Raw genomic sequence first — 57,264 nt, 5'->3', positions numbered from 1 at the left:
CTTACATTCGCCGCTATCCGTTCATGCTCGCCAAGCTGCAGCCGGATTCGGAAGAGCTGTCGCTCTGCTTCGACCCGACCACGGACTCGCTCGGCGAATTCTCCGAAGGCGAAGCCCTGTTCGACGGTGAGGGTCAGCCGGCCGACGCGACCAAGCGCGCGCTCGAGTTCTGCCAGCACTTCGAGGAAGCCGGTCAGCGGACCAAGGCTTTCATCGAGGAACTGAAGAAGCACGACCTGCTGATGGATGGCGAGATCGCGATCTCCCTGCAGGACAATCCCGATCGTCCGTACGTCTATCGTGGTTTCCAGATGATCAATCAGGAAAAGCTGCGCGAAGTGCGCGGCGACGTGCTGCGCACGTGGTGCCAGAACGGATTGCTCGCGCTGATTTACGCGCACATGTTCTCGCTGGACCTGATGCGCGCGATCTTCGCCCGCCAGCAACAGCAGGGCAAAGGCCCCGAGTTGGCACCCGCCGCAACGAACTGAGGCGACAACACGAGATCGTCTCGCGATAGCCGGGGTTGAAACATCCCGGCCTGCAACCTATTTCATCGGTATCGGAACGGCGCTCCCCTCATAGCCTGTTCCGATCGGTGCACTGCGGTGCACCTCCTCCCTGAACCTTGGCCACCTCGTGCATTTAGCACGAGGTGGTTTTTTATTCGGCAGCGAGTGGAAGGGCCCCGTTCCTTCCGAGCGCGGCAACCGCATCGCCAAGTTCCCGGACGAGTCCGATCAGCAGGCGCGCGACCGCAGGCATGCGCGCAGAGGTCTCCGCCAGCCGCGCATCGAGATAGCTCGACCGGCAGATTTCGAGCTGCAAGGCATGGATGGCACGCGCCGGCGCGCCGTGCCGGTCGAGAATATAACCGCCCGCATAGGGTCGGTTGTGCGCCGTGCGCCGCTCCAACCGCGCGAAGTATCCAAGCCCTTGCGCCGCCAGTGCGGGCTCGCATGAGGCGCCGAACCGGTCGCCGAGCACGAACTCCGCGGTGCGGTCGCCGGGAAAGCGGGGCCTGAGCGGCGGCATCGAATGGAGATCGATCAGCAGCGCAGCGCCCCAGCGATCGCGCAGGGTCTCCAGCGCGCCGGCCAGCTGTGCGTGGTAGGGGCGATGAATTCCCTCGATGCGCGCATCGAGCTCGTCCCGGTCGATCGGCCCCTTCCAGATCTCCCCCAGCCCGCCGAGTCGGCGCGGCACGAGGCCCAGTCCGCTGCGCGACCGGCGGTTGAGCGCCGAATGGCGCGTCTTCCTGGGAGCGCCGCCGGAGACCATCGACCAGTCCATGTCGTCGCAAGCGCGATTGAGGTCCAGCATGGCCCGCGGCGCATGCGCGACGAGCAGCGCGGCACCCGTGGCGGCAGCGATGTCGCGCGCGAGCAGATCGGTGTAGCGGTCTTCCAGCCGCAGCGCGCTGTATTCGGGATCGCGCATGCGTTCCCTCAGGGTTTCGGGGTAGCAGCGACCGGCGTGCGGCGCTGCGATCAGCACCGGGATCGGCGTCTGACGGGGCATCTCCAGCGTGAACGACGGCTCGACGGTACCGGGGATCGCCCCGCCCGAGACCCGCTCGCCGCACCCGCTGGAATCGCGCTCGTCCATTCGCATCCTTGCTGGACCGTTAGCAACGATGTGTCAAAGCAGGGCAGTGTCGACAAGGCGAAAGATTTCTTAAGCGGCGGGCGCTAAGCGAACTCCCATGAGCGAACGCAACGGCCTCCGAATACTCCTCGCCGAAGACGAGGAGGCGATGCGCGGCTATCTCGCCCGCGCGCTGGAAAATGCCGGCTACGACGTGACGGCGGTCGATCGCGGAACGCGGGCCGTTCCGCTGCTCGAATCGCAGCACTTCGACCTCCTGCTGTCGGACATCGTCATGCCGGAGATGGACGGGATCGAACTCGCGCAGCGCTGCAACGAAGTCAGTCCGCGGACCAAGGTGATGTTCATCACCGGATTCGCCGCGGTCACGCTGCGAGTCAGCCGCGAGCAGCCGCAGGCGAAGATCCTCTCAAAACCGTTCCATCTGCGCGACCTCGTGCTCGAGATCGAGCGCGTGTTCGAGGACTGTCTGCACGCGACGGTCTGACCGTGAGAATGAGGGCTTGCGCGGCATTGACCCAATCGCTAGATGGCGCGCCTGCCGCTCGCCGCGGCACAATCGATGGCTTGGGCGTATAGCTCAGTGGTAGAGCACTGTGTTGACATCGCAGGGGTCGGAAGTTCAATCCTTCCTACGCCCACCATCGGCTGACTAAGCTACGAAAGGCGCCGCGATTGCGGCGCCTTTTCTGCATCTGCGATGATCTCGGCGCGTTCGCCTCCGCCGCGTCCGGTAGCTTCCCTTGCGCCCTCCCCCGCCTCTGCTAAAGCCCGCGCAAACCATCCAGACAGATAGGGCACACATGCAGAAGATTCAGGTCAAGAACCCCATCGTCGAACTCGACGGCGACGAGATGACGCGCATCATCTGGGAATGGATCCGCGAGCGGCTAATCCTCCCTTACCTGGATGTCGACCTGAAGTACTACGACCTGTCGATCCAGAAGCGCGACGAGACGGACGACCAGATCACCGTCGATGCGGCCAATGCGATCAAGGAACACGGCGTCGGCGTGAAGTGCGCGACCATCACGCCGGACGAGGCGCGGGTCGAGGAATTCAGCCTCAAGAAGATGTGGCGCAGCCCTAACGGCACGATCCGCAACATCCTGGGCGGCGTCGTCTTCCGCGAGCCGATCGTGATCGACAACGTGCCGCGGCTGGTGCCGGGCTGGACCGATCCGATCGTCGTCGGCCGTCACGCGTTCGGCGACCAGTATCGTGCGACCGACACGCTCATCCCCGGCGCGGGCAAGCTGCGCCTGGTATTCGAAGGCGAGAACGGCGAGAAGATCGACCTCGACGTGTTCGAATTCCAGTCGAGCGGCGTCGCGATGGCGATGTACAATCTCGACGATTCGATCCGCGACTTCGCGCGCGCCAGCTTCAACTACGGTCTCGACCGCGGCTGGCCGGTCTATCTCTCGACCAAGAACACGATCCTCAAGGCCTACGATGGCCGCTTCAAGGACCTGTTCCAGGAAGTGTTCGACGCGGAGTTCAAGGACAAGTTCGACAAGGCCGGCATCACCTACGAGCACCGCCTGATCGACGACATGGTCGCCTCCGCGCTCAAGTGGAACGGCAAGTTCGTCTGGGCCTGCAAGAACTACGACGGCGACGTACAGTCCGACACCGTGGCCCAGGGCTTCGGTTCGCTCGGCCTGATGACCAGCGTCCTGATGTCGCCCGATGGCAAGACCGTCGAGGCCGAAGCGGCGCACGGCACCGTCACCCGCCACTATCGCCAGCACGAGCAGGGCAAGGCGACCAGCACCAACCCGATCGCCAGCATCTTCGCCTGGACCCGGGGCTTGATGTACCGCGGCAAGTTCGACGGCACGCCCGACGTGGTGAAGTTCGCCGAAACCCTCGAGCGCGTCTGCATCCAGACCGTCGAGCGCGGCCAGATGACCAAGGACCTCGCGCTGCTGATCGGCCCCGACCAGAGCTGGCTCACCACCGAGCAGTTCTTCGAGGCGATCGTGAACAACCTCGAAGCGGAGATGGCCAACTGGGCCTGATGAAACGTTTGCCCCCTTCCGTCATTGACTACAGACAGTGACGGAAGGGGGAACGACATCAGTGGCCAGGGCACCGAAGAAGAAGCAGCCGGCACGCCGCAAGGCATCCGAGAAATTCGGCAAGCGGCGGCTGGAGATACGTAACGCCCGGCCCAAGGACGTGCGCGGGATCGCCGCGCTCGTCCGCCGAGTCTACGAGGACATGCCCGCCTATACGCACGGCGAGATCCGCGGGCAGATCAACAATTTTCCCGAAGGCTGCTTCGTCGCCCTGCTCGACGACGAGGTCGTCGGCTACTGCGCGACGATGCAGATCGCCGAGACACTGGCGTTCCAGGATCACGACTGGGACGAGATCACCGGCAATGGCTTCGGCAGCCGGCACGATCCGACCGGCGACTGGCTCTACGGCTACGAGATGTGCGTCGACCCCAAAGTGCGCGGCGTGCGCATCGGCCGGCGGCTCTACGAGGAACGCCGCGCGCTGGCGGAGGAGCGCGACCTGACCGGCATCGTCTTCGCCGGCCGCATGCCGAACTACCGACGCAACAAGCGCAAGGTGGACGGACCGGACGACTATCTCGAGCAAGTCGTCGCGGCAAAGATCCATGACCCGGTCCTGCGCTTCCAGCTCGCCAACGGCTTCGAGCCCGCACGGATCATGCATGGCTACCTGCCCGAGGACAAGAAATCGGAGGCGAATGCCGTTCTGATGGTATGGCGCAATCCCTACGTGGAGCGCGATCAGCCGGTGAAGAAGCGCCTCCCACGCGGCGTCGAGGCGGTGCGCGTGGCGACCTGTCAGCTTCAGGCGCGCGCAGTGGCGGACTATGCGGAGTTCCACCGCGCCGTCGAGTATTTCGTCGATGTTGCAAGCGATTACGAGTCGGACTTCATCGTCTTTCCCGAGCTCTTCACTCTTCAGTTATTGAGCTTCGAGGAGAAGCAGCTCTCGCCGGTCGAAGCGATCGAGCGGCTTTCGGAGTATACCCCCCGTATCAAGGCGGACATCTCCGACATGGCGATGCGCTACAACATCAACATCGTCGCCGGATCGCATCCGACGCGCATGGAAGACGGCGACATCCACAACGTCGCCTATGTGTGCCTGCGCGATGGATCGGTGCACGAGCAGGAGAAGATCCATCCAACGCCGAACGAGCGTTATTGGTGGAACATCCGCGGCGGCGACAGCATCGACGTGATCCCTACGGACGTGGGGCCGATCGGCGTCCTGATATGCTACGACAGCGAGTTTCCCGAACTGGCCCGGCGTCTCGCGGACGAAGGCGCGCGGATCATTTTCGTGCCCTTCTGTACCGACAGTCGGCAGGGGTACTTGCGCGTACGCTATTGCGCGCAGGCACGTGCGATCGAGAACCAGTGCTTCGTCGTCCTTTCCGGCAATGTCGGCAACCTGCCCAACGTCGGTAACGTGGACATCCAGTACGCGCAGAGCTGCATTCTCACGCCCTGCGACTTCCCCTTCGCGCGCGACGGCGTGGCGGCCGAGGCGAGCGAGAATGTCGAGACGCTGACGATCAGCGACATCAACCTGGCCGACCTGTCGTGGGCGCGCGCCGAGGGCACGGTGCGCAATCTCGCCGACCGCCGCTTCGACCTCTACCGCATCGAGTGGGACGAGGCCGGCGAACACCCCGGCAAGCCCCGGCCCCGCCGCGAGCCGCTCGGCCCCTCCACCGTCGGCGGAGGCTGACGACAAATTCCCGGCGCGCGATTGCCGTGACAACGGCTGCGGCCGCCGTTAGGTGAAATTCAATGGCCGGAGAGATCGCACCTTCCCCCGCACTCACGGATGCTCTGGTCATCCTCGGCGCGGCGGGCATCGTGATCCCGGTCTTCACCCGCTTCCGGATCACCCCGGTCATCGGCTTCATTCTGATCGGCATCGCGGTCGGGCCGTTCGGGCTCGGCAAGCTGATCTACGAGTACCCCTTGCTCGGCCATATAACGATCAGCGACCCCGAGGTCCTGGCGCCATTCGCCGAGTTCGGGATCATCCTGCTGCTCTTCACAATCGGTCTCGAACTGTCATTCAACCGATTGTGGCAGATGCGAAAACTCGTCTTCGGGCTGGGTGCGCTGGAGCTCGCCATCATCGGATCGTGCATCGCCATCGCCCTCTCCATGATGGGGCAATACTGGACCGGTGCGATCGGGCTCGGCCTTGCCCTGGCACTGTCCTCGACCGCGATCGTGCTACCGATCTCGGGCACGCACACCCCCGTCGGGCGGGCCGCGCTGTCGATGCTGCTGTTCGAGGATATCGCGATCGTTCCGATCATCTTCCTGCTGGGCGCCATGGCGCCCAATGCGCAGGCAGAGGGATGGGAAGGGCTCGTCGGCACCCTGTGGCAAGGCGGGCTGGTGATCGTCGCGCTGCTCGTCGTGGGCCGCATCGCCCTGCCCCGACTGTTCGCGCAAGCCGCCCGGACCAAGAGCCCCGAACTGTTCCTGGCGGCCAGCCTGCTCGTCGTGATCGGCGCCAGCCTTGCGACCGCGGTCGTCGGCCTTTCGCCGATCGTCGGCGCGCTCATAGCGGGCCTGCTAATCGCCGAGACCGAGTATTACGGCGAAGTCGAAGCGATCATCGAACCGTTCAAGGGCCTCGCGCTCGGCATCTTCCTCATCACCGTTGGCATGAGCATCGACCTGACCACGATCTGGGAGAACATCGGCGCGATCGCGCTCGCGGTGGTGCTGGTGCTGGGCTTCAAGACGCTGGTCACCGGCCTGCTCCTGCGCCTCATGGGGGCACGCCGGAGCACGGCTGCGGAAACGGGCATGATGATGGCCAGCCCCTCGGAGACGACGCTGATCGTGCTCGCCGCCGCGACCTCCGCGCTGCTGATCCAGCCCGGCACGGCGCAGTTCTGGCAGATCGTGACCGCCATCGGCCTCACTATCACCCCGATACTCGCCAAGATCGGGCGCGCGGTCGCCCGGCGCATCGACAGCGTGCCGGAACTGCCGCCCGAATACAGCGAGGATCCGCGCGTGATCGTGGTCGGGTCGGGGCGTGTCGGCCGCCTGGTGGCGGACATGCTGACGGTCCACGATCAGCCGTACATAGCGCTCGATTCCGATGTGGATATCGCCGATCGCGCCAAGCGCGACGGCTACCGTGTGCTCTATGGCGACGCCTCGCGCCGCGATGCGCTCGAAAGGGTAGGGCTCGGCAATGCGCTGGCCGTGGTTCTGACGATGGACGAGCCGGTTCTCGTCCAGCGGCTCGTTCAGAAGATCCGCCGGCAGTATCCAGACCTCCTCATCGTCGCCCGCGCCCGCGATTCGAGGGACGCCGCCGGACTCTATCGTGCAGGCGCCACCCATGCGGTCCCGGAAACGCTCGAAAGCTCACTCCAGCTATCCGAAGCGGTGCTGGCGGATATCGGCGTCCCGATGGGTCCCGTGATCGCCTCCATTCACGAGAAGCGCGACCAGTTTCGCGAACAGATCCGCGAGGAAGGCGCGCTCCAGTACAAGCCCAAGTTGCGTACGACGACAGCCGAGGCCGGCTGAACGAGGAATCGTGAACTCTCCCGCGCTCCATGCGTTGAGCGATGGAAGGAGAATTCAGATGGCCGACCGCAACCCGGCGAAACCGGAACCCAACGAAGAGAAGTTCAAGCCCCAGAATGTGGCCGAGGAGCAGAAGCGCGGCGCGGACCAGCCGGCCGATGCCCGCGGGCGCGACCTGCCGCGCGGAAGCGAGCCCGAGACCCGCGGGTCCAGTAGCGTCAGGCGGTAGCGGGCCTCAGGCGGAGACGGTCTCGGCAAGAGCGGCCTTTACGGCGGCGATGGCGTCCTCCGCTTTCGCACCATCGGGCCCGCCACCCTGCGCCATGTCCGCGCGGCCGCCGCCGCCTTTGCCGCCCAGCGCTTCCACGCCTTTGCGCACGAGCGCGATGGCGTCGAAGCGGCCGGCGAGGTCGTCCGTCACGCCCACCGCAATTGCCGCGCGTCCGTCATTCACCGCAACCGCGGCTGCGACGCCCGAGCCTAGGCGCTTTTTCGCCTCGTCGAGCAGGCCGCGCAGGTCCTTGGGGTTGAGGCCGCTCAGCACCTGGCCGGAGAACTTCACGCCGCCCACGTCCTCGTCTGCGACTCCTGGGCCAGCAGCAGCACCGCCGCCGCCGAGCGCAAGCTGCTTCTTCGCCTCCGCGAGTTCGCGTTCGAGCCGCTTGCGTTCCTCGACCAGGGCGGCGACGCGCGCCTCGACCTCTTCGGGGGCGGCCTTGATCGTGCCGGCGATGGCCTTCAGCGCCTCTTCGCGGCCGACCAGCCACTGGCGCGCGGCTTCGCCGGTCAGGGCCTCGATCCGGCGCACGCCGGAGGAAACCGCGCTTTCCGAAACGATGCGGAACAGGCCGATGTCTCCGGTCGCCCGCACGTGGGTGCCGCCGCACAGCTCGACCGAGTAATGGCGTGTGCCGTCGGCCTTGCGGCCCATCGAGAGGACGCGCACTTCGTCGCCGTATTTCTCCCCGAACAGCGCGAGCGCTCCGGCCGCGACCGCATCGTCGGGGCTCATCAGGCGTGTCGCGACTTCCTCGTTGGCGCGGATCTCGGCATTCACCTCGGCCTCGATCGCGGCGATGTCCTCATCGGTCAGCGGCTTGGGGTGCGAGAAATCGAAGCGGAAGCGGTCGGCTGCGACCAGTGAGCCCTTCTGCGTCACATGATCGCCGAGCCGATTGCGCAGCGCCGCGTGAACGAGGTGGGTCGCCGAGTGGTTCGCGCGGATTCGGTCGCGCCGCTCGGCATCGACGGTCAGATGCACGTTGTCGCCGACCGCGACTTTCCCGCTCTCGATCCGGCCGTGGTGCGCGTGCAGACGGCCCAGCGGCTTGGAAGTATCGGTGACCGCGATCCGCAGCCCTTCCGGCGTGGAGATCGTGCCGGCATCCCCGCTCTGCCCGCCGCTCTCGCCATAGAACGGGGTCTGGTTGGTCAAGACCAGGACTTCGTCGCCGGTGCCGGCTGAATCGACTTCGGCACCGTCGCGGACGATCGCGATAACGGAGCCTTCGCCTTCGGTGGCGGAATAGCCGGTGAATTCGGTGCTGCCCTCGCGCTCGGCAATGTCGAACCACAGCTCGCTGTCGGCGGCCTGACCCGAGCCCTTCCATGCGGCGCGGGCGGCCTGCTTCTGGCGCTCCATCGCCGCTTCGAACCCGGCGCGGTCGACCCCGATGCCCCGCGCGCGCAGAGCATCTTCGGTGAGATCGTAGGGAAAGCCGTAGGTGTCGTAGAGCTTGAACGCCGTCTCGCCTTCGAGTTCGCCGCCCTCACCCAGTCCGGCGGTTTCTTCGTCGAGCAGCCGCAGGCCCTTGTCGAGCGTGCGGCGGAACTGCGTCTCCTCGCGCTCGAGCACTTCCTCGATCAGCGCCTGGCCGCGCTGAAGCTCGGGATAGGCCTGGCCCATCTCGGTGACGAGCGTCGGCACGAGCCGGTGCATCAGCGGCTGCTCGGCCCCGAGCAGGTGCGCATGGCGCATCGCGCGGCGCATGATGCGGCGCAGGACATAGCCGCGGCCTTCGTTCGACGGCAGCACACCGTCGGCGAGCAGGAAGCCGCTGGAACGCAGGTGATCCGCGATGACGCGGTGGCTGGCGCGGCGCTCACCCTCGGCAGGAACGCCGGTCAGGCTTTCGCTTGCGGCGATCAGCACCTTGAAGGTGTCGATGTCGTAATTGTCGTGCACGCCCTGCATGACAGCGGCGATGCGCTCGAGGCCCATGCCGGTGTCGATGCTGGGTTTGGGCAGCTCGGTGCGCGGGCCGCCGGCCGACTGCTCGAACTGCATGAACACGAGGTTCCAGATCTCGATGAAGCGATCGCCATCCTCGTCGGGAGAGCCCGGCGGGCCGCCCGGAATGTGCTCGCCGTGATCGTAGAAGATCTCGCTGCACGGGCCGCAGGGGCCGGTGTCGCCCATCGACCAGAAGTTGTCGCTCGTCGCGATGCGGATGATCCGCTCCTCCGGCAGGCCCGAGATCTTGCGCCACAGGTCGAACGCCTCGTCATCGGTGTGATAGACGGTGGCGGTGAGCTTCTCGGGCGCGAGGCCCCATTCCTTCGTCAGCAGAGTCCAGGCGTGTTCGATCGCCTGTTCCTTGAAGTAGTCGCCGAACGAGAAGTTGCCGAGCATCTCGAAGAACGTGTGATGCCGGGCGGTGTAGCCGACGTTGTCGAGATCGTTGTGCTTGCCGCCGGCGCGCACGCATTTCTGGCTCGACACGGCGGTCGAGGCGGGCGGTGCTTCGAGCCCGGTGAACACGTTCTTGAACGGCACCATGCCCGCATTGACGAACATCAGCGTGGGATCGTTGTACGGCACCAGCGGCGCGCTCGGCACCGGCGCGTGGCCCGCACGCGCGAAATAGTCGATGAAGGACCGGCGAACGTCGTTGGTCGAAATCATGCAGCGCAGTTAGTTGCTGGAGCGCGGTGCGACAAGCGGATTAAGGTGCATTCCCCCAGGCCAGACGGACGATCAGCGCACTGACGCGCGCGCCGTGACCAGCCAGGCGCCCGCTTGCAGCGCGACGCGGCCGTTCTCGAGATGATCGCGCAGGAACCCACGTAGCCGCTCGGCGAAGGCGGCACGTTCGTGCTCCTCCATCTGCGCCGCAGCGCGTGCAGCGGGGCCGATGACGAGGAAGTATGAAAGCGCGTCCTCGACCGGATCATCGCCCGCCCCTGCGACATACGGAAAATCGACCGCTTCGAACGTCACGTCGCGCCAGCCAGCTTCGGTGAGAATGCGCTCGACGTACGCTTTGTCGGCGAAAGCAAAAGGGCCGGGCTCACCAGGTGGCGGCGGCGCGCCCAACCCCGGAGGCAGCAGCGCTGCAAGCCCGCTCGCCCAAGCATTCTCCGACGGGTCGCGGAAGCAGGTGAAAGCGAGCCGCGCATCCGCTGCTGCGACGTCGGCGAAATGGGCGAAGGCCGCGACCGGCTCGGGAAAGAACATCACGCCGTGCCGCGATACGAGAAGATCGGGGGCGACGCCGGCACGCGTCCAGCCCGCGGCGTCGCCCAGCTCGAAAGCGAGGTTCGGCAGATCCGCGCCCCGCACCCGCGCCGCGGCGAGGAGTTCGTCGCTGACGTCGACTCCGATCACCTGTGCGCTGGGGTTGGCGCGGGCGAGTGCAAGCGAGACTTCGCCCGCCCCGCAGCCGATATCGAGCGCCTGCGCAAAGGCAGCATCCGTCGCGGCGCCTAGCAGGCGTTCGGTCAAAGCCGCAAAGCTGCGGTCGGTGCGCTGCCACTCAGCCGCCCAGGTGCGCCCGACGCGCCCTTCCCATTCCGCCCGGTCCGTCATGGATGCTCGCTCCTCGTTCGCGGCCCGACTCGGCGTGGCGCAGCCCGAGCGCGGACGGTGCACTTGGTCGGGATGAAGCATCTCCTATCGCAGCAGGCCTTCAGACCAAAAGAGAAACCGGCGCGGCCTCCGTATGGATGCGCGCGCCGGTTTCCCGTTTTCCCGGGCGCCCTGCGGCACCCGCTTGAGGCGATGATGTCAGTCGTCCGCGTCCGGACCCGTCATCATTTCCTCGGCGACCTCGTCGGTCCGGCCGCGGATGGCGGCTTCCAACCTGTCGCAAACTTCTGGGTTTTCCTTGAGGTACTGCTTGGCGTTCTCGCGGCCCTGGCCGATGCGGATCGAGTCGTAGCTGAACCAACTGCCCGACTTCTCCACGATGCCCGCCTTGACGCCAAGATCGAGAATCTCGCCGATCTTCGAGATACCTTCGCCGTACATGATGTCGAACTCGACCTGCTTGAACGGCGGGGCGACCTTGTTCTTGACCACTTTCACCCGGGTCGAGTTGCCGACGATTTCGTCGCGATCCTTGATCTGCCCGGTGCGGCGGATGTCGAGCCGCACGCTGGCGTAGAACTTGAGCGCATTGCCGCCGGTGGTCGTTTCCGGATTGCCGTACATAACGCCGATCTTCATCCGAAGCTGGTTGATGAAGATCACCATGGTCTTCGAACGGCTGATCGATCCGGTGAGCTTGCGCAGCGACTGCGACATCAGGCGGGCCTGAAGGCCGACGTGACTGTCGCCCATCTCGCCCTCGATCTCGGCGCGCGGAACCAGCGCGGCAACCGAGTCGACCACCAGCACGTCGATCGCGTTCGAACGCACCAGGGTATCGGTGATCTCGAGCGCCTGCTCGCCCGTGTCGGGCTGCGAGACGATCAGTTCGTCGATGTCGACGCCCAGTTTCCTGGCATAGACGGGATCCAGCGCATGTTCGGCATCGACGAAAGCGGCGGTGCCGCCGTTCTTCTGCGCCTCGGCAATCACGTGCAACGCAAGCGTCGTCTTGCCCGAGCTTTCCGGCCCATAGACCTCGATCACCCGGCCCTTGGGCAGGCCGCCCACGCCAAGCGCGATATCGAGGCCGAGCGAGCCCGTCGAAATCGCTTCGACCTGCATCGCTTCCTTCTGGCCCAGCTTCATCGCCGAACCCTTGCCGAATGCGCGATCGATCTGTGCCAGTGCGGCGTCGAGCGCCTTTTGACGGTCCACGTTGCTTTCCTTCTCAACCAGCTTCAGTTCGGCCGCCATCGCATGGGCTCCTTCGCTTGCCTAGGGCTTCGTTCCCGTTATCGACTGATGCGCTATGTATCCTCTTTGTTCCAACAGAACAAGAGTGGAACAGAAATTTTTTCGTAGAGCCGCAGGATGGCGGAATTCCGCCGGTTCTGGCCGATCAGCGGTGCGCCGAACGGACTCGCCAGCGAATTTTCCGATCCGAATTGGCGGGAATCGTCGTCTCGATCACCCGCTCGCCATCCTTGATCCGGAGCCCGCGGCCGCGGACTTCCCAATCCGCCGCCGAGCCCAGCCGGATGCGCAAGCGCGCCGGATGACCGAGCGCGTTGGCGAGCTCCGCCTCCATCCGCACCCACTTCTCCGGTTTGCTCGCCGGATCGTGCTTGCTCGTGCGCGTGCAGGCTATCTGCACCCGGCTGCTGGTGCCGAGCGCGATCTCTACGTCCTGCCCACTTGCATGGTCACGCAGGCGCTCTTCCCCGACCAGCAGCGGACCACGCGACGATGGTTCGAACACCGCGACCCCGCCCGACGGCAGCGCGACGCCGAGACCGTGGGCTTCGTCGTTGACCGTCGCCAGCAGCCGCTGGGCCGCGCGAAACTCCTCCTCGCTCTCGCGATTCGCCGCGCATCCGATCTCGTAGATCAGCTCGCCCTCGATCTCGTCCTTCTGCAGGAAGGCGACTTGCTTCAGGCCCTTCGCCGCAACAGTGACCGGCTCCGGCACCCGGTAGAGCTTGAGATCGCCGAGTTCCTCCTCGGCCGCCATGATCGCGGGGGCCGCTTCCATGCTCTGCACGCGCGATCCGGTGACGACGATCGCGTCGGCGGTTGGCGGCGGAGGTGGCGCGGGCGGAGGGGGCGGAGGGGGCGGAAGCAGATAACCGACCGGCGAGCCTCTCGCCGTGCTGCCGATCGGATAGCAGGTCAGCCGCAGCGGCTCCGCACGAGGCGGTTCAGCCAAGCTCTCGTAGTCGCTCTCGACGTTGAGCCGGCCCGCCACTGCCATCAGCTCGGCATCGGAAAACGATTGGGCATTGTCGTTGAGCAGCGTGAGCCACGAGGTCAGCCCGAGTTCCACCCCGCCCCTGCCGTCGCCCTTGCCCAGCGTCGCGACGTAGTTCGCCTGCCAGTCGAAACCCCAGGCAAGATAGGTCAGCACGACCTGGTAGGTGCCGCCGCTCGTGTCGCGGGTGTCGATCGAGAACACGGGCTGCGCCGAGAGCCTAGCGGGAACGCGGTCGAAGGTCAGTTTCTCGGGCAGGCCGGCGCAGCGCACCGCCTCGAAGCCCTCGCCCGTCTGCAGCACCAGTCCGCCGTCGGCACGGGTGCGGACGATCGCTTCCTCGCTTTTCGCCTCACCCGTGGCCGGATTGGTGCGCGTGATCGTCACCCGGTTGCCGAGCATGCCGTTCACCAGCGCCGCGGGGGAGAGCAGCTCCGCATTGCGGTTCTTCTCGACGGTCCCGCCCGGGAGGCCGGTGACGATCGCGGAGACCGCCACCATCCCTTCCGCCACGCCTTCGAAGCGCACCGTGCTCTCGCCCGGCGGCAGGGTGACGGTGCGCGTCTCGCTGATCATCGCGAATCCGCGCGGGAAGGTGCGGTTCATCGCCTCGTCCGGTCCGCGCTCGGGATCGCGATAGATGGTAACCGCCAGCGCGCCCGGCGCCGAGGCATCGACCGTCTCACGTGCCTGCGCCGCGGCCGAGGCGGCGATCAGCGCAAGGAGGAATGCGGCATGCCGCATCGCCCGCCGCCGCTCAGTACCGCGTTTCGTAAGTCACGCGGACCACGCGCTCGCCCTCGGCCGGCACGGGGACGACCCACTTGCGCCGATCGGCATTGAGCTGCTCGCCCGGAATATCCTCGCTGACGACGCGGAAGTCGTTGCCCCACCAGCCGCGGTCGAGCCCTGCCTGCACCAGATCCACCTCGACCGGCGCGGCCTTGGCGTTGGTCAGCGTGTAGCGCATCGTCGTGCGGTAGAAGTCCTTCGGCCGCTCGACCTCGAGCTGCTCGACCACCTGACCGTCACGGATCACGCGATAGCGGGCGCTGCGCTCCCATTCGGCCGCGGTGATCCGCTCGCGGCTCTCGACCTCGGCCTGCACGAAAATATCGAACGCGTCGCCGGTGCGCAGCGAAAGCTCGCTGCCCATCGGCGTGTGGCCGATCGCGCTCTCGCCGATGAACTGCGGCGTGCCCTGGCTGTCGCGCTGGTAGAAGCGCACGGTCCCCGCCGGCAGCGCATCGCCGAGCCCGCCCTGCCGCAAGGACGAAAATGCAATCTCGCTCGAGACGTTCACCGGCGCATCGTCGTTTGCGAGCCAGCCGACGGTACGCGCATAGACCTTGCGCGCGGGCACGCCCTGCACGTCGAGGAAGCTGACCTGCTTGGTCTGGTTGTTGGCGATCGTGGTGCGGCCCTCGATCGGATAGAGATAGAACTCGCCGACCTGCTCGCGGCCTGAGCTCTCCGTGCCCGGCCGAACCATGCCCGGCCGCGGCGGAGGCGCCGGCGGATAGCGCCGATTACCGGGCGCCGCCGATCCCGGGCTTCCGGCGACCAGCAGCGTGTCGGCCCGATGGAAAGTCGTACCGGTCTGATTGGTCAGCGTCACCCAGCCCTGCATGTCGATCGCGCCGGTCGCTTCGTCGTAGAGCGAGACGTAGTCGGCCGACCAGCCGAGCCCGGGGGTGAGGTAACGGATCGAGGCCGGGCGCCTGCCGCCGCGGTCGCTCTCGACCGTGACCGAGAGCGTCGGGCGGGCGCGCAGATTGGGCGGCACCCGGTCGAACACGGCGCGCACCGGCAATCCGTCGTCGCGCAGCACCTCGATGCGGTCGCCGATCTTCACCACCACGCCGCCGGCCGTCGAAAGCACAGTCGCGCGCTCGCGCGTCTCGACGCCGGTCGCCGGATTGGTTCGCACCAGCGTCACCGTCTGCCCGATCGCCTTCTCCATCAGCTTGGTCGGGGTCAGGAGGTCGAAGTCGAAATTCTGCTCGACGATCGCCGCACCATCGGCGGCGAAGCTGAGCGTCTCCGGCCGGATCTGCGCCGAGACGTCGGGGAATTCGATCCGGCTGCGCCCTTGCGCGATCGGCAGTTGCCGCACGTCCTGCACCAGCGCCTGGCCGTTGTTGTAGATCGTGACGGAAACGTCGCCCTGCGCGGTCTCGTCGGGATCGGTCTGCGCCGGCGCAGCGGTGGCGAGAAGCGCAAGCGGCAGGGCCGCTCCGAATGCGGCCAACAAGCGATACGTCTTCATGCGAACCCTCCCCTACCAAGTCCGTGGACGTTGCCGAGGAGGGGTTTACGGCGCGTGAACCAGGCGGTCCACCGCCAATCGCCCCCTAGCGGTGCACGGCGCCGAGGACTTGCGCGACTTTGTCGCCGATTTCCTGCACGCTGAACGGCTTGGCAATGAAATGCATGTCGGCAAGGTCGATCTCGCTGCGGAGCTGCTCCTCAGCGTAGCCCGACATGAACAGTACCGGCAGGTTCGGCCGCACCTTGCGGATCGCGCGGACCATTGCCGGGCCGTCCATCCCGGGCATGACGACATCGCTCAGCACGAGATCGAACTCGCCGCCCTCGGCGATCGCGGCGAGGCCCTCTTCTCCGTCGACCGCGGTCGTCACGCTGTAGCCCGCCCGCGACAGCGCCCGCTCGGCGACCGCGCGGACCATGTCCTCGTCCTCGACCAGCAGCACACGGCCGCCGCCCGACCATTCGCTGGTCGCCTGCGGCTCGTCGGGTGCCGGCCGCGGCTCGTGCGGCGCGCCGCCTCCGTGGACCGGCAGATAGATCGTGAACCGCGCACCCTGCGGACGGCCGTCGACCCCGACCAGGTTGTCGCAGAAGATGAACCCGCCCGACTGCTTGACGATGCCGTAGACGGTCGAAAGCCCCAGCCCGGTCCCCTTGCCCTGTTCCTTGGTGGTGAAGAACGGCTCGAAGATCTTGCCCATCAGCTCGGCCGGGATACCGCCGCCGGTGTCCTGGACCACCAGCACGGTATAATCGGCGACCGGGATGATGTCCGACCCCATCTTGCGCACGTCCGCCGCCGTGACCCGCCGCGTCGCCAGCGTCAGCCTGCCGGTCCCGTCGCCGCGCGCCTGCATGGCATCGCGCGCATTGACCGCGAGATTGACGATCACCTGCTCGAGCTGCTGCGGATCGGCGCGCACCGGGCCCAGATCGCGGTCGTGGTGGACCTTGAACGCGATCTTCTCGCCCAGCAGCCGCTTCAGGAGCTGGCTGACCTCGCTCACCACGTCGGGCAGTTGCAGGACCTCGGGCCGGAGCGTCTGCTGACGGCTGAAGGCGAGGAGCTGGCGCGTCAGGCTCGCCGCGCGGTTCGAGTTGGCGCGGATCTGCTGGATATCGTCGTAATCGCTGTCGCCCGGCGTGTGGCGCAGCAGCATGAGATCGCAGTAGCCGATGATCGCGGTCAGCACGTTGTTGAAATCGTGCGCCACGCCGCCGGCGAGCTGGCCGACCGCCTGCATCTTGGTCGCCTGCGCGACCTGGCGCTTGAGGCGCGTTTCCTCGGTCGTGTCGACCAGGCTCAGCAAGACCGCGGCCTCGCCCAGTCCGCGCACGCCGGCGAGGCCGAGCGAGACCGGCTCGTCGGGCTGATGCCGCAGCCGAACCGCCATGTCCGCGCTGGCGATCGACCCCCGGGCGAAGCGCCGCACCGCATCGGCCAGCGCGCTCTTGTCTTCCCGGACCACGAGGTCGGACGGAAACGAGGGCAGCCCTTCCCGCTCGATCTCCGCCGCGCGGAGGAAAGCCTCGTTGGCGAACAGGAAACGTCCGTCGCGGTCGGTCATCGCCAGACCCAGCGGCAGCGCGCCGAGCAGCGCCTCGAGCTGCGGCGTGGCCGCCTGGCCGACGCCTTCCCAGCCGCCGCCGATGCCGATGCCGCTTTCCACCAGCATCATGAGTGAGGGCGCCTCGTCGGCCCGCGCGGGGCGCGCCGCGTCGGGATCGGCGAGCGAGACCTGGATCAGCATCTGCGGCGTGCCGCGCTGCCCCTCGCGCGCGAAATAGATCCGCTCGCGGCTGTCGGAGCGGAGCTGCGCCACGAATTCCTGCCCTGCCAGCGTCGCCGCTGCATCCCCGGTCGCGCGCGCGGCGAAGCCGGCACTGGCGGCGCGGATCGTGCCGTCGGTCCCGACGATCGCCGTCTCGATCCCGGCGTTCGAGAGCACGGCACCGAACGGGCCGGTGATCCACTCCGCGAACCGCGCCACCGGATCTTCCAGCGTCAGCGCGGTGAAACGCCAGACCAGATAGTCGTCGCCGCGCCCCGCGCGTTCGGTCTCCGCCCGCCACGAGCCGCTGCCATCCTCGCGCTCCAGCAGATCCACGGACGACGTGCCGTCGCGCCATGCCTCCCGCGCGGCGCGCACCAGCCGCTCGAGCGAGGGACGGTCGAGATCGAGGTTCGGCGGCGCGTGCGCGATGCCGAACCAGTCGCCGTAGAGACGGTTGGCGCAGACCAGCCGGTTGGCGCGGTCGGTCAGCGCGACGGCCATGTCCGATTGCTCGATCGCGGCGACGGTCACCGACCAGTCGGGCGGGGCAAAAGCCGCCTCGCCCGGACCCGTGCGCATCCGCGAGAACGCATATCCTGCGGCCATGAGCGCGGCGAGGCCGACCGCATAGCCGAGCGTGAGCATGCCATCGCCGGTCGCGAGCCAGATCAGCAGCGCGCTCACCACCAGGGCGGCGGCGATCCACGTGGCAAGCGACAGTCGCCCCTGCCCCTGCCCGATCGGCCCGGCCATCAGCCTTCCTGCGCCCCCAGGCGCCGGTCGAGCCGCGCTTCCATCTGCCGCAGCCGCCGCTTGCGCTTGCGGGCGACGACAAAGCGCCAGACCACGCTGGATATGAGATAGCCGGCTGCCGCCGAGCAGAGCGCCAGTACGATGAAGCCGAAGGCGGTCACTCCCGCGACCTCGACCGCACCGAGCGCCCATCCCTCCCAGCGTCCGCTGGCAAGCTCGTCGTTGGCGACGCCCACGGTCGCCGCGTCCACCTTGAGCACGAAGGCGCCGACCTTGTTCGCGACGACCAGCCAGAACGCGAGCGTGAACGGGTTGGTGACGAAAGTGACGACCGCGGAAAGCGGCACATTCGCACGGGCCGGGAGCGCGAGAAACGCCGCCAGGAAAATCTGCCCGACAGGCACGATGAAGGCCGCGAACAGCCCCAGCGCGACACCGCGCGGCACGGAGCGCCGCGTGAACCGCCATAGCTCCGGGCTGAGAAACCGGTGCGCGATTGGCGCGAGGTACTTGTTCTGCGCCATGTCCTCTCGCGTGGGCATGTTCTTGCGCAGCCAGTCGGCGAGGAAAGTCTTGGAAGGTTTGCGCATCATGATCTCGCCGCCGCAATGCTCGCGCAGGAGGCCGAGGGCAAGTGGGGCGGCGCGGAATCTGGTGAAGCGGTCATTGCGGGCGATATGGGTAGCAGGCCGCGAATAGCCAGCGGGTGAACACAACACGATCTCGTCATCCCAGCGAAAGCTGCGATCGCTATCCGACAGGTCGTACGGTGCGGCACGCGATCCCAGCTTTCGCCGGGATGACGGAGGTCCGTCAGCGGTTCTCGCGCAGCAGGCGGGCCTTGTCGCGCTTCCAGTCGCGGTCCTTGATCGTCTGGCGCTTGTCCTGCGCCTGCTTGCCCTTGGCGAGTGCGAGTTCGACTTTCGCGCGGCCGGTCGCGTTGAAATAGACGCTCAGCGGAACCAGCGTCATGCCCTTGCGCTCGACAGCGCCGAACAGCTTCTCGATCTCGCGTGTGTGGAGCAGCAGCTTGCGCGGCCGGCGCGGCTCGTGGTTGAAGCGGTTGCCGTGACTGAATTCGGGGATGTTGGCGTTGACCAGCCACACCTGCCCGTCGCGGACCTCGGCATAGCTTTCCGCGATCGAGGCCTCGCCGGCCCGCAGCGACTTCACCTCGGTGCCCTGCAGCGCGATTCCGGCCTCGAACTTGTCCTCGATAAAATAATCGAACCGCGCGCGCCGGTTCTCGGCGACGGTCTTCTGCTTGTCGAACGTGGCGGGTTTGGGACGGGCCATAAGGCCGCGCCATGTAGGCGTTCGCGCGCGCCGGGGAAAGCCCCCGCGGCGCCGGACGCTATTCCGCCTGCTGCGCCATCGCCACGAGGTCCGCCGGCAGTGTCGGTTCGCGGAGCAGATGCTCCATCCGCTCCCATCGCACGTCCTCGCCTGCGTCGCCCGCCTCGATCGCGGCCTGCACCATGTCGTGACCCAGCCCGTAGTTGATGATGTAGCTGCGGTAGGTGTCGATGAAATCGAGCGACTGCTTCGCCCGTTCCGGCGAGACGAGCTGGTAGCGCTGCAGCAGCTCGGTCGCGCGCGCCGCGTCGATCTCGCCGGCGAGATACTGCGAGGCAATCGTGTAGCGCGCCGGCCCCAGCTCCTGCATGGCGTCACGCAGCGCGATGTAGCGCTCCACGTCGAGGTCCGCGAGCCCGGCGATCGGCGCCAACACATCGCGGGTGAAGGCTACGTCCTCCTCGCCCGGGAAGGCGAGATCGATCCCGTAGTTGGCCGAGCCCTCGGCGATCAGCGACTGCGGCGAATAGAGCGGATAGACCGAGAATTCCTGCCATCCGCGCCCGTTCACCAGCTCGCGCTCGAGCAGCGAGTTGAACGCGTGGTGGCCCGGATAACCCTCGTGGCAGCCGAGATCGATCGCGCGGTCGAGCCGCACCGGCAGGTCGGTGTTGACCTCGATCTTCGAATGATAGTCGCCCTGGTAGTAGTTGTAGCCGCTCCACGGCTTGTCGGTCACCAGCGCGAGCGTGAAGCTCTCGCCTTCGGGCAGCGCGATATGGTCGAGCGTGCGCCGCTTGCACTCCGCGATCGCCGCATCCATCACAGGGCGCACGCGGTCCGCCGGCATGTCGAAACGTTTCTGGAAGGTGTCGATCCGCTGCCACAGCGGCCCTTTGCCCGGCACCAGCCGCTCGATCCGCGCCAGCAAAGGGTCGAAGCTCTCGAGCGGCGGCAGCTCGGGCCGCACGCCGAACAGCCCCTCGGCCTCGTCGGCGAACGACAGTTTCTCGCCCTGCATCATCCTGAGCCGCGTGCCCGCCGCGGTAAGCTGCGCGACCAGGAACCGTGCGCGCCGTTCCTCCAGGCTGTCGCCGGGAGCGCCGTCGTCGGCGAATTGGGCCGCGCGCGTCTCCAGCGCCTTGGTGCGGGCGGCGAGCATCGGCAGGGTCTGCCCCGCGGCCTCGGCTTCTGCCTGCGTGCGGACGTCCTCGGGGCCGTAATAAGCGTCGATATAACCCTCTTCCTTCTCACCGATGGTGAGCTGGAGGAGCAGGTAATCGTCGGCGATCGCATCGAGCGTATCGGCCGGCCCGTCCGGGCCCGTCGCACAGGCGCCCAGCGCCAGTGCCGCCAGAACAGACAATCCCTTGCGCATCATCACCTCCCTCGCCCGTGCGAAGGCAGGGGCCTAAACAGCCCCGCCCGCTTGCGCAACTCGGTCGATGTCGGTGAGGGCCGCGAAGCCCGGCGTCAGGCGGCCTGGCGCAGCTTCTGCAGCTTCTTCAGCGCCATCTGCCGCTTGAGACGGCTCAGGTGGTCGATGAAGAGAATGCCTTCGAGGTGGTCCATCTCGTGCTGGATGCAGGTCGCCATCAGACCCTCCATCTGCTCTTCGTGGACGTTGCCCTCGAGATCCTGCCAGCGCACGCGGCAGGTCGCCGGGCGATCGACGTCGGCGTAGATGTCGGGCACCGAGAGGCACCCTTCCTGATAGGTCGCCAGCTCGTCCGCCGGATCGAGAATTTCCGGGTTCACGAAGATCCGCGGCTCGTTCTTCGTCGGCTGGTGGGTATGCTGGTGCCCGCCATGGTCGCACACTTCGGGCTCGGCATCCGGGTCCTCGGGCTGGATGTCGATCACCAGCACGCGCTTGGGCACGCCGACCTGGATCGCGGCGAGACCGATGCCGTTCGCGGCATACATTGATTCGAACATGTCTTCGACGAGCGTCTTGAGCTCGCCGTCGAACGCAGCGACCGGTTCGGACACGACTTTGAGCCGGGGATCCGGCACTTCGAGAATTTCACGGATGGCCATACGCCCTAAAATAGTGCGGCCCGGCGCAAACGACAAGTGAGCTTTCGGTGCGCTACCCCACCGGTCGCCGCGCCCGCAGCGCCTGCGCCAGTGTGCCGTCGTCGAGATAGTCGAGCTCCCCGCCCACCGGCAGGCCATGCGCGAGCTGGGTCACGCGCACCGGAAAATCCTCCAGCCGCTCGGCCAGATAATGCGCGGTGGTCTGCCCCTCCAGCGTGGCGTTCATGGCGAGCACGACCTCGTCCACCCCGCCCTGCCCGACTCTTTCGAGCAGCGCGCCGATGGTCAGGTCCTCCGGCCGCACTCCGTCGAGCGCCGAGAGGCGGCCGCCGAGCACGTGGTACTTGCCGGTAAACAGCTTCGCTCGGTCGAGCGCCCACAGATCGGAGACGTCCTCCACCACGCAGATCGCCCGCGCATCGCGCCGCTGATCGGCACAGATGCCGCACGGGGCCCGGGTGTCGATATTGCCGCAGACCGGGCACTCGACCAGCTTGTCGCGCACTTCGGCCATGGCGCCGAGCAACTGGTCCAGCGCCGTCTCGCGCCGCTTGAGCAGCCACAGCACCGCCCGCCGTGCCGAGCGCGGCCCGAGCCCGGGCAGCCGCGCGAGCGCCGATGCGAGGTTCTCGATCTCTTGCGATGCCATGGGGCGGGAGATAGGGCCTCGCTAAGGCAACGGAAAGCATTTCATGAAGAAGCTCAACGCCAATCTCGCGCTAGTTGTTGTGGTGCTGTTCGTGATCGGTGCCTTACTCTTGAATCTGTGGGCATGGGTTGATTTTCTCTTCAATGATCAAACCGACCTGGATCGCACTGATCTCCTTGGAGGGTTAGCGATCCTTGTGCTAGGTTCGATCATCGGTTGGGTAGTGGTCAAGTTCACCCAATTCATTGCCAAAGACTGACCACGATGCGCATCGTCTTCATGGGAACGCCCGAATTCGCCGTCCCCGCCCTCGCGGCGCTGGCGGAGGCGGGGCACACGCTGGTCGCGGCCTATACCCAGCCGCCGCGCCCGGCGGGCCGGGGCAAGAAGCTCCAGCCCTCGCCTGTCCAGCGCGAGGCCGAGACGCGCGGCATTCCCGTGCGCTACCCCGCTTCGCTGAAATCGGCCGAAGCGCAGGCGGAATTCGCGGCGTTCAAGCCGGAGGTGGCGATTGTCGCCGCCTACGGGCTGATCCTGCCGCAAGCCGTGCTCGACGTGCCGACTTACGGCTGCCTCAACATCCACGCCAGCCTGCTGCCCCGGTGGCGCGGTGCGGCGCCGATCCAGCGCGCGATCCTCGCAGGCGATGCGGTGACGGGAATCACGATCATGCAGATGGAAGCCGGGCTCGACACAGGCCCGATGCTCGCCACCGCACGCACGCCGGTCGAGGACAAGACCGCGGGCGAACTGACTGAGGAACTGGCCGAAATCGGCGCGCACCTGATGGTCGGCACGCTGATCGATCTCCCTGCGCTCCAGCCCGTGCCGCAGGACGACCTGCAGGCGACCCATGCGGCCAAGATCGACAAGGCCGAGGCGCGGATCGACTGGACGGGCGATGCCGAAGCGATCGAGCGCCAGGTCCGCGCCATGGCCCCCTTCCCCGGCGCCTGGTTCACCCTCGGCGGCGAGCGGATCAAGGTGCTGAAAGCGGAGGTGGTCGCGCGCGAGGGGAAGCCAGGCACGACGCTCGACGACGAGCTCACCATCGCCTGCAGCTACGCCGCCCTGCGCCCGACCCGCATTCAACGCGCGGGCAAGCCGGCGATGGACGTCGCGGCGTTCCTGCGCGGAAAAGCGGTGCCGGCGGGGACGTTGGTGGAATGAAACCTCCCTTATCCGTCACCCCCGCGAAGGCGGGGGCCCAGCTACCTTATGGGGCTGGCGAAAATGTTAGCTGGATCCCCGCCTTCGCGGGGATGACGGGCAACTCGGTCGGAATACGAACTTGACCCGCTTCGCCCTCACCCTCGAATTCGACGGTACGCCGTTCATGGGCCTGCAGCGCCAGCCGCACGGGCCGAGCGTGCAGGAAGCGGTCGAGCGCGCCGTCCATGCGGTGACGGGCGAGGAGGCGACGCTCCATTCCTCAGGGCGCACCGACACCGGCGTCCACGCGCTCGCCATGCGCAGCCATGTCGATATCGAAAAGCCGTTCGAGCCGTTCCGGCTGATGGAGGCGCTCAACGCCCTCCTCCGCCCCGATCCGATCGCGGTGATCGCCTGCGCAATCGTGCCGGACGACTGGCACGCGCGCTTCAGTTGCATCGGGCGCGCCTACGAATACCGGATCGTCAACCGGCGCGCGCCGCTCACGCTCGACAAGGACCACGCGTGGCAGGTGCCGCAGCCACTCGATGCCGATGCCATGCACCGCGCGGCGCAGGCGCTGATCGGCAAGCACGACTTCACCACTTTCCGCTCCGCCCATTGCCAGGCGGCGAGCCCGGTCAAGACGCTCGACCGCCTCGCCGTGCGGCGCGCGGGCGAGGAGGTGCTGATCGAGGCCGAGGCGCGCAGCTTCCTCCATCATCAGGTGCGATCAATGGTCGGCTGCCTCGCACTCGTCGGCATGGGCCGCTGGCGGGAAGAGCAGGTGGCCGAGGCGCTGGCGGCGCGAGACCGGCAAGCGCTGGGCCTCAACGCTCCGCCGAGCGGGCTCTATTTCGTGCGCGCGGTCTATCCCTAGATCTCCGCGAGCCGCCCGTTATTCGTTTTTTGGGTATGCTCAAGACAGGTCTCGCGCCCGGCCCCGAACGCCGCTAGGGAGGGTTGCAAACCAAAACCGTTCATTCGGAGGAGGCGATGCCGCGGCAGAGCCGTCTCGATGAACCAGAGAGAGGAGATCGACCGATGACCACCACCGGAAAGCAGCTTTTCACCACCCTCGCGCCCGACGGCACGTTGACGGTGGAGGTCGCCGAAACGCAGTTTCCCGATCCGACCGGCAACCAGGTGCTGGTGAAGATGGAAGCCGCGCCGATCAATCCGAGCGACCTCGCGCTGCTGTTCGGCCCCGCGGACATCGACAATGCCGAATTCTCCGCCGGCAAGCTCGTCGCCAATATGCCCGAACCGTTCAACTCGGGCGCCAAGGGCCGCCACGGGCAGCGGCTGCCGGTCGGCAACGAGGGTGCGGGCACTGTGGTCGCGGCGGGCGATTCGGAAGCTGCGCAGGCGCTCGTCGGCCAGCGCGTCGCCTGCGTGCCGGGCCACGCCTATTCCCAGTATGCGATCGCCGATGCCGCCATGTGCCTGCCGCTGGGCGACGTGTCCGCGCGCGACGGGGCGAGCGCCTTCGTCAACCCGATGACGGCGCTCGGCTTCATCGAGAACGCCAAGATGGACGGGCAGAAGGCGATCATCCATGCGGCCGCCGCGTCCAACCTCGGCCAGATGCTCAACCGCATCTGCCAGGAAGACGGGATCGAACTGGTCAACATCGTCCGCAAGCAGGAGCAGGTCGATCTGCTCAAGGGGCTGGGCGCCAAGTGGGTCGTGAATTCCTCGGTCGACGATTTCCTGCCGAAGCTGTGCGAGGCGATCGACGCGACCGACGCCTATTACGGTTTCGACCCGATCGGCGGCGGGACCACGGTCGACGCCTGCTTCAAGGCGATGGAGCGCGTCGCGGTGTCCAAGATGAAGGACTACAACCGCTACGGTTCCAACCAGCCGAAGCGCATGTTCATCTATGGCCGGCTCGACCTCGGGCCGACGATCCTCACCCCCAGCTACGGCTTCGGCTGGACGCTGTCGGGCTGGCTGCTGACGCCGTTCCTCGCGCAGGCGGGCGCCGAGACTATGGCGCGGATGCGCAAGCGCGTGCTCGACAACATCACCACGACGTTCGCCAGCCACTACAAGCGCGAAGTCACGCTTGAGCAGATGCTGGAGAAGGACGCGGCGACCGACTACCGCGCGATGAAGACGGGCGAGAAGTATCTGGTCACGCCCTGGGGGTGAGCGACCATAGCCCTCTCCCCTTCAGGGGAGAGGGTTGGGAGAGGGGGAATCGCGCGACGCTGGCCCTATCGTCCCTCCTCTCAACTCCGGCTAGCGAGCAAGCTTGCAAGCCTGCGTGTCTCTCCTCTGGACGGGGAAGAGAGTGGATGACGCATCTATTTCATTTTACCGCCGGTCGAACGCCGCCTGGATCGCCGCCGGATCGTCGACCCCGTTGGCCAGCAGCACCTGCAGCAATATCCGCGCCTTCTGCGGGTTGAGCGCGCGCGCGGCGATGAAGCCGTTGGCGTCGTCCTCCGGCTCGCGGTCGACCAGCCCTTCGTCGAGGCGGCTTGAGCGGACGACCGCGACACCGCTCTCGCGCAGGCGAACCAGCTCGGCGCGCAGGGGCTCAGGCATGTTGCCCTCGCCTACCCCGGCGACCACCAGGCCGCGCGTCGCCTCGCTGGTCAGCCGCGCGGCCGCGTCAGGGGCGATTCCGCCGTAGATGTAGAGGATCGGTACCTCCGGCAGCTCGGCGTGATAGGCGTATTGCGCACCCTCGCCCGCACGCCACGGAGCGCCGAACCAGTCGAGCGCGCTCGGCGTGACCAGCCCGACCGCGTCGCGCGGGAAGCCGCGGAAGGCATCGGTCCCGCGCGTGCGGACCTTGCGCACGTCGCGCGCAGCGAACACCCGGTCGCCCATCACCACCAGCACCCCGCGCCCCGCAGCTTCCGGATCGCTCGCCACGCGCACGGCGTTGGCAAAGTTCCGCAACCCGTCGTATCCGACCGCATCCGCCGGCCGCATCGCGCCGACGAGCACGACCGGTTTGGTGGTCGGCAGCGTCAGGTCGAGCAGAAAAGCGGTTTCCTCCGCCGTGTCGGTGCCGTGGGTGACGATCACACCCTCGCATTCGGGATCGGCAAAGGCGGCGGAGATCTCCTCGTGCAGTCGCGTCCAGATCGCCGCGCCGATATCTTCCGATCCGATATTGGCGATCTGCCGCCCGACGAGCCGCGCCTCCAGCCCGAGCGCGCCGACTTTTTCGAGATAGTCCTCCACCCCGATCTGGCCGGGGCGATAGTCGTGCCGCAAGGCGGACCCCGCCACCCCCGCAATCGTGCCGCCCGTTGCGAGAACCAGAAGATGCGCCTGCGCCATGATCCGCCCCTAGACGCGCAGGCGCGGCATTCGCAATTGATTCTCGGCGCGAGCACGCTAGAAGCGCCGCGCACCGTGGGGCGGTTAGCTCAGCTGGTAGAGCATCTCGTTTACACCGAGAGGGTCGGCGGTTCGAACCCGTCACCGCCCACCACCGGATTCCTCGATGTCGCTTTCCGCCGATCGTCCAGCCACGCGTACCGCTACCCGCCTGGCATTCCTGGTCGCGGGTTTCGGGATGGCGTGCTGGGCGCCGCTGGTTCCCTTCGCAAAGCTCCGTGTCGGTGTCGATGAGGGGGAGCTCGGCCTGCTGCTCCTCTGTATCGGCCTGGGGTCGATTTCCGCGATGGTCGCGGCGGGGCCGGTCAGCGCACGATTCGGGAGCAAGCCGGTGATCGTTGCAGGCGGGCTCGCCCTTGCGGCGACCTTGCCGTTCTTGGCCATCGCCGCCACCCCGCTCGCCCTTGGCGCCACGCTGTTCGTCTTCGGCGGCGCGCTCGGTTCCATCGACGTCGCGATGAACATCCATGCCGTGGAGGTGGAGCGAGCGGCCGCCCGACCGCTGATGTCGGGCTTTCACGCGCTCTTCAGCATCGGCGGTTTCGCGGGCGCCGCGCTGATGACGGTCTTTCTGACCGCAGGCATTCCTCCGGTCGCCGGTACGTTGATTTTCGCCGCTCTGATCGTTCCGGCGATCCTGCTCGCGTCGCCGCGATTGCTCGCCGCCACGGCTGCGGAAAACGAGCCGCTTTTCGTGCGCCCGCGCGGTGTAGTTCTGCTGCTGGCCATACTCGCCGCGGCGACTTTCCTTGTAGAAGGCGCGATGCTCGACTGGAGCGCTCTCCTGATCGCGGAGGAGGGGCTGGTCGCGCGCGATCAGGCAGGCCTCGGCTATATCCTCTTTTCCATCGCAATGACGATCGGCCGGCTCGGTGGCGACAGGCTCACGGCGCGGATCGGCGACCGGTCGACGCTCATCGGCAGCGGCACGCTCGCGGTCACCGGACTCGCCGTTCTGCTGACTGCCTCCGCGAGCGCGGTGGCACTCGCCGGTTTCCTTCTCGTGGGGTTCGGTGCCTCCAACATCGTGCCCGTGCTCTTCCGCCGCGCGGGCTCCCAGGACGCGATGCCGCCGGCGCTGGCCATCGGCGCGATCACCACCATGGGCTATGCCGGAATTCTCGCCGGGCCCGCCGTCATCGGGTTCATTGCGCATGGCGTGGGCCTTTCGGCCGCGTTCTGGATGCTCGCCGGGCTGCTCTGCTTGGTGCCCTTGTCGGCGGCGGTCGTGACGAAGGGGACTCGCTGACGGCTAGCGCGTCGCCTCCGCAATCGCCTCGCGCACTTCGGCGCTGGACCAGTCATATTCGCCGACCACGCGCCAGACTTCGCGGCCGCTGGCATCGTAGAGCACGGTGGTCGGCAAGCTCTGGCTTTCGAGCGCGAAGCCCAGTTCGAGGTCCGGTTCCATCCAGGGCTCCAGGTGCTCGAACTGCATCTGCGTGAAGAACGGCTCCACCTTCTCCGCCCCGCCCATGTCCTGGCTGACGGTGATGACGCGCAGCGAGTCGCCATACTCGCCGGCGAGATCGTCGAGCTGCGGCAATTCCTTCACGCACGGTGCGCACCACGTCGCCCATAAGTTGAGCAGCACCGGCGTTCCCTGCGCCGCCGCGAGGTTGAGCTGGTTGCCCGCCGGGTCGGAGACGGTCATGGCCGGCATCAGATCGCCTGCGCGGCTGCGGTCGATCACGCTCGACAAGTCCGCCTTGTCCGCCGCCAACGCGGCCTCGCCTTGCGCCTCCTCGGGCGCTTGCCTATCGCAGCCGGCAACAACCAGGGCCAAGGCGATTATCGTGAGCGAAAAGCGGGACGACAGGGACGGCGACAAGGGCGGTTCCAATGCGATGTGGGGCGGCAGGTTCGCCAAAGGCCCTAGCGCGATCATGCGCGAAATCAACGCTTCCATCCCGTTCGACAAGGCTCTCTGGCGGCAGGATATCGCCGCGAGCAAGGCGCATGTCGCGATGCTCGCCGCGCAGGGGATCGTCTCGCAGGCCGACGCGGCGGAGATCGCGCGCGGTCTCGATGCGGTCGCCGCAGAATACGAAACCAACGGCGTTCCCGAGAACTGGGACCTCGAAGACATCCACATGACCACCGAGAGCCGGCTTGCCGAGCTGATCGGCGCGGCGGCCGGGCGGCTGCACACCGCGCGCAGCCGCAACGATCAGGTGGCGACCGATTTCCGGCTCTGGGTGCGCGAGACCATCGATCAAGTCGACGCGGGTCTCGCCGCGCTCCAGCATGCGCTGGTCACACGGGCGGACGAGCATGCGGGCAGCGTCATGCCCGGCTTCACCCACCTCCAGACCGCGCAGCCGGTGACGCTCGGCCACCACCTGATGGCCTATTACGAGATGGTGCGCCGCGACCGCAGCCGCTTCGCCGACGCACGGGCGCGGCTCAACGAATGCCCGCTCGGTTCCGCCGCGCTTGCGGGAACGGGATTTGCGATCGACCGCCGGGCGACCTGCGACGCGCTCGGTTTCGACCGCCCGACCGCGAACAGCCTCGACGCCGTGTCCGACCGGGATTTCGCGCTCGATTATCTGCAGGCGGCCGCGCAGTGCTCGCTGCACTTGTCGCGGCTGGCGGAGGAGATGATCCTCTGGGCCAGCCAGCCTTTCGGCTTCATCCGCCTGCCCGATTCGCTCAGCACCGGCAGCAGCATCATGCCGCAGAAGAAGAACCCGGACGCGGCCGAACTGGTCCGTGGGCACGCGGGGCGGATCGTCGGCTGCCTCACCTCGCTGATGGTGACGATGAAGGGCCTTCCGCTCGCCTATTCGAAGGACATGCAGGACGACAAGCCGCCGGTGTTCGAGGCCGCGGGCCTGCTCGCGCTGTCGATCGCGGCGATGACCGGAATGGTCGCGGACAGCCGGTTCGACACGGCCCGCATGCGCGCTGCGGCCGAACTCGGCTATGCCACCGCGACCGATCTCGCCGACTGGCTCGTGCGCGAGGCGGACATTCCGTTCCGCGAGGCGCACCATATCACCGGCGCCGCGGTCAAGCTGGCCGAGCAGCGGGGCGTCGCGCTGGACCAGCTCTCGCTGGCGGACCTCCAGGCGATCGACGGGCGGATCGGCGAAGGCGTGTTCGCCGCGCTGTCGGTCGACGCATCGGTCGCGGCGCGGGCCTCCTATGGCGGGACCGCGCCCGATCAGGTAAGGCAGCGGGTGGCCGAAGCGCGCGCTGCGCTCGGCATGGAGGAATGATGCGCCGGATCCTCGCACCGCTCGCCCTCGCCGCCGCTCTCGCCGGATGCGGGCAGAAGGCTGATCTCGAACCGCTGCCGGGGCAATCGCTGCCGCCGGCGCCTTACGGCAGCGAGGTTCGCCCGACCGCGGAAGACCTGCTCGCGCTCGATCCGCAGGCCGCGCCCGAACGCAGCGTCGAACTGCGCAAGCGCTCGGAAGAGCGCGAGGACGATCCCTTCGACCTGCCGCCGGAGTAGCGCCTGTCGCCAAACGCGAAGGGCCTGCCTTTCCCCTTTCAAGCAAGGCTTGCTCGACTGCCGCATGCGCACCGGCTAAGCGCCCGCGCATGGACCATTTCCAGCTCAAGAACGGCGTCCTTCACGCCGAGGACGTGCCGCTTTCCGCGATCGCCGAAGCCGTCGGCACGCCCGTCTACGTCTATTCGCGCGCCACGCTGGTGCGCCACGCCCGCGTGTTCCGCGAAGGGCTGTCGGCGCTCGACCAGCCGCACCTCGCTTTCGCAGTCAAGGCGAACCCCAATCTCGCGGTGCTCAGCGTCCTGCAGAAGGAAGGCTACGGCGCCGATGTCGTCTCGGGCGGCGAGCTGACGCGCGCGCTGGCAGCCGGGATGGCGCCGGCCGATGTCGTGTTCTCCGGCGTCGGGAAGACCCATGCCGAGCTCGTCCAGGGCCTCGAATCCGGCATCGGCCAGTTCAACATCGAGTCCGAGGAAGAAGGCTACGAGCTCGCCGCGATCGCACGCCGCCTCGGCAAGACGGCGGCCTGCGCGCTGCGGGTCAATCCGGACGTCGACGCCCGCACGCACGAGAAGATCTCGACCGGCAAGCGGGAGAACAAGTTCGGCGTTCCGCTCGACCGCGCCGGCGCGATCTATGCCGCGCTGGCGGCGGAGGACGGGCTCGATATGCGGGGCGTGGCCGTGCACATCGGCAGCCAGCTCGGCGATCTCGAACCGCTCGAGAGCGCCTTCACCAAGCTCGGCGCCCTGATCGCGGAACTGCGCGCGGCCGGGCTTTCGGTCACCCATGCCGACCTCGGCGGCGGGCTCGGCGTGCCCTACAAGCCGGGCGAGGTCATGCCCTCCCCTGCCGATTACGGCGCCATGGTCGCGCGGGTGACGAGCGGGTGGGACGTGCGCCTCACTTTCGAGCCCGGACGCGTGATCGCAGGCAACGCGGGCATTCTGCTGACCCGTGTGATCCGCTCCAAGCGCAGCGGCAACGGCCCGCCGTTCGTGATCGTCGATGCGGCGATGAACGACCTTGCCCGCCCCGCGATGTACGGGGCCTGGCACGACATCGAGGCGGTCGCGCCCAACGGAAACAGAATGACCTCGCACGTCGTCGGCCCGATCTGCGAGACCGGTGACACTTTCGCGATGGACCGCGAGATCGACGCGCTTGCGGCCGGCGATCTCGCCGTGTTCCGCACCGCGGGGGCTTACGGCGCGACGATGGCGAGCAGCTACAACAGCCGCGGCTTCGTGCCCGAGGTCCTGGTCGACGGCGACCGGTTCGCAGTCGTTGCGGACCGCATCCCGGCCGACGCGATCATGGACGCCGAGCGGGTGCCCGACTGGCTATGAGGAGCCTGCCGCTCTTCCACCGGGTCGCGGGCGAGCGCGTGGTCGTGCTCGGCGATGGCGATGCGGCGGAGGCGAAGCGGCGGCTGGTCGAACGCGCAGACGGCCAGTGCTGCGGCGAGGCGGAGGCGCATCATGCGCGGCTCGCGTTCGTCGCGCTCGACGACGCGCAGGAGGCCAAAGCGGCGGCCATGCGGCTGAAGGGCAAGGGGCTGCTGGTTAATGTGACCGACCGGCCCGAGCTGTGCGATTTCACCGTGCCGAGCGTGCTCGACCGCGATCCGGTGCTGGTCGCGGTGGGGACCGGCGGCGCCTCGGCAGGGCTGGCCAAGCACGTGCGGCTGCGGCTGGAGGCGCTGCTGCCGCCATCGCTCGGGCGGCTGGCGGAGGGGCTCTATGCCGCGCGCGAGGCGATCCGCGGGCGCTTTCCGGATACCGCCGATCGCCGCCGCGCGCTCGATGCCGCGCTGGCGGAAGGCGGTCCGCTCGATCCCTTGCGGGAGGACTCGGCGGAACGGATCGAAGAATGGCTGGACGATGCCGCCGATGGTGCCGCCAGCTCCTGCGTGGAGATCGTGCTCGCCAGCGACGACCCCGACGATCTGACATTGCGGCAGGCGCGGCTGCTGGGCGAGGCCGACACGATCCTGCACGATGCCGACGTGTCCCTCGCGATCCTGAACCGCGCGCGCGCCGATGCCGTGCGCAAGCCCTTGCCCGGCAACTTTTCCGGACATGGACACACTGTCATCCTGCGCCGAACCACGGCGGGTTGATCTTCACGAACCGCGTGGCTAGGCCCGGCCCGTCATCTGGGGAGTAGCCGACCGCCTGCGGGCGGGCCTGCGCGTCAACATACTCGGCCGAGAGGCCGTGGCGCGCGGGGGACGGGACACCGTTCGGGCGAGACCGATGGCATGGCACCCCGCCTGGCCGGGCGCGCGGTGCGATGCCGTTCGTCTTGTCGCTGCCCGGCCCGGAGATTCATCTTGGAAGCCTTTCTGACATCGACCGCCGTGGTCGCCCTCGCCGAGATCGGCGACAAGACCATGTTGCTCGCGATCGTGCTCGCGGCCCGGTTCAAGCAACCGCTGCCGATCGTGCTCGGCATTCTCTTCGCCACCCTCGCCAACCACGCCTTCGCTGCGTTTCTGGGCGAGGTCGCGAGCTTCCTGCTCGACGGGATCTGGTTCCGCTATCTGGTCGCCGCCTCCTTCATCGTCATGGCGGCGTGGACGCTGGTGCCCGACAAGCTCGACGAGGACGAGACGCCGAAGCCGGCCCGCTTCGGGGCTTTCCTGGCGACGCTGGTGGCGTTCTTCCTGGTCGAGATGGGCGACAAGACGCAGGTCGCCACCATCGCGCTCGGCGCGCAGTTCCAGAACGTGCTGACCGTCACCGCCGGTACCACGCTGGGGATGATGATCGCCAACGTCCCGGCGGTCTTCCTCGGCAACGCCCTGATCGCCCGCGTCCCCCTCGGCGCCGTACGTGCCGCGGCGGCGCTGCTGTTCCTGGCCGTGGGCGTCTGGCTGCTGCTGGAGACTGCGGGCTGGCTCTAGGCGAAACCCCAAGGTTCGTCGCCCCTTCCGCGGCGAACGCGGGGATCCATAACTGACGGCGGACCCTGTGTCCCCGCTTACGGGGGGATGACAAAAGGAGGCGGGAGAAGGCAAAGCGGTGGCACGGCGGGCCTTCCCTTGCGTCGCCCCATCCGCATTTTCCGTTACCTGCATCCTCCGTCATCCCAGCGTGCGCTGGGATGACGAGGGTGGAAACAACGCATCTCACCCGTTTCACCAACCATCTTGACAAAATGAACCATATGGGTTAGTGGGTGCGCGCCTGGTGGCCCTCAACGCCAGGCAACGAGGATCGGGGCAGGCACCTAGTCGACGGTGCCTTGTCTCTCTTCCGCTGGTCGATGGGCTCTGCTCTTCGCTCCAGCGGCGCGGCCGGTGCGACTGGCGTGCGATGCACAGGGCTCAGGTGTACCCCTCAAGGAGCCGGAAGCCTCGCTCCCTTCCGCCGGAAGCCGGGATGTGGATGTCCGCGGTGTCCCCGCGCTGCCCTTGCGAACCCGGCGATCAGCCCCGGGTCTCCCGGCAGCCGGCACACCGCGCGCTGGCGTGGCGGATCAGCCACGGGGCACGGGCGGACTTTTGGCGAGTCCCGGCCGTCTGCGCCCGCCGTTCCCGGACCGCAGGGATCGAACCGGGCCCCACCGCGGCGGCGGCGGGCAAGCGGATCGTGTGCGGCGAACCTCACGCCGCGGCACATCCGTCGGTCGTTCGCAAGCAAACCGCCACCGCCCGACCCCGCGCGCATGCCCCCTGGCATGCCGCACCGGCCGCGCGATCCGAGTTCACCAGGCGTCACGCATCCGGGTTCGCCGCCGGAGGATTTCTCGCGTGGGTGCCGTGGGTGCATTTCCGCCGCTTGCGTCATCCCAGCGAACGCCGGGATCGCGTGCAGCAAAGTCCGACCTGGCCGAGAGCGATCCCAGCTTGCGCTGGGATGACGAGAGGGGCGCGCCGGGACGGGTGGCGGCCCCTTTGGAGAACCCAGCCCCGCCGACACACCAACCTTTAACCGCGCCCTAGACCAGCCCGTCCGCCGCTCGTCCCAGTTCCTCGAAATAGCGGGCCATGGCGTCGGCGGCGCGGTCGCTGAGGGTGATGAAGGCGCGGCGGCGGTCGGTCTGGTCCTCCTGCCGTTCGAACAGCCCGGCCTCGGTCATCTGCCCGATCCAGCGCAGCGCCGTGGTCGGCGGGACGCCGCTCGCGATGCACAGCGAGCTGACCGATACGCGCGCATGCTCGGCCCGCGCCGCGGTGAGATCGAGCAGCATGTCCCACGCGGGATCGGCGAAGAACTCCGCACCGAAGTATTTCGCGCGCAGTCGCCGCTGGCGAATGATCCGGCGGACCAGCCGCGGGTCGGGCAGTGGCGAGCGCGGCTTGCGCAGCAGCTCGCGCTCCGCACTCTCCTCCCCGCCACGGTAATCCTGCGAAGGTGATTCGAACCGGAAGACGTTCGATTTCTCGGGCAGCCCGGCCGACAGGCGATCGAGCCGCGCGGCGATCTCGCCGACCTGTTCGGTCAGGCGGATCAGCGTCAGCCGGTCATCGTCCGAAAGCTCGCGCACGCGCGCACCGGAAATGGCCGAGAGCGCGCTGCCGAGCGCGATCACCCGCTCCGCCCGGGTCGGGGCGACCAGGATCTGCGCACGCGAGAGATCGAGGCAGCCGAAGACCGGCTCCAGCGCGGCCATGCTCGTCGAAACCACCAGCTGCGCACCGGAGCGCGCGGCGCGCACGTCGAGCCGGGCAAGCGCAGCCAGTGTCGCGGCGTCGGCTTCCGGGCAATCGAGCACGACCACGTCGGCTAGCACTCGAACGTCGCCTTCGGCCAGCGATGCGACCGACCCCAGTTCGCCCAGCCGCAAACCCGCGGCCATCGCGTCCTCGCCGATCGCCTGCCGCTGCTCCATGCGGTCGGCGTATATCGCTACCGCGAGCGCCGCTCTCTCCCCGTTCGCCACCATATCGTAGGCAAAATCCACTTGTCCCATGCACTCGTCTCCGCAAGCTTAGCTGCGAACACGAGTAGAACAAAGCGGGGTTAAGTCAAGAATGGAGGTAATTCAGCCCCGGTCGACGAAGGGGTCGCGCACGAGGATCGTGTCCTCACGCTCGGGGCTGGTGGAGACCAGGGCGACCGGCGTTTCGATCAGTTCCTGCACGCGCTGGATGTACTTGATCGCCTGTGCCGGAAGATCGGCCCAGCTCCGCGCGCCCGCGGTGGTCTCGCGCCAGCCTTCCATTTCCTCGTAGATCGGCTCGACCGCGGCCTGATCGGCGGCGTGCGAGGGGAAGTAGTCGAGGATCTTTCCGTCGAGGCGATAGCCGGTGCAGATGCGCACGGTATCGAATCCGTCGAGCACGTCGAGCTTGGTCAGCGCGATCCCGGTCACGCCGCTGATCGCGCAGCTCTGCCGCACCAGCACCGCATCGAACCAGCCGCAGCGCCGCTGGCGGCCGGTGACGGTGCCGAATTCGTGTCCGCGCTCGCCCAGCCGCTGGCCGACGTCGTCGTTCAGCTCGGTCGGGAACGGCCCGCTGCCGACGCGCGTGGTGTAGGCCTTGACGATCCCGAGCACGAAGCCGGTGCTGCCCGGCCCCAGCCCCGATCCGGCCGCGGCCGTGCCGCTGACGGTATTCGAGCTGGTGACGAAGGGATACGTGCCGTGATCGACGTCGAGCAGCACGCCCTGCGCGCCTTCGAATAGGATCTTCGCCCCGGCCTTGCGCACTTTCTTGAGCCGCTTCCACACCGGCTGCGCGAACTGGAGCACGAAAGGCGCGATCTCGCGCAAGTCGGCCAGCAGCTCGTCCCGATCGACCGGCGGCTGATCGAACCCGGCGCGCAGCGCGTCGTGATGCGCACACAGGCGGTCGAGCTGCGGTTCGAGGTGGTCGAGATGCGCCAGATCGCACACCCGGATCGCGCGGCGGCCGACCTTGTCTTCGTAGGCCGGGCCGATGCCGCGCCCGGTGGTGCCGATCTTGCCCGCACCCGCCGCGGTCTCCCGCAGACCGTCGAGATCGCGGTGGAGCGGCAGGATCAGCGGGCAGTTGTCGGCAATCGCGAAGTTGTCCGGCGTGATCGTCACGCCCTGCCCTTCGAGCTTTTCGATCTCCGCCTTAAGCGCCCACGGGTCGAGCACCACGCCGTTGCCGATTATCGAGAGCGTGCCGGTGACAATGCCGCTGGGCAGCAGGCTGAGCTTGTAGACCTTGTCGCCCACCACCAGCGTGTGGCCGGCATTGTGCCCGCCCTGGAAGCGGACCACGGCGTCGGCGCGGCTGGCGAGCCAGTCGACGATCTTGCCTTTGCCTTCATCGCCCCACTGGGCGCCGATCACGGTTACGTTGGCCATTCGGCGACTACCTGCTCCTGTGCGATCAAAACGCGCCGGGCGTTAGGCCGTGGGCGCAGTAAGGGCAAGGCGCGAGGCGCCTATAGCGGGACAACTTCGGTGCCTTCGAGCCGGTGCGTGCAGCCAAGCGCGCGCGCATCGTCCTCCTCGGACAGCGCCGCCACCGTGCGCCAGCCGATCGCCCGCAGACGCGCGGCCGCCCCGCTATCGTGGTCGAGCGGAAGGTAGAGCGTGTCGCGGGGCGGTGTGCCGGTCGCCGCTTCGGCGAGCCCGTCGAGATAGAGCGAGAAGCCGGTCGCGCGCTCCTCGCTCCCGCGGATGCAATATGTGCCGCCCCGGCCGACCGCACCGCGGACACCCGCGGCGTAGAGCATGAAGCCGAACCAGCTCTGGTATTCGAAGCCGTGCCGCTCGGCGGGATCGAGCGTGCAGCGCACCCCGGCGGGCACGCGCGCCGCGGCCTTGCGCAGCCCCTCGATCCGGCTTGCGAGTGCACCGTGATTGTCGACTTCGGCGACCCGGCCGATGGCTTCGCCAAACTCGCCCGCGGCGTAGAGCAAGGGCACGTAAGCCTCGCCGCCCGCCTGCCGCAGGCCGGCGGCATCCTTCATGTCCAGCTCGCGCCGAACAGCCTCGATCTGCTCGGGTGGGATCGGCAGGGCGTCGGCCGCCAGGGTATCGACCAGGTCGGGCATGGTGAAGTCGACCGATATGCCGCGCGCGCCGGCGGCTTCCAGAGCCTCGACCGCCAGGGCGACGATCTCCCCGGCCGCCTCGGCGCTGTCGCTGCCGACGAGCTCCGCACCGAGCTGCAGCTTCTGGCGCGCCGGGTCGAGCTGGTCGGCGCGGATCGTCACCACTTCGCCGGCGTAGCACAGCCGCACGGGGCGCGGCACGCCGGCCAGGCTGGTCGCGGCGATGCGGCCGATCTGCGGCGTCATGTCGGAGCGAAGCGCGAGCGTGCGCAGGCTCGCCGGGTCGACGAAGCGGAACATGCGCCGCGGCTGCACGCCGTCCATCCGCCCGGCCAGCGACCGCTCGAACTCCACCAGCGGCGGCCGCACGCGGTCGTATCCGTGCGAGTCGAGCACGTCGAGCGCACCCCGCATGGCCGCGGTCAGCGCCGCTGCCTGACGCGGGAGACGGTCCTCAAGACCTTCCGGCAGGAGATCGTCGGGATCGGTCACTGTGCTCCCCTCTTCCGTTGGCCGGCGCCAGTCCTTTGCGACGGGCTTGCGGCGAAGCGGCGTCCCGCGGGACGCCGCCCCTCTGCCGCATGGGTCGTCAGAACGCCAGCGGCTTCACCATCCGCACGCCTTCGAGCGCGCAGGCCTGCTTCACTACGTCGTCCGGAATCGGCTGGTCGACCGAGAGCAGCAGCACCGCCTCCCCGCCCGCATCGCGGCGGCCGAGGTGGAAGGTGCCGATGTTGATCCCGTTCTGGCCCAGCAGCGTACCGATGCGGCCGATGAAGCCCGGTGCATCCTCGTTGACGATGTAGAGCATGTTGCCCTTGAGATCCGCCTCGATCGCGACGCCGAAGATCTCGACCAGGCGCGGCGCACCGGCACCGAACAGCGTGCCCGCGACCGAGCGGTCGCCGGCTTCGGTTGCCACCGTGACGCGGACGAGCGTGTGGTACACCCCTTCGCGATCGTGCCGCACTTCGCGCACGTCGATCCCGCGTTCCTTGGCGAGGAACGGCGCATTGACCATGTTCACGCTGTCCGAATACTCTCGCATCAGACCGGCCAGAACGGCGCCGGTGATCGGCTTGCCGCTGAGTTCGGCGGCGTGCCCTTCGCGCTCGATGCTGATCTTGTCGAGATTGCCGTGCGCGAGCTGGCCGACGAGCGAGCCGAGGTTTTCCGCCAGCGCCATGTAGGGCTTCAGTTTGGGCGCTTCCTCGGCGCTCAGGCTCGGCATGTTGAGCGCATTGGTGACGCCGCCGTTGACGAGGTAGTCCGCCATCTGCTCCGCCACCTGCAAGGCGACGTTGACCTGCGCTTCGGTGGTCGAGGCGCCAAGGTGCGGGGTGCAGATGAAATTCGGCGTGCCGAACAGCGGCGAATCCTTCGCCGGCTCGGTCTGGAACACGTCGAGCGCCGCGCCCGCGACGTGGCCGCTGTCGAGCAGCTCCTTCAGTGCCGCCTCGTCGACCAGTCCACCACGCGCGCAGTTGACGATACGCACGCCGGGCTTGGTCTTGCCGAGGTTCTCGCGGCTGAGAATGTTGCGCGTCTGATCGGTCAGCGGCGTATGCAGCGTGATGAAATCGGCGCGCGCGAGAAGCGTCTCGAGATCGACCTTCTCGACCCCGAGCTCGATCGCCCGCTCGGGCGTCAGGAACGGGTCGAAGGCCACGACCTTCATCTTGAGGCCGAGCGCACGGCTGGCGACGATCGAGCCGATGTTGCCGGCGCCGATCAGGCCGAGCGTCTTGCCGGTGACTTCGACGCCCATGAACGCGCTCTTGGGCCATTCGCCGCGCTGGGTCTGCGTGTCGGCCGCCGGGATCTGGCGAGCGAGCGCCATCAGCAGGGCGATCGCATGCTCGGCGGTGGTGATCGAGTTGCCGAACGGCGTGTTCATCACCACCACGCCTTTGGAGCTGGCATAGGGAATATCGACGTTGTCGACCCCGATACCGGCGCGGCCGATCACCTTGAGGTTGGTCGCTGCATCGAGAATGTCGCGGGTCACCTTGGTCGCCGAGCGGATGGCAAGGCCGTCGTACTCGCCAATCACGGCCTTGAGTTCGTCGGGCGTCATGCCGGGCTTCACGTCGACCTCGCACCCGCGCTCCTCGAAAATGCGCGCGGCGTTGGGGTCCATCTTGTCGGAAATGAGGACTTTGGGTTTGGTCATGATAGCTCCCTCTCCCCTTCAGGGGAGAGGGCCGGGGAGAGGGGGACTCGTCACCGGCCCTTGAATAAGTTGCGGAATGGAGAGGAACTTCCCCTCTCCCAACCCTCTCCCTTGAAGGGGAGAGGGCTTGTGTCTCACATCACCCGTTCTTCAGGCTCTCGTAAGCCCACTCGATCCACGGCAGCAGGCGCTTGATGTCCTCCTGCTCGACGGTGGCGCCGCACCAGATGCGCAAGCTCGGCGGGGCGTCGCGATAGCCGTTGAAGTCGTAGGCTACGTCGAGCCCTTCGAGCTTCTTGACGATCTTCTTCGGCACGTCGGCCTGCTCTTCCGGCGAGAGGCTGTCGTACCAGTCGCCCTGGAAGACGAAGCACACGCCGGTGTTGGTCCGCTGAGCGGGGTCCGCGACCATGTTGCGCAGCCAGGGTGTCGCCTCGATCCAGTCGTAAACGATCTTCGCGTTGGCATCGGCCCGCTCGAACAGGGCCTTGCGGCCACCGATCGCCTGCGCCCATTCGAGCGCGGCGATATAGTCTTCGGTCGCCAGCATCGACGGGGTGTTGATCGTCGCGCCTTCGAAGATGCCGCGGTTGATCTTGCCGCCCTTCTTGAGTCGGAACAGCTTGGGCAGAGGCCACTCGGGGTCGAAGCTCTCGATCCGCTCGACCGCCTTGGGGCTGAGAATCAGCATGCCGTGCTGCGCCTCGGAGCCCATGACCTTCTGCCAAGAATAGGTCGTGGCATCGAGCTTGGGCCAGTCCATCTCCATCGCGAAGACGGCGCTGGTGGCGTCGTTGATCGTCACGCCTTCGCGGCCTGGGGCAAGCCAGTCCGTGTTCGGAATCTTCGCACCGCTGGTGGTGCCGTTCCAGGTGAAGACGACGTCGTTGTCCTGCGGGATCGCGGCGAGATCGGGGATTTCGCCGTAATCGGCGTCCAGCGTCGTCAGGCCCTTCAGCTTGAGCTGCTTGGCGGCGTCCTGAATCCAGACGTTGCCGAAGCTTTCCCACGCCGCCACCGTCGCCGGCCGTGCGCCCAGCATCGTCCACATCGCGCATTCGAGTGCGCCGGTGTCGGAGCCCGGCATGATGCCGACGAGGTAGTCCTCGGGAACGCCGAGCAGTTCGCGCGACAGGTCGATCGCGTACTTCAGACGCGCCTTGCCGAGCGCGGAGCGGTGCGAGCGCCCCAGCGAATCGGTCTTCAATTTGTCGAGGGACCAGCCCGGGAACTTTGCCGTGGGACCGGACGAAAAATAGGGGCGCTCCGGCTTCAGGGCCGGAGGCGTAAGGTCAGTCATGTATTCTCTCCTTGCAGAGAGCACGCGCGGCGTTGGGACCGCGTGGCCCACGCGCGGCAATAATGTTGCGCCGCAACAAGTCAAGCACGCATAGGATTGCATCCCCCGATCGCATGACATTTCAATTGCGCCGCCTCTCGCCAAGCGCGCGACATCCCCCTATGGGCTTGCCCGGCCATGGAGACCGCAGACCTTCGCATCGCCCTGTTCAGCGGCAACTACAACTACGTCCGCGACGGTGCGAATCAGGCGCTGAACCGGCTCGTCGGCCATCTACTGAACCGGGGCGCGGCCGTCCGCGTCTATGCGCCGATGGTGCCGGAGCCGGCGTTTCCGCCGGTCGGCGACCTCGTCGGCGTGCCGAGCGTGGCGATACCCGGCAGGTCCGAATACCGCTTCCCGCTCGGCCTTTCGAAGGAGAACTACGCGGACCTCGAGCGCTTCGCGCCGAACATCGTCCACACTTCCTCGCCCGATCTGGCCGGGCACGCCGCGCTCCGCTGGGCTCGCGCGCGGAACATTCCCGTGCTGGCATCGGTCCACACGCGGTTCGAAACCTATCCGCGGTACTACGGGCTCGGTTTCACCGAGCCCTGGCTCGAGGCGTTCATCCGGCGCTACTACAACCGCTGCGATGCCCTGGTCGCACCTTCGCAGAGCATGATCGAGACCTTGCGCGAGCAGGGGATGAACCGCGACATCTCGCTGTGGACGCGCGGGGTCGACCGCACGATCTTCGCTTCCGCCAAGCGCGACATCGCCTGGCGCCGCTCGCTCGGCATAGGCGACGACGACGTGGCCGTGGTCTTCCTCGGCCGACTGGTGATGGAGAAGGGTCTCGACATCTTCGCGGACACCATCATCGAGCTGCGCAAGCGCCAGGTGCCGCACAAGGTGCTGGTGATCGGCGACGGCCCCGCCCGCTGCTGGTTCGAGAGGGCGCTGCCGGGCGGCATCTTCGCCGGTTTCCAGACCGGCGCCGACCTCGGCCGCGCGCTCGCGAGCGGCGACGTGTTCTTCAATCCCTCGATCACCGAGACTTTCGGCAATGTGACGCTGGAAGCGATGGCCTGCGGCCTGCCGGTCGTAGCCGCCGGAGCGACGGGAAGTGCCAGCCTCGTACGCGATGGCGAGACCGGCACGCTCGTCCCGCCCGGCTGCCCGGTCGCGTTCGCCGAAGCGATTGCTCCCTATTGCACCGACGCCGAATTGCGCGCGCGCCACGGCGCGGCGGGCGAGGCGCGCAGCAAGGATTTCAGCTGGGACGCGATCAACCAGACCGTGGCGGATACCTATCTCCGCCTGGTCGAGGCGAAACGCCGCAAGCTTTAGCGCAGGACGCCGCGCTTGCGCATAGTCCAGGCGTACCAGAGCAGCGCCAGCGCGACCGCCCAGATGACCGCGAACATCGCCGGGCTGTTCATCTCGGCGAGCTCCGGCGGAAACTCGATCTGCGTCTGATAGATCGTCGAACCCGCGAGACCGAGCAGCGAGGCGACGAAGCCGGCGATCGCCCAACGGCTGCGCAGCAGCAGCAGGATTGAACCGGCGAGACCGCCCCAGACGCCCAGCGCCCAGGCTGCGTCGGCCCAAGCCGGAGCGCCGGCAAAGAAGGCCAGCGCGGCATCGGTCGTGGCCGCATCGAAACCCATCGCCTCGAAATAGCCGCGGTTGCCTATCTGCGTCTGCGTGTAGTCGTTCGCGCCGAACGCGTTCCACAATGTGGCGAGCACGCCGATCAGCCACAGGTGCCACGGCGTCTTGTTGGCAGCTTCCACCATTTTTCGAACCCCCTCTCCAGGCGACCCGACGGCGAGAATACCACTCCCGCCGCCGGTACGCCAGCCGGGGGTCAGCCGTCGCGCCAGTCGAAGGTCAGCGGTGCCTCGCGGAAGGCGAAGCGGTCGAGATGCTCGGCGACAACGCCCTTGAGCACTTCGAGCTGCCCGGGCTCGCTCGCGTCGATTCGGCATTCGAGCGTCTCGGGCGATGCTTTCAGGAACAGCGTGGCATCGCCCGCCCAACTGCCGCTGCGGCCTTCCGCCGGGAAGGTGACCCGCCCCTCCTCCGCCGAAAACTCGACCGAAAGATTGTGCGACCAGTGCTTGCAGAGCTGCTGGAGATAGCGCGATCCGTTTCCGGTCGGCACTATTGCCGTGCTGGATACTCTCATAGCCGTTCGATCCTCTTCGCCATCTCGTCGATCATATCGACGATGCTGTCGATTGCCTCCTCGTCGAGCTTGCCGGCCCGCGCGTGGTGCTTGAGCACGTTCGCGAGATTGCCCATCGCCCGCCACAGGTGCGGGGAGCGGCCGCGGTGCTCGCGCTCGCCGTGCGCGGAAAGCCGCTCGAACAGCGCCTCGACCTCCTCCGCCTTGTCGGCCAGTTCGGCCCGGCCGGTCTCCGTCGCAGCGAAGGCCTTGCGCGGGCTGTCGTCGCCGCGCTCCTCGATCATGCCTTCGTCGGCGAGAAGCTGGAGCGTGGGATAGACCGCGCCGGGGCTCGGGGCATAGACACCGCCGGTCAGTTCCTCGATCGCCTTGATCAGTTCGTAGCCGTGGCGCGGCTCGTCGGCGAGCATCTTCAGCAGGGCAAGGCGCAGTTCGCCATGTCCGAACATCCGCCCGCGCCGATGCCCGCGCCCGCCACCGCCGCCGAAAGGCCCGCGGGGACCGAACGGGCCGTGCTCGCCGAAAGGCCCTCCCGGACCGAAGGGCCCCTCGGGTCCGAACGGACCGTCCATTCCGAACGCCGCTGCCCAGTGGCGCCCGCCGCGCTTCCAGCCGCGGCCTGCGTGATAATTCATGTGTCGCATTTTCACAGATCCTTCTCTTCGATGCTTCACGATATATCTTAGAGCTATCGAATTTCAAGAACCCCTCGCGGCGACGCGTGCGATTTCCTATCTGCCTGGCTGATGGCCGATCTCTTTCCCGACACCCTGCCCGAGGGCTCCCCACCGTCCGAGCCGCGCGCCGACGCGCCGCTCGCCGATCGCCTGCGCCCGCGTACGCTGGAAGAGGTGGTCGGACAGGAACATCTCACCGGACCGGAGGGCGCGATCGGCCGCATGGTCGCCGCGGGACGGCTGTCGAGCATGATCCTGTGGGGACCGCCCGGCACCGGCAAGACCAGCATCGCACGTCTGCTCGCCGCCGCGGTGGGCATGCGGTTCGAGGCGGTGAGCGCGGTCTTCTCCGGCGTCGCTGACCTCAAGAAAGCCTTCGCCGCGGCCGACAAGGCGGCCGAAGCCGGCCAGCGCACGCTATTGTTCGTGGACGAGATCCACCGCTTCAACCGCGCCCAGCAGGACGGCTTCCTGCCCTTCGTCGAGCGCGGCACGGTGACGTTGGTGGGCGCGACGACCGAAAACCCAAGCTTCGAGCTCAACGCCGCGCTTCTTTCGCGCGCGCAGGTCCTGATCCTCCACCGGCTCGATGCGGCCGCGCTCGAGAAGCTGCTCGAACGCGGGGAGGAACTCGAAGGCCCACTCCCTCTCACCGCCGAGGCGCGCAGCGCTTTGGTCGCGAGCGCAGACGGCGACGGACGCTTCCTGCTCAACCAGGCCGAAACGCTTTACGCCGCGAAGATCGAGAAGCCGCTCGGCCCAGCGGAACTCGGCAGCTTCCTCCAGCGGCGCGTGGCGGTCTACGACAAGGATCGCGAGGGGCACTACAACCTCATCTCGGCGCTGCACAAATCCCTGCGCGGCTCCGACCCTCAGGCAGCGCTCTACTATCTCGCCCGCATGCTGACCGCGGGAGAGGAGCCGCTTTATGTCCTGCGCCGTCTCGTGCGCTTCGCCAGCGAGGACATCGGCCTCGCCGATCCGCAGGCGCTCGTGCAGTGCCTCGCCGCGAAGGATGCGTACGATTTCCTTGGCAGCCCGGAAGGCGAACTCGCGATCGTGCAGGCGTGCCTCTATTGCGCCACCGCCCCGAAGTCCGACGCCGCGTACCGTGCGCAAAAAGCCTCCTGGCGCAGCGCCAAGGAAACCGGCAGCCTGATGCCGCCGCAGAACATCCTCAATGCCCCGACCAAGCTGATGAAGGACATCGGCTACGGCAAAGGCTACGCCTACGATCACAACAGCGAGGATGCCTTCTCCGGGGCGAACTACTGGCCCGAGGAGATGGAGCCGCAGACCTATTACGCCCCGGCAGAACGCGGTTTCGAGCGCGAAGTCCTCAAGCGGATGGAATGGTGGGACAAGCGGCGGCGGGAACTGCGCGGAGAGTGACCTTCCCCCGCTTCTCCCATTTCCTCGCCATCGACTGGTCGGGCGCCGCGGGTGAGCGGCACAAGGGGATTGCACTCGCCCTCGCCGACGCTGCCGGCGGTCCGCCGGTGCTGATCGACCGCGGCCGAGGCTGGTCGCGAGCGGACGTGCTGGCCCTCCTGCTCGAAGACCTGCCGCCCGACACCCTCGTGGGGCTCGATCTCGGCATGTCCCTCCCCTTCGCCGATTGCGAAGGGTTCTTCCCGGGGCTTACAAACTCACCGCCTGACGCGCGCAGCCTGTGGGCGATGGTCGACGACATCTGCGCCGACGACCCGCACCTCGGCGCCTCCTCCTTCGTCGATCACCCGGACCTCAGCACATACTTCCGCCGCCACGGCGGGCGCGAGGGCGAGCGCTTCCGCTGCGACGGCGCCGCCCACGGCCGCGGGCGCTTCCGCGTGACCGAGCACGCGCAGGCCGCGCAGGGATGTAAACCATACTCGAACTTTAATCTCATCGGGGCGGCGCAGGTCGGCAAGTCAAGCCTCACCGGCATGCGCGTGCTTCATCGGCTCGAAGGTGCCCTGCCCGTCTGGCCGGTCGATCCGCTGCCGGAGACGGGCTCCGTGCTGGTCGAGATATATACCTCGCTCGCCGCACTCGACGCCCGGCGCTCTGCAGCACGAAGCAAGATACGCACGATCGTGGACCTCAACCGCGCGCTCGGTGCGCTCGCCTCTCCGCCGGTCGCGGGCGATGGCCCGATCGACGACCACAGCTCCGACGCATTGCTCGCCGCCGTCTGGCTGCGCGACGTGGCAAACGACCCTGCCCGCTGGCAACCCGGCGGCCTCACCCGCGAAATCGCGCGCACCGAGGGCTGGACCTTCGGCGCACTTTGAAGCAAAGGGCGCGCGCTTGCGTCCTTGTCGCATCACGACTTGGAAGCATCGGAGCCGGCTTAGCTCAGTTGGTAGAGCAGTTGATTTGTAATCATCAGGTCGCGGGTTCGATTCCTGCAGCCGGCACCAACCCCTCCCCTTTCGACAATGTGCAGCACATCCGGCGCGCCAGCCCAGTTACACAATCTCTCAGATTGACAACGTAGGACAGTTTCGCCAGCCATTCCGGTATGGCTCGCGGGACAAAACGGTCGACGATCATCGATGTCGCCAAGCTGGCGCAAGTGTCGCCCAAGAGCGTGTCGCGGGTGTTCAATAACGAGCCGCACATCACGCCCGCGCTGCGCAAGAAGGTTCTCAGCGCCGCGAAGGAGCTCAACTATCATCCCAACGTGCTGGCGCAGGGCCTGGTTCGGCGGCAATCGTATCTCGTCGGGCTGATTTATGAGAAACCCAGCCCAAGCTATGTCGTCGAACTACAGCGAGGCGCGCTGGAACGGTTGCACGGCGAGCGTTATCGGCTGGTCGTGCTCCCCGTGGAATCGGTGACGGATCATCCGCAGGAGGTGGTGAGCCTCGTGCGATCGGCCGGGCTCGACGGCGTCATCCTTGCGCCCCCCGCATCCGACCATCCCGAGATCCTCACGGGCCTGCTCGACGCCCGTATTCCCTTTGCCCGCATCGCGCCCCAGTCGCAGCTCGACGTCGGGCAGTGGACCGCAATGGACGACGTGGCTGCGGCGCGAGAGATCGCCGAGCATGTCATCGGCCTCGGACACCGGGTCATTGCCGTCATCATGGGCGACCCGGCTCACGCCGCCAGCGACCAGCGGCTGAGCGGCTATCATCAGGCGTTCGACGCGCACGGAGTAGCGCGGCATCCCGAACTGGTCGAAACCGGCGATTTCAGCTTTGAATCGGGCTATGAGGCGACCAGGCGGCTCCTGTCACGCAAGCTCCGGCCCACCGCGATACTGGCGCAGAACGACGATATGGCCGTGGGCGCCATGTCGGCGGCGCGCGAGCTCGGGTTCAACGTCCCCGCCGACCTCTCGATCGTGGGCTTCGACGATTCCGAAATCGCGCGCATCGTATGGCCCCGGCTGACGACGGTGCGGCAGCCTGTCGTCGAGATGGCGAAGACGGCCACCGACATGCTGCTGGGCGAATTGGCGGGCGATCCGCCGCGTGAGAGGATCATCCACGGGCACCAACTCGTCGAGCGCCTGACCGCCGCACCGCCGCCCAGCTAGGCTCCTCCGCCAGCCGGCTCAGCGTCTGGCCTGTGCCGACACCGCACCTCGGCGACGAATGGCGAACGGCGGCTCTTCGCCTGGAAGAGCCGCCGCCTCGCTCCGATACGGATCAGAAGCTGAATTTCACCCCGCCGTAGAACCGCCTCGAGCCCGATTCATACCGAAAAGGCAGATCCGGGAACTGCAGGTAGACCCGCGTGTCGGCTTTGGTGATGTTGATCGCTTCTGCGAACACCTCGAAGTTGTCGGTGAACTTGTAACTGATCTGCCCGTCGAGCTGGCCGTAGGGCTTCTGGTAGATGCCGAGCGTGCGCGTGACCGACCCGTCGGCAAAGCCGAAGTTGCCGAGATATTGCTTCGAGCGCCAGCTATACGAGGCACGCGCGGCGAAGCCGTACTTCTCGAAATAGACCTGCCCGTTGGCCGAATGCTTCGACACGCCGGGCAAGGGCAGATTGTCGGTGAAGTCGGTGCTGAAATCGGTGCTCGTGTCCGAAAACGTATAGTTGGCGGTGAAACCGAGGCCGAAGTCGAACGCATATTGTGCCGCCAGTTCGAAGCCCTTGACGCGGCCGCCGGAACCGTTCGCGGGCTGCGAGACCGGGCCCAGCCTGCCACCGGCCTGATCGTTCACGAATACGGCGATCGTCTCGTTGACGATAAAGCTGTCCACTTCCTTCCAGAACAGCCCGGCCGACAGCAGGCCCTGGTCTCCGAAATAGTGCTCGAACCCGAGATCGAACTGATAGGCACGGAAAGGCTCGAGCTCGGCATTGCCGCGGCTGCCGTTGGTGAATTTGAACAGGTCGTCCGCCGGGTCGCGGGTGAACTGTGTGGCAAACCCCTGCCCCAGCGAAACGAGCGGTTGCCGCGCGACGACTCGCGCCGCGGAGAAGCGGACCTTGCTGCCCTCGTTCACATCGAACACCACGTTCGCGCTCGGCAGGAAGTCCGTGTAGCTGCGGACCACCCTGTTGGTCGTGAAGTCGCGCAGCACGCCGTTCCAGTTGTCGGTCCCCCAATAGCTGGGGTCGACGCCTTCCGGCTGGTTCTGGTCGACCGTCAGGTTGGTATTGACGATCCGCAGCCCGACGTTGACGTGATAGGGATCGTCGAGACCGCCCATGTCGGCCATGACATAGCCGGACTTCGTCTCTTCCTTGACCCGGTAGGTCTGCAACGGATCGGCAAAGAAGCTGAACGGGGTGTCGGGATAGAGCGACTGAATCCATTCGAGCGCATTGGTCATTTGCGAGCGGTCGGCGACCATCACCGTGTCGCCCTCGACATGCCCGCCACCCGCGAAGTCGGTGATCGTCTCGACCCGCTCCGGATTGCTCTCGAAAGTGGCGTAAGGCGTGATCAGCGCGGGCGAGTTTCCGAAGCGCGTGCACCCGGCAAACGCCGCGGGTTTGTTCGCCTCGGGAAGGTCGCAGATCTTGTAGCCGATCGCCCCGTCCTGGAAGTAGCCATAGGGCGTCCAGTTGTAGGAATAGCCGTCGACGCGCTCGTCCTCGGGGATCGCGGTCGCGTCCATTTCGCCCTTGCCGCTGTAATCGGCGAGATAGCGGCCTGAGGTGAAGTCCACCGTCCGCTGCCCGTAGCGGAACCCGGCACTCAGCGTGATCGTGTTCGTATCGCTGTCGTCGACGTCATAGGCGAAGTCGGCGCGAATTGAGTTGCCCTTGATGTCCGAACGGTCGCCGAACGCCCAGTGCGACTTGAAGAAGCCGTAGGCAGGATTGTTGAACAGATCCTGCGGGCTGCCGTCGGCGATGCCGAAGCTCGGGAAATCGCCATTCCGGTAAGTGAAGTCGAACGTCGGCGGGGCCTCGGAGTTCGGCGTGAAGCCTGGCTGCGGTCCCGAGGTGCCCGGGCCGCGGACGCCGTAGGCGGTGTAGCGCACGTCGTTGTTCGCCACTTCCCGATCCATCTTGGAGGACGAGTAGGTTGCCGTGACAGACGCGCGGAAGTTGGTCTCGTTGTCCCAATCGACCTTGAACTGGAGATTGTCCGATTTGATGTTCGATACGTCGACGAACGAGATGGCCTCGGCCGACTGCGCACGCACCGTTCCTTCGAGCAGGATGCCGTCGTCGTTTATGTTGTAGTCCCCGACCAGACCCTGCGACTCGCCCTGTCCGAACGGGAATTTGACCGACGCTTCGCGCGTGTCGATTTTCAGGTCTGAGTGGAAGTACTGCGCACTGACTTCCAGCTGGTCGGTCGGCCGAAAATTGATACCGAGTGACGCGCCCCAGCGCCGGCGATATTGGTCGCGATCGGTGATGTAGCGATATTCGGGGGCATAGTAGTTCGTGGGCACGGTCGCGGTGTCGCGGCGGCCCTCGTCGAAGGCCCAGTTGCCGCGGTTGTCGCCGCCGAGCACGTTGACGTGATTGTTGGTCTTCTCATAGCTGAACGAGGCAATGACGCCGAGGCGATCGTTGAAGTTGTAGCCGACGACCGCGGCACCGGCCGGCTCCCAGCCGCCGATCTCGCTGCCCTTGCTCATCTTGACGTTTCCGGCGACCGTCAGCCCGTCTTGAAGGTCGAGAGGATTGCGCGTCTTCAGGTTGACGATGCCGCCCAAGCCGCCTTCGAGCAGCGAGGCGTTCGGCGACTTGAATACTTCGATGCCGCCGATCAGTTCGGACGGCACGCCTTCGAGGCTGTCGTTGCGGTTGTAGTTCCCCTCGCCGACTTTGTAGACTTCCAGCCCGCTCACGAAGAGCTCGCCGTTGAGCAGCGTCACGTTCTGCTCGAGCCCGCGAATCCTGACCTTCGAGCCCTGCCCGTTTTCACGGTCGATCTGGATGCCCGGAAGACGCTGGAGCGATTCCGCCACGTTCTGGTCGGGGAATTTCCCGATGTCCTCGGCCGTGACCGATTCGATGATGAGATTGGACTCGCGCTTGGCGTTGAGCGCATTCTCCAGCGAGGCGCGAAAGCCCGTCACGACGATCTCGTTGCTGGCCGCACCGCCCTCGACTTCCGCGCTTTCCTCCGCCGGCTCCTCCGACTGCGCAAAGGCCGGCGTACCCGCACATGCCACCGTCAGCACCGATGCGGCGCCGAGCAAGGTCCTGCGAGTGCACACTGTTCCGCTGATCATATTCCTAATCCTCCCAATCCGCGTCTTCGCGCGCGGAAACTGTCGTTTTCGACCAGTGCGGATCCGCGCGCCCGGCGACCCCGTAGAGAGTCGACTCGGCAGCCGCGGCCCCTGCAGGCTTTTTCTTGCATATCTCTGTCAACGTTGTCAAACAGACTCTCATTCCGGCGGGTTGGGAAGCTGATTTTCCTTGTTTCATGTCAAGGTTGTCAGGGCGAATCCCGCAAGAGGATACGGAAGCGGAACTGCGGGACGGGACACCTTATGCGATCGAGAATTACCTCTTACGCCCTCGCTTGTATGGCGATCGTTTTGCCTGCCTTCTCGGCGACGAGCCTGGCTCAGGATCAAAGCTCTTCGGCGGCGAATGGACAGGTGCATCCCGAGCGATGGCCCGAGGTCGCCTATCCGCGAATCGTCAATGCCGAAGGCGAGGCACGTATCCAGGCATTGCTCTCGCACATGTCGGTCGAGCAGAAGGTCGGGCAGATCATTCAAGCCGATATCGGCAGCGTGACGCCCGATGACGTGTGCAAGTACCACCTGGGCTCCGTGCTCAATGGCGGGAATTCGGGGCCCGGCGGCAACGATCTCGCACCGGCGCACGAGTGGCTCGCGCTTGCCGATGCCTTCTACGCGGCGTCGATGGAATGCGCACCTCGCGACCCGGCCATCCCGATCATGTGGGGCACCGATGCGGTCCACGGGCACAGCAATATCGTCGGCGCCACGCTCTTTCCCCATAACGTGGGGCTCGGCGCGGCGCGCGATCCCGATCTCATCGAACGCATCGGCCGGATAACCGCGATCGAGATCCGCGTGACCGGCCAGGAGTGGACCTTCGCGCCGACCGTAACCGTCCCGCAGGACTACCGGTGGGGGCGCGCCTACGAGGGATATTCCTCCGACCCTGCGCTCGTCGCGTCCTATGTGGGCCGGATGGTTCGCGGGTTGCAGGGTCCGCCGTCCACCGCACCGATCCTTGCGGGGCCGCACGTCGCCGCAAGCACCAAACACTTCCTGGCCGACGGCGCCACGGTCGACGGCAAGGACCAGGGCGACGCGGTCATTTCGGAGCTCGAGCTCCGCCTCGTGCATGGAGCGCCATACATCCCCGCGATGGAGAGCGGCGTCGCGACGGTCATGACCAGCTTCTCGAGCTGGCAGGGCGTGAAGATCGCCGGCAACAAGGGGCTGGTGACGGATGTGTTGAAGGATCGCCTGGGCTTCGGCGGTCTCGTGATAACCGACTGGAACGCGCACGGGCAGGTCGCAGGATGCAACAATGCGAGCTGTCCGGCCGCCATCGAGGCCGGGCTCGACATGCTCATGGCGCCTGATAGCTGGCGCGACCTCTATGCGAGCACTTTGGCCCAGGTGCAGAACGGCACGATCAGCATGGCGCGACTCGACGATGCGGTGGCGCGTATATTGCGGGTGAAGGAGCGGCTCGGCCTGTTCGAAGCCGGCAAGCCGTCTGCGCGTCCTCTTTCCGGCGAGTATGATCTGCTGGGTGCACCCGAGCATAGGGCGGTCGCTCGCGAGGCGGTGCGCAAGTCGCTGGTCCTGCTCAAGAACACCGGCGTCCTCCCCTTGAAGCCGAGCGCCCGCATTCTCGTCGCGGGCGACGGCGCCGACGACATCGCGCGCCAATCGGGCGGTTGGACGCTGACCTGGCAAGGCACGGGGGTCGACAACAGCGATTTCCCCGGCGCCACCTCGCTGTGGCGCGGCATCGAACAGGCTGTCAGCGCGGCAGGCGGCAGCGCGGAACTGGCGCCCGACGGCACCTTCGAGCGGCGGCCCGATGCGGCAATCGTCGTCTTCGGTGAAACGCCCTATGCCGAATTCCAGGGCGATATCCCATCGCTGCAGCTCCGCCCCGAACTGCGCCGCCCCATCGCAACAATGCGCAAGCTCAAGGAAGCGGGAATCCCCGTGGTGGCAGTCATGATTACCGGGCGCCCGCTCTATGTGAATGAAGCGTTGAATCAGGCCGACGCATTCGTCACGGCCTGGTTGCCCGGTTCCGAAGGCGCGGGCGTCGCCGACCTGCTGTTCGCAGGTGAGGACGGTGCGCCTGCCTATGATTTCCAGGGCCGTTTGCCGACGGCGTGGCCGGCGACGGCGAAACATGGCGGGCCGACGCTGTTTCCCTTCGGTTTTGGCCAAACATACGCGGATGGCCCCCAGCCCTGGAAGCCGCTGCCGGAGGACAGCCAGGTCGCGGACGATGGCCTGGGGAAAGGCGTCTATTTCGATCAGGGCGTAGCGGCCGCGCCTTGGTCGCTAATCGTGTCGCAGCCCGATGGCGGCGACACGTTGCGCGTGACGACCGTCCCCGCGACCGGCCTGTCGGGTCGGGCGACCGTCACCGCTACCGATCATGGCGTTCAGGAAGGGGCGCGGCAATTTGCCATCGAGTCCGGTGAAGGCGGTGCCGCAGTCGAGATCAGCAGCCACGATCCGGTCGATCTTTCGCGCGAAACCAATGGGGATGTCCTGATGCTCGCGACCCTGCGGATCGACACGCCGCCCACCGCATCGGTGTCGCTCTCGGTCCGTTGCGGCGATGCCGAATGCGGACGTCCGCTCGCCGTTCCCGAGTTGAGGGGGCTTGAACCCGGGCAATGGCGCGTGCTGGGAGTGCCGCTCAAGTGCTTTGCCGCGGCGGGTGCCGATATGACGCGCATCACCGCACCCTTTCGCCTGACCACCGGGGGCAGGTTGGGCTTCAGCATGTCGCGCGTGGCGCTGGGCAGCGCGGACGAAGCCGACACCGTCGCACAATGTCCTGAGGGCTGACCGCTACTGGCGCCAACGTCCCGCCAGCTCGATATGCGGAGTTCGTACCGCTGGTCGTCAACGGACGGAGACGCAACGGCGGGCTTGCATTGGCCGCAACTTGGACCGCAATAGAGCACGATGCGGATTGCGATCATCGACGAAAGCACCACGAGGGCGTCGATCATCGAGGACGGGCTGGCGCAGCTGGCGGATAGCGAGATATTCATCCTGACGGAGCGACAGGGTCTCATCTCGCGGCTCGAAGCGTTCGCGCCTGATGTCGTGCTGATCGATCTCGGCAACCCTTCGCGCGACGTGCTGGAGGAATACTTCGCCGTCAGCCGCGTGCTCGCCCGACCCATTGCAATGTTCGTCGACGAGTCGGACGACGAAGCGATCGCCGCGTCGATCGATGCCGGCGTTTCCGCCTATGTCGTCGACGGCCTTTCCGCCCACCGGATCAGGCCGTTGCTCGATCTGGCAATCAAGCGCTTCAATGCCTTTGCCAGACTTCAGGCCGATCTGGCGGCGGCCGAAGGCAAGCTCGCCGAGCGCGAAACCATCGATCGCGCCAAGCGCATCCTGATGGATAGCAAGAAGCTCAGCGAGCCCGAGGCCTATGCGGAATTGCGCCGCAAGGCGATGAGCTCGAACCGGCGGATCGCCGAGATAGCGGAAGCGGTCGTGACGGCGCACGACCTTCTGGGAGACGGAACGTGACCGAGCAACTCACCATCGGTTTCCTCCCGCTGGCGGATGCCTGCCTGCCGATCCTCGCGCACGAGCATGGTTTTGCCGAAGAGGAAGGACTCGCACTGAGTTTTCAGCGCGATGTGAGTTGGGCGACCGTGCTCGATCGGCTGCTCTACGGACACACCGACACCGCACACCTGATCGCGCCGCTGGCGATCGCCGCTACTCTCGGCCGTGGCCGTCCTGCGCAGCCACTGGCCGTGCCGTTCGTGCTCGGGCTCAACGGCAATGGGGTCACGATGTCCACCGCGCTGGCCGGCAGGATCGCACGGTCGGGCACGTTCGAGGATCCCCGCCGGCTCGGCGCCGCACTGGCGAGCGAAGCGGCGGAGCGCAAACGCGCCGGGGCGAAGCTCCGCTTCGGTGTGGTCCACCGCTACTCCAGCCACAATTACATGCTGCGCTACTGGCTCGCGGCTTGCGGAATCCGGCCCGACGAGGACGTCGAGATCGTGACCGTTGCCCCTCCCTTCGTTGCGGACGCCTACGCCAATGGGGAGATCGACGGCGCTTGCGTCGGTGAACCGTGGAACAGCCTCGCGGTCGAGCGCGACGTCGCCCGGATCGTGCTTGCCACCGCCCAGATTTGGCGAAGGGGTGTGGAAAAGGTCCTCGCCGTGCGGCGGCCGGTACTGGATGCCCGGCGTCCTGCGTTCGAGGCACTGATCCGCGCCATGCGCAGGGCCGGCCGCCACTTCGTTGATCCGGAGAACTGGGATGCGAATGCGAGGATCCTTGCGCGGCCCGAGTATGTCGGCGGCGATCCGGCGCTGATCCGCCGCGCGATATCGGATCGCCTGGTTCTGCAATCCGGGGGAGAGGCGGTGCACTTCCCGGATTTCATGTTCCAGTACAGCGAGGCGGCCAACTTCCCCTGGGCCAGTCAGGCGCTGTGGCTGTACACCCAGATGATCCGCTGGGATCGCTCCCCCTTCTCCGCCGAGGAGGCCGCAGCGGCCGCGGCGGTCTTTCGACCGGATGTCTACCGCAGTGCAATGTACGATACCGGCGATCCCCTGCCGGGCGCCAGTTCGAAAGTGGAAGGGAGTGTCGCACAGCTCACCTCAGTGGGCACGCAACAGGGCATTATCACATTGTCTCCGAACACTTTTTTTGACGGCGACAGCTTCGATCCAGAAAAGATGGAAGAGTACCTCGCTCGCCTTCTCTAGCAGCCGAGTTTTTGCTGCATCGCAAAAATTGCTTGCGAACGCCCGCTGATTCGATAACATCCCCTGCAGAACGGACGCCGCCCCAACGCTGGGAGCGAGCAACGCTTCCGTTCGGTTCTTACATTGCGTGGCAACGTCGCCGCCCGATCTGGTTCCCTCCCGGGATCCTGTCGAGGCGGCTTTTTTGCGTTGTGCGCTGGTCCGGCGAGGTTTTGATGGGCGATCACAGCGCAGGTTTTCAGACGAAACACGGTCAGCGGCGAATGCGGATCGGGGCGCTGGCTGCGCTCGCGGGCGGGGCCTGGCCGCAAGTCGCAACCGCCGCGCCCGGCGACCCGGTCGAGATCGGCGGCGGCGCAACGCTCGATCCGATCCTTGCCGCACGCCTGCAGCATGAAAGCGTCGATCAGGCCGGCATGCCCGAAGACGCCGAAGCGCTCACCCTGCGCGGCCGCGCCGGCGCCGAACTCGCGATCGACGGTTTCTCGATCCTCGCCGAAGCCGAGGGCACGCTGGCGCTGACCGGCGATTACAACGACACGCTGCCCGGCAACGGTGTGGAGCCCTTCCCGGTCGTTGCCGATCCCGAGAACGTCGAACTCAACCGGCTGCAGGTGTCGTATATGCAGGACGGTACCGGCGTCACCATCGGACGCCAGCGGATCATTCTCGACAATGCGCGTTTCGTCGGCAACGTCGGCTGGCGCCAGAACGAGCAGACCTTCGATGCCGTGCGCGGCCAGGCGAAGATCGGCCCCTTCGCCCTCGACGCGACTTACTCGATCTCGCAGCGAACGGTGTTCGGCGGCGATAGCCCGAACGAACACTTCGACGGCGCTCTCGTCCTGCTCAATGGCGGGATCGATCTCCCCGCCGTCGACGGCAAGGCATTCGCCTATCTGATCGACTACGACACGCGGATCGCTTTCTCGAGCCAGACCTACGGGATTCTCGCCAGGGCCGACATCCCTCTTGGTCCCGTCAAGTTGAATGCCTCCGCTAGCTACGCCCGGCAGAGCGACTACGGCGCCAATCCGGTCTCCTACGATGCGGACTACATAGCCGCACAGCTCGGCGTCGGCGTATTCGGCTTCAATCTCGCCGCCAGTTACGAGGAACTCGGCAGCGACGGCGGTGTGGCTGCCTTCCAGACTCCGCTCGCGACGCTCCACGCGTTCAACGGCTGGGCAGACATGTTCACCACCACTCCGCCGAACGGCCTGCGCGACTATTCATTCACGGTCGGCCGCGCGTTCGGCGTGCCGTTCCTGCCCGGTCTGAAGGCCGGCCTCACTTACCACAAGTTCGAAAGCGACTTCGCCGGGCTCGATTACGGAAGCGAGTGGGATGCCTCGGCCGGCTTCCAGCTCGGCCGGGTCGGGCTGCTGGCGAAGTACGCGAACTATCAGGCGGACGAGTTCGCCGTCGATACCGAGAAATTCTGGCTTCAGGCCGAAATCAGCTTCTAACCGGGGAGTTTTGCAATGTCGTATCTCGCACCGAGTGAATTCGTCACCAAGATGGTCGACGCCGGCGAATCCAAGATCTTCATGTCGACCAAGGATACGTTGATCCGCGCCTTTATGGCGGGGGCGACTCTCGCGCTGGGCGCTGCGTTCGCGATCTCGGTCACGGTACAAACCGGCGAACCGCTGCTGGGTGCGGTGCTGTTTCCGGTAGGTTTCATCATCCTCTACCTGTTCGGGTTCGATCTCCTCACCGGAGTATTCGTCCTCGCGCCGCTGGCGGTGTTCGACAAGCGGCCGGGCTGCACCTGGCGGGGCGTACTGCGCAACTGGGGGCTGGTTTTCACCGGCAACTTCGCCGGTGCTCTTACGACTGCGGTCCTGATGGCCATCTATTTCACCTACGGCTTCCAGGTCGAACCGAGCGAGGTGGGCCAGAAACTGGCCGGGATCGGCGTCGACCGCACGCTCGGTTACGCCCAGTACGGCGCAGCCGGATGGATGACGATCTTCGTGCGCGGCATGCTGTGCAACTGGATGGTCTCGTCCGGCGTGGTCGGCGCGATGGTTTCGACCAATGTCAGCGGCAAGGCGATCGCCATGTGGATGCCGGTCATGCTGTTCTTCTACATGGTCTTCGAACATTCGATCGTGAACATGTTCCTGTTCCCGACTGCGTTGATGATGGGCGGCGAGTTCTCGGTGCTCGATTACCTCTGGTGGAACGAGATCCCGACCGTGCTGGGCAACCTCGTCGGCGGGCTGACCTTCACCGGCCTGACCCTCTACGCCACGCACGTTCGCACGAGCCCCAGCCGGGCAAAGGCCCCGGTGGTTCTCGCCCGGGCCGCGTGAAGCCACCTTCTCCCGCGTCGCAGCACAAGCGCCTGTCAGAAAGGAAACAAAACGGATGAACGCCCCCGCGACTTTCGATTCTGCCAGGCCGGCGCGGGAGAAGCTGGTCGTGATCGGCAACGGCATGGCCGGTTGCCGGGCCGTCGAAGAGATCCTCGAACGCGACCGCGAGCGGTTCGACGTGGTGATCTTCGGCGCCGAGCCGCGGGTCAACTACAACCGCATCATGCTCTCGCCCGTGCTCGCCGGCGAGAAGACCTTCGACGAGATCGTGCTCAACAC

The 57,264-nt window shown here is 66.8% G+C and carries 49 protein-coding genes and 3 tRNA genes (2 of these 52 cut by a window edge); 29 read left to right on the top strand and 23 right to left on the bottom strand.

Features of this window, described 5'->3' with window-relative positions:
- Positions 1–491: the 3' portion of a SapC family protein gene (locus D2V04_RS09655; protein WP_119513441.1), read on the top strand. Its footprint begins 292 nt before the window's first position; 491 of the gene's 783 nt are visible here — the last part of the coding sequence; its start codon lies beyond the left edge, outside the window; it ends in the stop codon at positions 489–491.
- A gap of 172 nt (positions 492–663) precedes the next feature.
- Here the strand turns inward: D2V04_RS09655 and D2V04_RS09650 are convergent, their stop codons facing one another.
- Positions 664–1,608 (bottom strand): N-formylglutamate amidohydrolase, encoded by a 945-nt coding sequence (locus tag D2V04_RS09650; protein ID WP_119513439.1) that lies wholly within the window; start codon positions 1,606–1,608, stop codon positions 664–666.
- Between the two features lie 97 nt (positions 1,609–1,705).
- Between D2V04_RS09650 and cpdR the strand changes: the two genes are divergently transcribed.
- From cpdR to D2V04_RS17935, 6 genes are all read left to right on the top strand, one after another.
- A complete protein-coding gene (gene cpdR / locus D2V04_RS09645) occupies positions 1,706–2,095 on the top strand; it encodes a cell cycle two-component system response regulator CpdR (protein WP_119513437.1) in 390 nt (129 codons plus the stop codon).
- A gap of 82 nt (positions 2,096–2,177) precedes the next feature.
- Positions 2,178–2,252 (top strand) — tRNA-Val (locus tag D2V04_RS09640).
- A gap of 159 nt (positions 2,253–2,411) precedes the next feature.
- On the top strand, positions 2,412–3,632 hold the full coding sequence (locus tag D2V04_RS09635; protein WP_119513435.1) for an NADP-dependent isocitrate dehydrogenase: 1,221 nt from the start codon (positions 2,412–2,414) through the stop codon (positions 3,630–3,632).
- A gap of 61 nt (positions 3,633–3,693) precedes the next feature.
- A complete protein-coding gene (locus D2V04_RS09630) occupies positions 3,694–5,349 on the top strand; it encodes a carbon-nitrogen hydrolase family protein (protein ID WP_119513433.1) in 1,656 nt (551 codons plus the stop codon).
- A 62-nt stretch (positions 5,350–5,411) separates the two neighbouring features.
- Positions 5,412–7,175, top strand: a complete 1,764-nt coding sequence (locus tag D2V04_RS09625) for a cation:proton antiporter domain-containing protein (RefSeq protein ID WP_119513431.1) — start codon at positions 5,412–5,414, stop codon at positions 7,173–7,175.
- A 58-nt stretch (positions 7,176–7,233) separates the two neighbouring features.
- On the top strand, positions 7,234–7,404 hold the full coding sequence (locus tag D2V04_RS17935; RefSeq protein ID WP_182849718.1) for a hypothetical protein: 171 nt from the start codon (positions 7,234–7,236) through the stop codon (positions 7,402–7,404).
- A gap of 6 nt (positions 7,405–7,410) precedes the next feature.
- Here D2V04_RS17935 and alaS read toward each other — a convergent pair whose 3' ends face one another.
- The 11 genes from alaS to recR form a co-directional block, all read right to left on the bottom strand.
- On the bottom strand, positions 7,411–10,080 hold the full coding sequence (gene alaS / locus D2V04_RS09620) for an alanine--tRNA ligase (RefSeq protein ID WP_119513429.1): 2,670 nt from the start codon (positions 10,078–10,080) through the stop codon (positions 7,411–7,413).
- Positions 10,081–10,152: 72 nt separating this feature from the next.
- Entirely contained in the window at positions 10,153–10,983 is an 831-nt protein-coding gene (locus D2V04_RS09615) for a class I SAM-dependent methyltransferase (protein WP_119513592.1), read from the bottom strand.
- 198 nt (positions 10,984–11,181) lie between these two features.
- Positions 11,182–12,240 carry a recombinase RecA gene (recA, locus tag D2V04_RS09610; protein ID WP_119513427.1) on the bottom strand — a complete coding sequence of 353 codons (1,059 nt, stop codon included), beginning with the start codon at positions 12,238–12,240 and terminating at the stop codon, positions 11,182–11,184.
- Positions 12,241–12,385: 145 nt separating this feature from the next.
- Positions 12,386–13,978 carry a DUF4139 domain-containing protein gene (locus D2V04_RS09605; RefSeq protein ID WP_119513425.1) on the bottom strand — a complete coding sequence of 531 codons (1,593 nt, stop codon included), beginning with the start codon at positions 13,976–13,978 and terminating at the stop codon, positions 12,386–12,388.
- Positions 13,979–13,991: 13 nt separating this feature from the next.
- Entirely contained in the window at positions 13,992–15,503 is a 1,512-nt protein-coding gene (locus D2V04_RS09600) for a DUF4139 domain-containing protein (protein WP_119513423.1), read from the bottom strand.
- An 85-nt stretch (positions 15,504–15,588) separates the two neighbouring features.
- Positions 15,589–18,033: a hybrid sensor histidine kinase/response regulator gene (locus tag D2V04_RS09595; protein ID WP_119513421.1), complete on the bottom strand. Its 2,445-nt coding sequence runs from the start codon at positions 18,031–18,033 to the stop codon at positions 15,589–15,591.
- Positions 18,033–18,749 (bottom strand): DUF2062 domain-containing protein, encoded by a 717-nt coding sequence (locus D2V04_RS09590; RefSeq protein ID WP_324186865.1) that lies wholly within the window; start codon positions 18,747–18,749, stop codon positions 18,033–18,035. Before D2V04_RS09590 ends, D2V04_RS09595 begins: the two co-directional genes overlap by 1 nt.
- A gap of 97 nt (positions 18,750–18,846) precedes the next feature.
- Entirely contained in the window at positions 18,847–19,329 is a 483-nt protein-coding gene (gene smpB / locus D2V04_RS09585) for an SsrA-binding protein SmpB (protein WP_119513419.1), read from the bottom strand.
- Between the two features lie 58 nt (positions 19,330–19,387).
- On the bottom strand, positions 19,388–20,707 hold the full coding sequence (locus tag D2V04_RS09580) for a hypothetical protein (protein ID WP_119513590.1): 1,320 nt from the start codon (positions 20,705–20,707) through the stop codon (positions 19,388–19,390).
- A 95-nt stretch (positions 20,708–20,802) separates the two neighbouring features.
- Positions 20,803–21,369, bottom strand: coding sequence for a peptide deformylase (locus D2V04_RS09575; RefSeq protein WP_119513417.1), 567 nt, complete (start codon positions 21,367–21,369; stop codon positions 20,803–20,805).
- A 52-nt stretch (positions 21,370–21,421) separates the two neighbouring features.
- The gene (gene recR, locus D2V04_RS09570; RefSeq protein ID WP_119513415.1) at positions 21,422–22,018 is read right to left on the bottom strand and encodes a recombination mediator RecR; all 597 of its coding nucleotides are present in this window, start codon (positions 22,016–22,018) and stop codon (positions 21,422–21,424) included.
- A 43-nt stretch (positions 22,019–22,061) separates the two neighbouring features.
- On the opposite strand from recR, the gene D2V04_RS09565 reads away from it, so the two are divergent.
- The 4 genes from D2V04_RS09565 (at position 22,062) to D2V04_RS09550 (ending at position 25,327) form a co-directional block, all read left to right on the top strand.
- The gene (locus tag D2V04_RS09565; RefSeq protein ID WP_119513413.1) at positions 22,062–22,277 is read left to right on the top strand and encodes a hypothetical protein; all 216 of its coding nucleotides are present in this window, start codon (positions 22,062–22,064) and stop codon (positions 22,275–22,277) included.
- Positions 22,278–22,282: 5 nt separating this feature from the next.
- On the top strand, positions 22,283–23,188 hold the full coding sequence (gene fmt, locus D2V04_RS09560; RefSeq protein WP_119513411.1) for a methionyl-tRNA formyltransferase: 906 nt from the start codon (positions 22,283–22,285) through the stop codon (positions 23,186–23,188).
- A 121-nt stretch (positions 23,189–23,309) separates the two neighbouring features.
- Positions 23,310–24,050: a tRNA pseudouridine(38-40) synthase TruA gene (gene truA, locus D2V04_RS09555; protein ID WP_119513409.1), complete on the top strand. Its 741-nt coding sequence runs from the start codon at positions 23,310–23,312 to the stop codon at positions 24,048–24,050.
- A gap of 164 nt (positions 24,051–24,214) precedes the next feature.
- Entirely contained in the window at positions 24,215–25,327 is a 1,113-nt protein-coding gene (locus tag D2V04_RS09550) for a zinc-binding dehydrogenase (RefSeq protein WP_119513407.1), read from the top strand.
- Between the two features lie 165 nt (positions 25,328–25,492).
- Here D2V04_RS09550 and D2V04_RS09545 read toward each other — a convergent pair whose 3' ends face one another.
- The gene (locus D2V04_RS09545; RefSeq protein WP_119513405.1) at positions 25,493–26,473 is read right to left on the bottom strand and encodes an asparaginase; all 981 of its coding nucleotides are present in this window, start codon (positions 26,471–26,473) and stop codon (positions 25,493–25,495) included.
- Positions 26,474–26,551: 78 nt separating this feature from the next.
- Between D2V04_RS09545 and D2V04_RS09540 the strand changes: the two genes are divergently transcribed.
- Both D2V04_RS09540 and D2V04_RS09535 read left to right on the top strand, forming a co-directional pair.
- Positions 26,552–26,627: transfer RNA gene (locus D2V04_RS09540), tRNA-Val, on the top strand.
- Positions 26,628–26,639: 12 nt separating this feature from the next.
- On the top strand, positions 26,640–27,782 hold the full coding sequence (locus D2V04_RS09535) for an MFS transporter (RefSeq protein WP_119513403.1): 1,143 nt from the start codon (positions 26,640–26,642) through the stop codon (positions 27,780–27,782).
- 3 nt (positions 27,783–27,785) lie between these two features.
- Here the strand turns inward: D2V04_RS09535 and D2V04_RS09530 are convergent, their stop codons facing one another.
- Complete coding sequence (locus D2V04_RS09530) at positions 27,786–28,319, bottom strand: TlpA family protein disulfide reductase (RefSeq protein WP_228766346.1); 534 nt, start codon at positions 28,317–28,319, stop codon at positions 27,786–27,788.
- A 61-nt stretch (positions 28,320–28,380) separates the two neighbouring features.
- Between D2V04_RS09530 and argH the strand changes: the two genes are divergently transcribed.
- From argH to D2V04_RS09505, 5 genes are all read left to right on the top strand, one after another.
- A complete protein-coding gene (gene argH, locus D2V04_RS09525; RefSeq protein WP_119513401.1) occupies positions 28,381–29,757 on the top strand; it encodes an argininosuccinate lyase in 1,377 nt (458 codons plus the stop codon).
- The gene (lptM, locus tag D2V04_RS09520) at positions 29,757–29,996 is read left to right on the top strand and encodes an LPS translocon maturation chaperone LptM (RefSeq protein WP_119513588.1); all 240 of its coding nucleotides are present in this window, start codon (positions 29,757–29,759) and stop codon (positions 29,994–29,996) included. Before argH ends, lptM begins: the two co-directional genes overlap by 1 nt.
- Positions 29,997–30,085: 89 nt before the next feature.
- Entirely contained in the window at positions 30,086–31,345 is a 1,260-nt protein-coding gene (lysA, locus tag D2V04_RS09515) for a diaminopimelate decarboxylase (RefSeq protein WP_119513399.1), read from the top strand.
- Positions 31,342–32,118: a precorrin-2 dehydrogenase/sirohydrochlorin ferrochelatase family protein gene (locus tag D2V04_RS09510; RefSeq protein ID WP_119513397.1), complete on the top strand. Its 777-nt coding sequence runs from the start codon at positions 31,342–31,344 to the stop codon at positions 32,116–32,118. The genes lysA and D2V04_RS09510 overlap by 4 nt, the downstream gene beginning before the upstream one ends.
- 213 nt (positions 32,119–32,331) lie before the next feature.
- On the top strand, positions 32,332–32,904 hold the full coding sequence (locus D2V04_RS09505) for a TMEM165/GDT1 family protein (protein WP_119513395.1): 573 nt from the start codon (positions 32,332–32,334) through the stop codon (positions 32,902–32,904).
- A 1,037-nt stretch (positions 32,905–33,941) separates the two neighbouring features.
- Here D2V04_RS09505 and D2V04_RS09500 read toward each other — a convergent pair.
- The 5 genes from D2V04_RS09500 to D2V04_RS09480 form a co-directional block, all read right to left on the bottom strand.
- A complete protein-coding gene (locus D2V04_RS09500) occupies positions 33,942–34,916 on the bottom strand; it encodes a winged helix DNA-binding protein (RefSeq protein WP_119513393.1) in 975 nt (324 codons plus the stop codon).
- Between the two features lie 72 nt (positions 34,917–34,988).
- Positions 34,989–36,284 (bottom strand): adenylosuccinate synthase, encoded by a 1,296-nt coding sequence (locus D2V04_RS09495; RefSeq protein WP_119513391.1) that lies wholly within the window; start codon positions 36,282–36,284, stop codon positions 34,989–34,991.
- An 80-nt stretch (positions 36,285–36,364) separates the two neighbouring features.
- A complete protein-coding gene (locus D2V04_RS09490) occupies positions 36,365–37,471 on the bottom strand; it encodes an ATP phosphoribosyltransferase regulatory subunit (protein ID WP_119513389.1) in 1,107 nt (368 codons plus the stop codon).
- 97 nt (positions 37,472–37,568) lie between these two features.
- A complete protein-coding gene (serA, locus tag D2V04_RS09485) occupies positions 37,569–39,152 on the bottom strand; it encodes a phosphoglycerate dehydrogenase (protein ID WP_119513387.1) in 1,584 nt (527 codons plus the stop codon).
- 139 nt (positions 39,153–39,291) lie between these two features.
- Positions 39,292–40,452 (bottom strand): phosphoserine transaminase, encoded by a 1,161-nt coding sequence (locus D2V04_RS09480; protein ID WP_119513385.1) that lies wholly within the window; start codon positions 40,450–40,452, stop codon positions 39,292–39,294.
- Between the two features lie 177 nt (positions 40,453–40,629).
- On the opposite strand from D2V04_RS09480, the gene D2V04_RS09475 reads away from it, so the two are divergent.
- Positions 40,630–41,784 carry a glycosyltransferase family 4 protein gene (locus tag D2V04_RS09475; RefSeq protein WP_119513383.1) on the top strand — a complete coding sequence of 385 codons (1,155 nt, stop codon included), beginning with the start codon at positions 40,630–40,632 and terminating at the stop codon, positions 41,782–41,784.
- On the opposite strand, the gene D2V04_RS09470 is transcribed toward D2V04_RS09475, so the two are convergent.
- The 3 genes from D2V04_RS09470 to D2V04_RS09460 form a co-directional block, all read right to left on the bottom strand.
- Positions 41,781–42,233, bottom strand: a complete 453-nt coding sequence (locus D2V04_RS09470; protein ID WP_228766345.1) for a hypothetical protein — start codon at positions 42,231–42,233, stop codon at positions 41,781–41,783. The two genes, D2V04_RS09475 and D2V04_RS09470, sit on opposite strands and share 4 nt — an antisense overlap.
- Before the next feature lie 71 nt (positions 42,234–42,304).
- The gene (locus D2V04_RS09465; RefSeq protein ID WP_119513381.1) at positions 42,305–42,625 is read right to left on the bottom strand and encodes a DUF2218 domain-containing protein; all 321 of its coding nucleotides are present in this window, start codon (positions 42,623–42,625) and stop codon (positions 42,305–42,307) included.
- Entirely contained in the window at positions 42,622–43,269 is a 648-nt protein-coding gene (locus D2V04_RS09460; RefSeq protein ID WP_228766344.1) for a PadR family transcriptional regulator, read from the bottom strand. Before D2V04_RS09460 ends, D2V04_RS09465 begins: the two co-directional genes overlap by 4 nt.
- A 102-nt stretch (positions 43,270–43,371) precedes the next feature.
- On the opposite strand from D2V04_RS09460, the gene D2V04_RS09455 reads away from it, so the two are divergent.
- From D2V04_RS09455 to D2V04_RS09440, 4 genes are all read left to right on the top strand, one after another.
- Positions 43,372–44,694, top strand: a complete 1,323-nt coding sequence (locus tag D2V04_RS09455) for a replication-associated recombination protein A (protein WP_119513377.1) — start codon at positions 43,372–43,374, stop codon at positions 44,692–44,694.
- Positions 44,655–45,578, top strand: coding sequence for a hypothetical protein (locus D2V04_RS09450; protein WP_182849717.1), 924 nt, complete (start codon positions 44,655–44,657; stop codon positions 45,576–45,578). Before D2V04_RS09455 ends, D2V04_RS09450 begins: the two co-directional genes overlap by 40 nt.
- Positions 45,579–45,631: 53 nt before the next feature.
- Positions 45,632–45,707: transfer RNA gene (locus tag D2V04_RS09445), tRNA-Thr, on the top strand.
- A 101-nt stretch (positions 45,708–45,808) separates the two neighbouring features.
- Positions 45,809–46,831, top strand: a complete 1,023-nt coding sequence (locus tag D2V04_RS09440) for a LacI family DNA-binding transcriptional regulator (RefSeq protein ID WP_119513373.1) — start codon at positions 45,809–45,811, stop codon at positions 46,829–46,831.
- A 112-nt stretch (positions 46,832–46,943) separates the two neighbouring features.
- Here D2V04_RS09440 and D2V04_RS09435 read toward each other — a convergent pair whose 3' ends face one another.
- On the bottom strand, positions 46,944–49,949 hold the full coding sequence (locus D2V04_RS09435; RefSeq protein ID WP_119513371.1) for a TonB-dependent receptor: 3,006 nt from the start codon (positions 49,947–49,949) through the stop codon (positions 46,944–46,946).
- 300 nt (positions 49,950–50,249) lie between these two features.
- On the opposite strand from D2V04_RS09435, the gene D2V04_RS09430 reads away from it, so the two are divergent.
- From D2V04_RS09430 to nirB, 6 genes are all read left to right on the top strand, one after another.
- A complete protein-coding gene (locus tag D2V04_RS09430; RefSeq protein WP_119513369.1) occupies positions 50,250–52,754 on the top strand; it encodes a glycoside hydrolase family 3 protein in 2,505 nt (834 codons plus the stop codon).
- Between the two features lie 120 nt (positions 52,755–52,874).
- The gene (locus D2V04_RS09425; protein ID WP_119513367.1) at positions 52,875–53,456 is read left to right on the top strand and encodes an ANTAR domain-containing response regulator; all 582 of its coding nucleotides are present in this window, start codon (positions 52,875–52,877) and stop codon (positions 53,454–53,456) included.
- Complete coding sequence (locus D2V04_RS09420) at positions 53,453–54,661, top strand: ABC transporter substrate-binding protein (protein ID WP_119513365.1); 1,209 nt, start codon at positions 53,453–53,455, stop codon at positions 54,659–54,661. The genes D2V04_RS09425 and D2V04_RS09420 overlap by 4 nt, the downstream gene beginning before the upstream one ends.
- Before the next feature lie 215 nt (positions 54,662–54,876).
- Positions 54,877–56,130 carry an alginate export family protein gene (locus tag D2V04_RS09415; protein ID WP_228766343.1) on the top strand — a complete coding sequence of 418 codons (1,254 nt, stop codon included), beginning with the start codon at positions 54,877–54,879 and terminating at the stop codon, positions 56,128–56,130.
- 15 nt (positions 56,131–56,145) lie between these two features.
- Positions 56,146–56,982, top strand: coding sequence for a formate/nitrite transporter family protein (locus tag D2V04_RS09410; RefSeq protein WP_119513363.1), 837 nt, complete (start codon positions 56,146–56,148; stop codon positions 56,980–56,982).
- A gap of 55 nt (positions 56,983–57,037) precedes the next feature.
- On the top strand, positions 57,038–57,264 hold the 5' end (the start) of the coding sequence (gene nirB, locus D2V04_RS09405) for a nitrite reductase large subunit NirB (RefSeq protein ID WP_119513362.1). The gene runs 2,275 nt beyond the window's last position; only the first 227 of its 2,502 coding nucleotides appear in the window; the start codon lies at positions 57,038–57,040; its stop codon lies beyond the right edge, outside the window.

Origin of the sequence: Pelagerythrobacter aerophilus, from assembly GCF_003581645.1 — a bacterium.
GTDB classification, from domain to species: Bacteria; Pseudomonadota; Alphaproteobacteria; order Sphingomonadales; family Sphingomonadaceae; genus Pelagerythrobacter; species Pelagerythrobacter aerophilus.
The sequence above is the reverse complement of the archived record's forward strand: the minus strand, read 5'-3'. Positions and strand labels throughout refer to the sequence as shown.

Bases quoted from the DNA above. Each gene is read 5' to 3' on its own strand.
- D2V04_RS09650 (WP_119513439.1), bottom strand. From the start codon at position 1,608: ATGGACGAGCGCGATTCCAGCGGGTGCGGCGAGCGGGTCTCGGGCGGG.
- cpdR (WP_119513437.1), top strand. From the start codon at position 1,706: ATGAGCGAACGCAACGGCCTCCGAATACTCCTCGCCGAAGACGAGGAG.
- D2V04_RS09635 (WP_119513435.1), top strand. From the start codon at position 2,412: ATGCAGAAGATTCAGGTCAAGAACCCCATCGTCGAACTCGACGGCGAC.
- D2V04_RS09625 (WP_119513431.1), top strand. From the start codon at position 5,412: ATGGCCGGAGAGATCGCACCTTCCCCCGCACTCACGGATGCTCTGGTC.
- D2V04_RS17935 (WP_182849718.1), top strand. From the start codon at position 7,234: ATGGCCGACCGCAACCCGGCGAAACCGGAACCCAACGAAGAGAAGTTC.
- alaS (WP_119513429.1), bottom strand. From the start codon at position 10,080: ATGATTTCGACCAACGACGTTCGCCGGTCCTTCATCGACTATTTCGCG.
- D2V04_RS09615 (WP_119513592.1), bottom strand. From the start codon at position 10,983: ATGACGGACCGGGCGGAATGGGAAGGGCGCGTCGGGCGCACCTGGGCG.
- recA (WP_119513427.1), bottom strand. From the start codon at position 12,240: ATGGCGGCCGAACTGAAGCTGGTTGAGAAGGAAAGCAACGTGGACCGT.
- D2V04_RS09605 (WP_119513425.1), bottom strand. From the start codon at position 13,978: ATGCGGCATGCCGCATTCCTCCTTGCGCTGATCGCCGCCTCGGCCGCG.
- D2V04_RS09600 (WP_119513423.1), bottom strand. From the start codon at position 15,503: ATGAAGACGTATCGCTTGTTGGCCGCATTCGGAGCGGCCCTGCCGCTT.
- D2V04_RS09595 (WP_119513421.1), bottom strand. From the start codon at position 18,033: ATGGCCGGGCCGATCGGGCAGGGGCAGGGGCGACTGTCGCTTGCCACG.
- smpB (WP_119513419.1), bottom strand. From the start codon at position 19,329: ATGGCCCGTCCCAAACCCGCCACGTTCGACAAGCAGAAGACCGTCGCC.
- D2V04_RS09580 (WP_119513590.1), bottom strand. From the start codon at position 20,707: ATGCGCAAGGGATTGTCTGTTCTGGCGGCACTGGCGCTGGGCGCCTGT.
- D2V04_RS09575 (WP_119513417.1), bottom strand. From the start codon at position 21,369: ATGGCCATCCGTGAAATTCTCGAAGTGCCGGATCCCCGGCTCAAAGTC.
- recR (WP_119513415.1), bottom strand. From the start codon at position 22,018: ATGGCATCGCAAGAGATCGAGAACCTCGCATCGGCGCTCGCGCGGCTG.
- D2V04_RS09565 (WP_119513413.1), top strand. From the start codon at position 22,062: ATGAAGAAGCTCAACGCCAATCTCGCGCTAGTTGTTGTGGTGCTGTTC.
- fmt (WP_119513411.1), top strand. From the start codon at position 22,283: ATGCGCATCGTCTTCATGGGAACGCCCGAATTCGCCGTCCCCGCCCTC.
- D2V04_RS09550 (WP_119513407.1), top strand. From the start codon at position 24,215: ATGACCACCACCGGAAAGCAGCTTTTCACCACCCTCGCGCCCGACGGC.
- D2V04_RS09545 (WP_119513405.1), bottom strand. From the start codon at position 26,473: ATGGCGCAGGCGCATCTTCTGGTTCTCGCAACGGGCGGCACGATTGCG.
- D2V04_RS09535 (WP_119513403.1), top strand. From the start codon at position 26,640: ATGTCGCTTTCCGCCGATCGTCCAGCCACGCGTACCGCTACCCGCCTG.
- argH (WP_119513401.1), top strand. From the start codon at position 28,381: ATGTGGGGCGGCAGGTTCGCCAAAGGCCCTAGCGCGATCATGCGCGAA.
- lptM (WP_119513588.1), top strand. From the start codon at position 29,757: ATGCGCCGGATCCTCGCACCGCTCGCCCTCGCCGCCGCTCTCGCCGGA.
- lysA (WP_119513399.1), top strand. From the start codon at position 30,086: ATGGACCATTTCCAGCTCAAGAACGGCGTCCTTCACGCCGAGGACGTG.
- D2V04_RS09510 (WP_119513397.1), top strand. From the start codon at position 31,342: ATGAGGAGCCTGCCGCTCTTCCACCGGGTCGCGGGCGAGCGCGTGGTC.
- D2V04_RS09500 (WP_119513393.1), bottom strand. From the start codon at position 34,916: ATGGGACAAGTGGATTTTGCCTACGATATGGTGGCGAACGGGGAGAGA.
- D2V04_RS09495 (WP_119513391.1), bottom strand. From the start codon at position 36,284: ATGGCCAACGTAACCGTGATCGGCGCCCAGTGGGGCGATGAAGGCAAA.
- serA (WP_119513387.1), bottom strand. From the start codon at position 39,152: ATGACCAAACCCAAAGTCCTCATTTCCGACAAGATGGACCCCAACGCC.
- D2V04_RS09480 (WP_119513385.1), bottom strand. From the start codon at position 40,452: ATGACTGACCTTACGCCTCCGGCCCTGAAGCCGGAGCGCCCCTATTTT.
- D2V04_RS09475 (WP_119513383.1), top strand. From the start codon at position 40,630: ATGGAGACCGCAGACCTTCGCATCGCCCTGTTCAGCGGCAACTACAAC.
- D2V04_RS09470 (WP_228766345.1), bottom strand. From the start codon at position 42,233: ATGGTGGAAGCTGCCAACAAGACGCCGTGGCACCTGTGGCTGATCGGC.
- D2V04_RS09465 (WP_119513381.1), bottom strand. From the start codon at position 42,625: ATGAGAGTATCCAGCACGGCAATAGTGCCGACCGGAAACGGATCGCGC.
- D2V04_RS09460 (WP_228766344.1), bottom strand. From the start codon at position 43,269: ATGCGACACATGAATTATCACGCAGGCCGCGGCTGGAAGCGCGGCGGG.
- D2V04_RS09455 (WP_119513377.1), top strand. From the start codon at position 43,372: ATGGCCGATCTCTTTCCCGACACCCTGCCCGAGGGCTCCCCACCGTCC.
- D2V04_RS09450 (WP_182849717.1), top strand. From the start codon at position 44,655: ATGGTGGGACAAGCGGCGGCGGGAACTGCGCGGAGAGTGACCTTCCCC.
- D2V04_RS09440 (WP_119513373.1), top strand. From the start codon at position 45,809: ATGGCTCGCGGGACAAAACGGTCGACGATCATCGATGTCGCCAAGCTG.
- D2V04_RS09435 (WP_119513371.1), bottom strand. From the start codon at position 49,949: ATGATCAGCGGAACAGTGTGCACTCGCAGGACCTTGCTCGGCGCCGCA.
- D2V04_RS09430 (WP_119513369.1), top strand. From the start codon at position 50,250: ATGGCGATCGTTTTGCCTGCCTTCTCGGCGACGAGCCTGGCTCAGGAT.
- D2V04_RS09425 (WP_119513367.1), top strand. From the start codon at position 52,875: ATGCGGATTGCGATCATCGACGAAAGCACCACGAGGGCGTCGATCATC.
- D2V04_RS09415 (WP_228766343.1), top strand. From the start codon at position 54,877: ATGGGCGATCACAGCGCAGGTTTTCAGACGAAACACGGTCAGCGGCGA.
- D2V04_RS09410 (WP_119513363.1), top strand. From the start codon at position 56,146: ATGTCGTATCTCGCACCGAGTGAATTCGTCACCAAGATGGTCGACGCC.